Source organism: Maribacter sp. 1_MG-2023 (assembly GCF_030547005.1).
GTDB lineage: Bacteria > Bacteroidota > Bacteroidia > Flavobacteriales > Flavobacteriaceae > Maribacter.
The window spans coordinates 1-57,671 of record NZ_JAUOPN010000020.1 but is presented as its reverse complement, the minus strand read 5'-3'; the positions used below and the strand labels follow the sequence as shown (position 1 = coordinate 57,671).

51 protein-coding genes and 1 tRNA gene (1 of these 52 running past the window's edge) are annotated in these 57,671 nt (G+C 35.5%); 27 read left to right on the top strand and 25 right to left on the bottom strand.

Features of this window, described 5'->3' with window-relative positions; translation table 11 throughout:
- Positions 1–411, bottom strand: partial view of a circularly permuted type 2 ATP-grasp protein gene (locus Q4500_RS17265; protein ID WP_303600829.1) — the beginning only. 2,151 nt of this gene lie to the left of the window's left edge; 411 of the gene's 2,562 nt are visible here — the first part of the coding sequence; its start codon is at positions 409–411; the stop codon falls past the left edge of the window.
- Positions 411–3,734 carry a DUF2126 domain-containing protein gene (locus tag Q4500_RS17260; RefSeq protein ID WP_303600828.1) on the bottom strand — a complete coding sequence of 1,108 codons (3,324 nt, stop codon included), beginning with the start codon at positions 3,732–3,734 and terminating at the stop codon, positions 411–413. Before Q4500_RS17260 ends, Q4500_RS17265 begins: the two co-directional genes overlap by 1 nt.
- Before the next feature lie 250 nt (positions 3,735–3,984).
- Between Q4500_RS17260 and Q4500_RS17255 the strand changes: the two genes are divergently transcribed.
- Together Q4500_RS17255 and Q4500_RS17250 are read left to right on the top strand one after the other, a co-directional pair.
- Positions 3,985–4,527: a DUF4287 domain-containing protein gene (locus Q4500_RS17255; protein WP_303600827.1), complete on the top strand. Its 543-nt coding sequence runs from the start codon at positions 3,985–3,987 to the stop codon at positions 4,525–4,527.
- 26 nt (positions 4,528–4,553) lie between these two features.
- The gene (locus tag Q4500_RS17250) at positions 4,554–6,980 is read left to right on the top strand and encodes a carboxypeptidase-like regulatory domain-containing protein (protein WP_303600826.1); all 2,427 of its coding nucleotides are present in this window, start codon (positions 4,554–4,556) and stop codon (positions 6,978–6,980) included.
- Here the strand turns inward: Q4500_RS17250 and Q4500_RS17245 are convergent.
- The 5 genes from Q4500_RS17245 to Q4500_RS17225 form a co-directional block, all read right to left on the bottom strand.
- Positions 6,977–7,873: a flavin reductase family protein gene (locus Q4500_RS17245; protein WP_303600825.1), complete on the bottom strand. Its 897-nt coding sequence runs from the start codon at positions 7,871–7,873 to the stop codon at positions 6,977–6,979. The genes Q4500_RS17250 and Q4500_RS17245 overlap by 4 nt on opposite strands.
- 32 nt (positions 7,874–7,905) lie before the next feature.
- Positions 7,906–9,141, bottom strand: a complete 1,236-nt coding sequence (fahA, locus tag Q4500_RS17240) for a fumarylacetoacetase (protein WP_303600824.1) — start codon at positions 9,139–9,141, stop codon at positions 7,906–7,908.
- A gap of 12 nt (positions 9,142–9,153) precedes the next feature.
- Complete coding sequence (locus Q4500_RS17235) at positions 9,154–10,314, bottom strand: homogentisate 1,2-dioxygenase (RefSeq protein WP_303600823.1); 1,161 nt, start codon at positions 10,312–10,314, stop codon at positions 9,154–9,156.
- A gap of 162 nt (positions 10,315–10,476) precedes the next feature.
- The gene (gene hppD / locus Q4500_RS17230; RefSeq protein ID WP_303600822.1) at positions 10,477–11,607 is read right to left on the bottom strand and encodes a 4-hydroxyphenylpyruvate dioxygenase; all 1,131 of its coding nucleotides are present in this window, start codon (positions 11,605–11,607) and stop codon (positions 10,477–10,479) included.
- A 63-nt stretch (positions 11,608–11,670) separates the two neighbouring features.
- On the bottom strand, positions 11,671–12,777 hold the full coding sequence (locus Q4500_RS17225) for a histidinol-phosphate transaminase (RefSeq protein WP_303600821.1): 1,107 nt from the start codon (positions 12,775–12,777) through the stop codon (positions 11,671–11,673).
- 120 nt (positions 12,778–12,897) lie between these two features.
- Here Q4500_RS17225 and Q4500_RS17220 point away from each other — a divergent pair, with 120 nt between their 5' ends.
- The 4 genes from Q4500_RS17220 (at position 12,898) to Q4500_RS17205 (ending at position 14,733) form a co-directional block, all read left to right on the top strand.
- The gene (locus Q4500_RS17220; RefSeq protein ID WP_299322790.1) at positions 12,898–13,344 is read left to right on the top strand and encodes a MarR family winged helix-turn-helix transcriptional regulator; all 447 of its coding nucleotides are present in this window, start codon (positions 12,898–12,900) and stop codon (positions 13,342–13,344) included.
- Positions 13,345–13,448: 104 nt separating this feature from the next.
- Positions 13,449–13,522 (top strand) — tRNA-Arg (locus Q4500_RS17215).
- A 134-nt stretch (positions 13,523–13,656) separates the two neighbouring features.
- Positions 13,657–14,088 carry a BLUF domain-containing protein gene (locus Q4500_RS17210; RefSeq protein ID WP_303600820.1) on the top strand — a complete coding sequence of 144 codons (432 nt, stop codon included), beginning with the start codon at positions 13,657–13,659 and terminating at the stop codon, positions 14,086–14,088.
- Positions 14,089–14,295: 207 nt separating this feature from the next.
- A complete protein-coding gene (locus Q4500_RS17205; protein ID WP_303600819.1) occupies positions 14,296–14,733 on the top strand; it encodes a response regulator in 438 nt (145 codons plus the stop codon).
- Positions 14,734–14,912: 179 nt separating this feature from the next.
- Here the strand turns inward: Q4500_RS17205 and Q4500_RS17200 are convergent, their stop codons facing one another.
- The 9 genes from Q4500_RS17200 to Q4500_RS17160 form a co-directional block, all read right to left on the bottom strand.
- Positions 14,913–15,908 (bottom strand): helix-turn-helix transcriptional regulator, encoded by a 996-nt coding sequence (locus tag Q4500_RS17200; RefSeq protein ID WP_303600818.1) that lies wholly within the window; start codon positions 15,906–15,908, stop codon positions 14,913–14,915.
- The gene (locus Q4500_RS17195; RefSeq protein ID WP_303600817.1) at positions 15,899–16,060 is read right to left on the bottom strand and encodes a hypothetical protein; all 162 of its coding nucleotides are present in this window, start codon (positions 16,058–16,060) and stop codon (positions 15,899–15,901) included. Before Q4500_RS17195 ends, Q4500_RS17200 begins: the two co-directional genes overlap by 10 nt.
- 116 nt (positions 16,061–16,176) lie before the next feature.
- Positions 16,177–16,386 (bottom strand): ATP-binding protein, encoded by a 210-nt coding sequence (locus Q4500_RS17190; protein ID WP_303600816.1) that lies wholly within the window; start codon positions 16,384–16,386, stop codon positions 16,177–16,179.
- Entirely contained in the window at positions 16,337–18,109 is a 1,773-nt protein-coding gene (locus tag Q4500_RS17185) for a PAS domain-containing protein (RefSeq protein WP_303600815.1), read from the bottom strand. The genes Q4500_RS17190 and Q4500_RS17185 overlap by 50 nt, the downstream gene beginning before the upstream one ends.
- Positions 18,110–18,240: 131 nt before the next feature.
- Positions 18,241–18,681, bottom strand: a complete 441-nt coding sequence (locus Q4500_RS17180) for a response regulator (RefSeq protein WP_073240486.1) — start codon at positions 18,679–18,681, stop codon at positions 18,241–18,243.
- Positions 18,682–18,718: 37 nt separating this feature from the next.
- A complete protein-coding gene (locus Q4500_RS17175) occupies positions 18,719–19,252 on the bottom strand; it encodes an AraC family transcriptional regulator (RefSeq protein WP_303600814.1) in 534 nt (177 codons plus the stop codon).
- 178 nt (positions 19,253–19,430) lie between these two features.
- Entirely contained in the window at positions 19,431–19,934 is a 504-nt protein-coding gene (locus Q4500_RS17170) for an alpha amylase C-terminal domain-containing protein (protein WP_303600813.1), read from the bottom strand.
- A 48-nt stretch (positions 19,935–19,982) separates the two neighbouring features.
- Positions 19,983–20,954: an alpha-amylase family glycosyl hydrolase gene (locus Q4500_RS17165; protein WP_303600812.1), complete on the bottom strand. Its 972-nt coding sequence runs from the start codon at positions 20,952–20,954 to the stop codon at positions 19,983–19,985.
- Between the two features lie 197 nt (positions 20,955–21,151).
- A complete protein-coding gene (locus Q4500_RS17160; protein WP_303600811.1) occupies positions 21,152–22,804 on the bottom strand; it encodes an ATP-binding protein in 1,653 nt (550 codons plus the stop codon).
- Between the two features lie 305 nt (positions 22,805–23,109).
- On the opposite strand from Q4500_RS17160, the gene Q4500_RS17155 reads away from it, so the two are divergent.
- Genes Q4500_RS17155 through Q4500_RS17145 form a run of 3 tightly spaced genes read left to right on the top strand, consistent with a single transcriptional unit; the run spans position 23,110 to position 27,724 of the window.
- A complete protein-coding gene (locus Q4500_RS17155) occupies positions 23,110–24,756 on the top strand; it encodes a hypothetical protein (protein WP_303600810.1) in 1,647 nt (548 codons plus the stop codon).
- Positions 24,757–24,781: 25 nt separating this feature from the next.
- The gene (locus Q4500_RS17150) at positions 24,782–26,269 is read left to right on the top strand and encodes an APC family permease (protein ID WP_303600809.1); all 1,488 of its coding nucleotides are present in this window, start codon (positions 24,782–24,784) and stop codon (positions 26,267–26,269) included.
- 3 nt (positions 26,270–26,272) lie between these two features.
- Positions 26,273–27,724 (top strand): aldo/keto reductase, encoded by a 1,452-nt coding sequence (locus Q4500_RS17145; protein WP_303600808.1) that lies wholly within the window; start codon positions 26,273–26,275, stop codon positions 27,722–27,724.
- 16 nt (positions 27,725–27,740) lie between these two features.
- Here the strand turns inward: Q4500_RS17145 and Q4500_RS17140 are convergent, their stop codons facing one another.
- Positions 27,741–30,860 (bottom strand): hypothetical protein, encoded by a 3,120-nt coding sequence (locus Q4500_RS17140; RefSeq protein ID WP_303600807.1) that lies wholly within the window; start codon positions 30,858–30,860, stop codon positions 27,741–27,743.
- Positions 30,861–31,115: 255 nt separating this feature from the next.
- Between Q4500_RS17140 and Q4500_RS17135 the strand changes: the two genes are divergently transcribed.
- From Q4500_RS17135 to Q4500_RS17055, 17 genes are all read left to right on the top strand, one after another.
- A complete protein-coding gene (locus Q4500_RS17135; protein ID WP_303600806.1) occupies positions 31,116–31,814 on the top strand; it encodes an NUDIX domain-containing protein in 699 nt (232 codons plus the stop codon).
- 81 nt (positions 31,815–31,895) lie between these two features.
- Positions 31,896–32,720: a sugar phosphate isomerase/epimerase gene (locus Q4500_RS17130; protein ID WP_303600836.1), complete on the top strand. Its 825-nt coding sequence runs from the start codon at positions 31,896–31,898 to the stop codon at positions 32,718–32,720.
- A 167-nt stretch (positions 32,721–32,887) separates the two neighbouring features.
- On the top strand, positions 32,888–33,400 hold the full coding sequence (locus Q4500_RS17125; protein WP_303600805.1) for a hypothetical protein: 513 nt from the start codon (positions 32,888–32,890) through the stop codon (positions 33,398–33,400).
- Between the two features lie 77 nt (positions 33,401–33,477).
- The gene (locus Q4500_RS17120; RefSeq protein WP_303600804.1) at positions 33,478–34,212 is read left to right on the top strand and encodes an NAD(P)H-binding protein; all 735 of its coding nucleotides are present in this window, start codon (positions 33,478–33,480) and stop codon (positions 34,210–34,212) included.
- Between the two features lie 693 nt (positions 34,213–34,905).
- On the top strand, positions 34,906–36,180 hold the full coding sequence (locus tag Q4500_RS17115; protein ID WP_299322707.1) for an amidohydrolase family protein: 1,275 nt from the start codon (positions 34,906–34,908) through the stop codon (positions 36,178–36,180).
- Between the two features lie 141 nt (positions 36,181–36,321).
- Positions 36,322–38,082 carry a serine hydrolase gene (locus Q4500_RS17110; RefSeq protein ID WP_303600803.1) on the top strand — a complete coding sequence of 587 codons (1,761 nt, stop codon included), beginning with the start codon at positions 36,322–36,324 and terminating at the stop codon, positions 38,080–38,082.
- Between the two features lie 183 nt (positions 38,083–38,265).
- Positions 38,266–38,649, top strand: a complete 384-nt coding sequence (locus Q4500_RS17105) for an endonuclease domain-containing protein (protein WP_303600802.1) — start codon at positions 38,266–38,268, stop codon at positions 38,647–38,649.
- 462 nt (positions 38,650–39,111) lie between these two features.
- Complete coding sequence (locus Q4500_RS17100) at positions 39,112–39,336, top strand: hypothetical protein (protein WP_299800677.1); 225 nt, start codon at positions 39,112–39,114, stop codon at positions 39,334–39,336.
- 480 nt (positions 39,337–39,816) lie between these two features.
- A complete protein-coding gene (locus Q4500_RS17095) occupies positions 39,817–40,704 on the top strand; it encodes a hypothetical protein (RefSeq protein ID WP_303600801.1) in 888 nt (295 codons plus the stop codon).
- A gap of 87 nt (positions 40,705–40,791) precedes the next feature.
- Complete coding sequence (locus Q4500_RS17090; protein WP_303600800.1) at positions 40,792–42,009, top strand: DUF4297 family anti-phage-associated protein; 1,218 nt, start codon at positions 40,792–40,794, stop codon at positions 42,007–42,009.
- Entirely contained in the window at positions 42,009–43,745 is a 1,737-nt protein-coding gene (gene herA / locus Q4500_RS17085; RefSeq protein ID WP_303600799.1) for an anti-phage-associated helicase HerA, read from the top strand. Before Q4500_RS17090 ends, herA begins: the two co-directional genes overlap by 1 nt.
- 290 nt (positions 43,746–44,035) lie before the next feature.
- Complete coding sequence (locus Q4500_RS17080; RefSeq protein WP_303600798.1) at positions 44,036–45,277, top strand: alginate lyase family protein; 1,242 nt, start codon at positions 44,036–44,038, stop codon at positions 45,275–45,277.
- 73 nt (positions 45,278–45,350) lie between these two features.
- Positions 45,351–45,884 (top strand): DinB family protein, encoded by a 534-nt coding sequence (locus Q4500_RS17075; RefSeq protein ID WP_303600797.1) that lies wholly within the window; start codon positions 45,351–45,353, stop codon positions 45,882–45,884.
- Between the two features lie 319 nt (positions 45,885–46,203).
- Entirely contained in the window at positions 46,204–47,442 is a 1,239-nt protein-coding gene (locus Q4500_RS17070) for a DUF2130 domain-containing protein (protein ID WP_299800669.1), read from the top strand.
- A gap of 124 nt (positions 47,443–47,566) precedes the next feature.
- A complete protein-coding gene (locus Q4500_RS17065) occupies positions 47,567–47,866 on the top strand; it encodes an immunity 53 family protein (RefSeq protein WP_299322680.1) in 300 nt (99 codons plus the stop codon).
- A gap of 63 nt (positions 47,867–47,929) precedes the next feature.
- Complete coding sequence (locus Q4500_RS17060; RefSeq protein WP_303600796.1) at positions 47,930–48,430, top strand: hypothetical protein; 501 nt, start codon at positions 47,930–47,932, stop codon at positions 48,428–48,430.
- Positions 48,431–48,434: 4 nt separating this feature from the next.
- Positions 48,435–48,950, top strand: coding sequence for a hypothetical protein (locus Q4500_RS17055; RefSeq protein ID WP_303600795.1), 516 nt, complete (start codon positions 48,435–48,437; stop codon positions 48,948–48,950).
- Between the two features lie 12 nt (positions 48,951–48,962).
- Here Q4500_RS17055 and Q4500_RS17050 read toward each other — a convergent pair whose 3' ends face one another.
- The 4 genes from Q4500_RS17050 to Q4500_RS17035 form a co-directional block, all read right to left on the bottom strand.
- Entirely contained in the window at positions 48,963–49,724 is a 762-nt protein-coding gene (locus tag Q4500_RS17050; protein WP_303600794.1) for a LytTR family DNA-binding domain-containing protein, read from the bottom strand.
- The gene (locus Q4500_RS17045; protein WP_303600793.1) at positions 49,721–50,755 is read right to left on the bottom strand and encodes a sensor histidine kinase; all 1,035 of its coding nucleotides are present in this window, start codon (positions 50,753–50,755) and stop codon (positions 49,721–49,723) included. The genes Q4500_RS17050 and Q4500_RS17045 overlap by 4 nt, the downstream gene beginning before the upstream one ends.
- A 120-nt stretch (positions 50,756–50,875) precedes the next feature.
- Positions 50,876–51,361 (bottom strand): hypothetical protein, encoded by a 486-nt coding sequence (locus Q4500_RS17040; RefSeq protein WP_303600792.1) that lies wholly within the window; start codon positions 51,359–51,361, stop codon positions 50,876–50,878.
- 147 nt (positions 51,362–51,508) lie between these two features.
- Positions 51,509–53,824, bottom strand: coding sequence for a hypothetical protein (locus tag Q4500_RS17035; RefSeq protein WP_303600791.1), 2,316 nt, complete (start codon positions 53,822–53,824; stop codon positions 51,509–51,511).
- Positions 53,825–54,124: 300 nt separating this feature from the next.
- On the opposite strand from Q4500_RS17035, the gene Q4500_RS17030 reads away from it, so the two are divergent.
- Complete coding sequence (locus Q4500_RS17030; protein ID WP_303600790.1) at positions 54,125–54,805, top strand: head GIN domain-containing protein; 681 nt, start codon at positions 54,125–54,127, stop codon at positions 54,803–54,805.
- Here Q4500_RS17030 and Q4500_RS17025 read toward each other — a convergent pair whose 3' ends face one another.
- From Q4500_RS17025 to Q4500_RS17010, 4 genes are all read right to left on the bottom strand, one after another.
- Complete coding sequence (locus tag Q4500_RS17025; RefSeq protein ID WP_303600789.1) at positions 54,806–54,988, bottom strand: CPXCG motif-containing cysteine-rich protein; 183 nt, start codon at positions 54,986–54,988, stop codon at positions 54,806–54,808.
- Between the two features lie 9 nt (positions 54,989–54,997).
- Positions 54,998–55,666, bottom strand: coding sequence for a hypothetical protein (locus tag Q4500_RS17020; RefSeq protein ID WP_303600788.1), 669 nt, complete (start codon positions 55,664–55,666; stop codon positions 54,998–55,000).
- A gap of 57 nt (positions 55,667–55,723) precedes the next feature.
- Positions 55,724–57,085, bottom strand: a complete 1,362-nt coding sequence (locus Q4500_RS17015; RefSeq protein WP_303600787.1) for a TolC family protein — start codon at positions 57,083–57,085, stop codon at positions 55,724–55,726.
- The coding region (locus Q4500_RS17010; protein ID WP_303600786.1) for an efflux RND transporter permease subunit at positions 57,085–57,671 on the bottom strand (587 nt) is incomplete at its 5' end. The genes Q4500_RS17010 and Q4500_RS17015, both read right to left, overlap by 1 nt.

Here is a 57,671-nt window from a genome sequence, read left to right as displayed (position 1 = left end):
TAGAAAACCACGATGGCCATAAATAACTTCATAGGGCACAATGCCATTTTTTATCAGTTTTCGTTCGCCATAGACATCTTTAAGAACCAAATTGAGCAGTTCTGCCCTTTGCTTCAATCCTGCTTCTACTTTGGTCCACTCCTCTTGGTGCAACATAAATGGAACCACGTTCAGGTTCCAAGGTCTGTGTAAACCTTTTGGGTCGTTATATACATTATAGGTGACACCGTTCTCTGATAACAACCAGTCAATATCTTTTTGGCGGGCGGTTAATCCTGTTACTCCTAAAGTGTCAAATTCGCTTAATAATTTATTCCAATAGGGCTTCATACCATTGTTCAATGAATACATTTCATCATTGCCCTTTTGGGTGTCATAATTATTAAACCAGCTCGTTTTTGTTGTTGGCATTACTTCTTACGTAAATCTGTTACATGTGGATACTCGGGGTTAACTGGCATCTCTTTGTATACAAATGTATTTGAACCTGCCTTAGGTTCAACCATTCTACCCGTAAAATTTGTTGAAGCAACCAATTCAGTAGGAGTTACCTCATCTTGTGTTACCCCAATATCCCAAAATCTATTGATTCTACGCGATTCTGCCTCTAAACTATTTACCGGATACGTATCATAAGATCGCCCACCAGGGTGCGCTACAAAATAAGTACAACCACCAATAGATTTCTTGTTCCAATCATCAACAATATCGAAAACTAGCGGAGTATCTACACCGATAGTTGGGTGTAATGCCGACCATGGTTCCCATGCTTTGAAACGAACACCAGCAACATACTCTCCTTTTGTACCGGTTGAGCTGAGCTCTATTTTTACCCCATTACAGGTCAATATATATCGCTTACTATTAAAGTTATTCACTTTTACCTGTACACGTTCTAACGACGAATCTACATAACGCGATGTACCACCACCGGTCATTTCTTCGCCAAGCACATTCCAAGGTTCTATCGCCATTCGTAATTCCATCTGAATTGAATTTATTTCCACCATACCGTATAATGGAAAACGGAATTCAAAAAATGGATCAAACCAATCTAGCTTAAACGGATAACCCGCGTCGTTCAATTGCGTTACGATATCTTTTATATCTTCTTTTACATAATGCTCTAACAAGAACTTGTCATGCAACTCAGTACCCCAACGTACCAAATCATGCTTGTACGGTTTTTTCCAAAACCATGATACCAATGTACGCACCAGCAACATTTGCATTAAACTCATTTGTGCATGTGGTGGCATATCAAAAGCACGCAGTTCTAATATACCTAAGCGACCAGAAGAAGAATCTGGCGAGTATAATTTATCTATACAGAATTCTGCCCTGTGGGTGTTTCCCGTAATATCTGTTAATAGGTGACGGAATAATCGGTCGGTAATCCAAAACGGGACCTCTTCATCGTCCGGTATTTGAGAAAAGGCAATTTCAAGTTCGTACAGATTCTCTAACCTTGCCTCATCTACTCGTGGCGCTTGACTTGTAGGACCTATAAAGGCACCAGAAAATAAGTAAGATAAGCCTGGATGATGTTGCCAGAATGTTAATAGGCTACGCAGTAATTGAGGGTTTCGCAATAGCGGACTATCAGCTGGCGTTACTCCGCCCAAAGTTACATGGTTACCACCACCTGTACCGGTGTGCTTGCCATCTAACATAAATTTTTCTGTACCTAAACGGGCTTGTTTTGCTTCGGCATAAAGTGTCAAGGTATTATCTGTTAATTCTTGCCAGTTTTTAGCAGGATGTACATTTACTTCAATCACCCCTGGATCAGGCGTCACCTTCAACACCTCTAACCTATTATCTCTTGGCGGTTCGTAACCCTCTAAAATAACAGGTACTTTCAATTCTTTCGCAGTAGCTTCTATACATGCTACCAAGTCTAAAAAGTCTTCTGCACTGTCTAATGGCGGTAAGTATAGAAATAACTTTTTCTCACGAACCTCAGCGCAAATTGCCGTACGTACATAAGGGTGCTTTCTTGGGTGCGAAGTAGATTTCAACTTCATTCGCTTTTGTAAAGCGTCATCAGTCATAGGTAAATCGGGAGTATTTTCAAACAACTCTACCTCTGCCGTTGGTTCTGACGGAATCGGCGGATCTTTTGGCAATGCCGCTAAAGGTAAACGCAAGCCAATTGCCGAATTACCGGGAGTAAGCAGTAAATTCTTATTTCTAAATTCCCATTTATTGGTCAACCATTTATTATCTTTTTTAATCAACGGATACACATGACCAACAGTTTTCCCTAACCCTTGTTCTAAAATCTCCCCTAATTTTTTACGTAAATGGGTATCGTCTTTATTATATTTTTTTGGGTTTACATCTACAGGTAACTTCCCTTCTTCCCACAAGAAATAAAAAGCATCTTCATAAGCTGGCATTACACTATTGGTTTTACAGCCTAAATAGCCGCCCAAAGTCTTTAAAAATCGTTTGGTGATATTTCTTGGCATTTTGTATTCCTCAGAAAATGATGCCAGTAAACTTGGGTCTTTCCAAATTAGTTTTCCATCTTTTCTCCAGTGAATACCGATCAACCAACGAGGTAGTGCCTCACCTGGGTACCACTTACCTTGTGCATGATGCAGCAATCCGCCCTTTCCAAAAACCTCTAATAAGCGAATAGACAACTTACTTGCCAGTTCTCTTTTGTGTTGCCCATCTGCAGCAGTATTCCACTCTTCAGACTCCATATCATCTATAGAAACGAAAGTGGGCTCACCACCCATGGTCAAGCGAACATCATTTGCCTGTAATTCTTCTTCTACCTTAAAACCAAGATTATATATAGCATTCCACTGCTCTTCTGTATATGGCTTTGTTACTCGTGGTGATTCAAATATTCTAGTAACCGAATTTTCAAATTCAAAGGTGGTTTCTGCAAAATCTGTAAATCCGCTTACAGGAGCTGCACTCTCATAAGATGGCGTACATGCCAAAGGAATGTGACCTTCACCAGTAAAAAGACCAGAGGTGGCGTCTAAGCCTATCCAACCGGCACCTGGCAAATATACTTCTGCCCATGCATGTAAATCAGTAAAATCTTCTTCAGGACCAGACGGCCCGTCCAATGATTTTTCGTCAGATTTTAATTGTACCAAATACCCAGATACAAAACGTGCCGCTAAACCTAAATGACGTAATGTTTGTACCAATAGCCAAGCATAATCTCTACAAGATCCCAATTTACCTTCTAATGTTTCTTCGCAAGTCTGTACTCCGGGATCCATACGTAAAGTATAGTTTAGGTGGTTATACAGATCAGCATTAAGACCAATTAAAAAATCGATACTTCTTTGTGGAGTTAAATCAATCTGAGACAACCATTCCTGCAAAAGTGGACCACTTTCTACTTTTTCTAAATAAGGTAAAAGCTCCTTTTTAGCTTCTTCAGAATACTTAAAAGGAAATTCTTCACTCGCTTCTTCAACAAAAAAATCGAACGGATTAATCGTCTTTAAATCTGCAATGATCTCTACATCGACAGAAAGCTCGGTTGTCTTGTCCGGGAAGACAATACGAGCCATATAGTTGCCAAAAGGATCTTGCTGCCAATTGAAAAAATGATTTTCTGGTTTTATTTTTATGGAATAAGCCTCAATTGGTGTTCTACTATGTGGCGCAGGTCGTAACCTGAATATGTGTGGAGATAGATTTATGCTTCTATCATAAATATATTTTGTCTTGTGTTTAATTGCAACTTTTAAAGCCATAATACAGTGGGATTTCAGTACTAACTAATATAAGCACTAATAACAGCAAAAAGAACACACAATTACTTAATCGCCAAATTTTTATATATAAAAGAGTTGAAGCCAATTTTATTGATAGATTCCCAATGTAAACTTAGTATTGTTGTTTTTTCTTTGGATACAACAATTAGGTAAGAAAGATGAATTAGTAGCGGTACACATAAACATTTTAATTTTCGTAAATTGACTTTTATACCAAACTCTAAAAAAAATGGACAAGGCACTACAAACCATGATTGATAATATGCCCGAGAAAACTGGGAAATCTTTAACCGAATGGAAAGATGTATTAAAAACTAAATCGTTTTCTAAACATTCTGAAAGTGTCAATTTTTTAAAAAAAGAGCACGGTGTAACACACGGATTTGCAAATACTATTGTCTCTTTATCAAAAGAAGAAAATAATTCTCCTGCCGATTTAGTAGCCCAGCAATATAAAGGGAAGGAAAATTTAACCCCTATTTACGAAGCTCTATTAAAAGTGGTAAAAACATTTGGTAATGATGTTACCATCACTCCAAAGAAAACTACGGTAAGTATTATTCGCAAAAAGCAATTTGCACTAATAAAACCCGCTACCAAAACAAGAATAGACCTAGGACTGAAAATAAAAGATAAACCAACCACAGACCGACTAGAATCTTCAGGACCATTTGGTAGCATGTGTACACATAGAGTTCAACTCACTAATGCCAGCCAAGTTGATGGCGAATTAATTGACTGGTTGAAGGAAGCTTATGAGAAAGCGGAGTAAGTTTGTTTAATTCTTGAAAAAATACAATGAAAAGTATATACATAGTAATTTCGATTCTTTTTCTAAATCTCATATCTACTAGTACTCTTTTTAGTCAAGATTTACTTTTTAAAGGAATATCACCAACCGAATTTGAAATCATTTTACTTGGAGAGCAAACTCATGGAGATGGTGCCGTTTTTGACAAAAAGCTAGAAATGATAAAAGACCTGCATGACAACTATGGGTATAATCTATTAGTTTTTGAGAGCGGTATGTATGATAATTTTAAAGCAAACGAACTTTATAAAAGTCAAAAGGAGGAAGTCGACATTTTCAAGCAAAGTGTTGGTTGGCTGTATACCACCACCGAAGTTTTTCAAAAACTTTTAAATTATCTAGAAACACACCCGGAATTGAAAATTCTCGGATTCGATTCTCAAGAATCAAATCTTTTTGAAGAATATTTTCTCAACGACTTTAAATCTCTTTGCTCTAAAAATAACATTGTAATTTCTGATGAAGACTACATAGAAATTGAAAAGACAATGGTTGTTAGAGATTTTGAAAAATATGCTTTTAACAAAAAAGACTCTACCAACCTTTACAACAATATTAATGCTGTCATTGATAAAATTGACCAGATCCCTAAAAATGATATTGAAACAAAAGTGATAGTTCAAACATTTAAGAGTGCATTTTCTGACTTGGATTTTGGATTAAAAAGTTTACAAAAAGAAAAAATAGCCATTCAAAACCCCAGGGATAAACAAATGGCTGAAAATCTGATTTTCATTAAAGACCTTTACCCTAATGAAAAAATAATTGGATGGGGCGCTAGTTATCATTTTGCGAATAAATTAAATGAATTCGAGTACACCTTAGAAACTGAAAATTACATTAAAAAACAAATTGCAGTCACAGACAGTATTCACGGTGATAGCCATACCAACACTAAAGAAGAAATTGCGCAAATAAAAGATTTGAAATATGCCGTACCAATGGGTCAAATACTTAAAGAAAAATATGGCTCAAAGTTGTTTAGCTTAGCTTTTACATCTTATGAAGGTTTCTATTTTGATTTTTTAGTAGAACAGATTTCTCCAATTTTACAACCACCAGCCAATAGTATTGAATCCGATTTTAAAAATCAGGATATTAAAACAGCGCTATATGTTTTAAATGATATTCCGTATCAATTTTATTCTTCTGCTCTAGGCTACATTCCGCTATCCGCCAATTGGGAAAATATTTTTGATGGTATTTATTACATTGAAAAAATGTACCCTCCAAAGTATATTGAATACGATAATGAAAAAATAAAGACAGTTACATATAAAGGCAGCAGCATAAGCGGATCTATAATTGACGATGATACTTCTGAACCTATTAATTATGCCGACATATACTATTCTAATTTAAATTCAAGTACAATATCAAACTCAAATGGGCAGTTCAACATTGCCCGTGAAGAAAACACAAATGGTTATTTAATATTTTCTGCTATTGGGTATGAAAGCGATTCTATTTCTACCAATTCAATTACAAAACAAATTAACATCCGTCTTAAAAAATCTAAAGATGATATTATTTTAAATGAGGTAGTAGTAATAGCTGAACGTGTAGAATTGAGCGCAGAAGAAATTATTGAAAAGGCTCGAAACAATATTGAAATTAATTACACACAAACACCATACAATCAAAAATTCTTGTTTAAAGTAAGCCAATTTAACACTAAAGATTCTTTATCTATAGGTGAAGAAGCATTTATTAAAACTTATAATAAAAAAGGAATCAATGGCAGCAATAAACCTGAGAATAACATTTTTGGAGAAATTGAACATTTAAGAACCAATACAGATGTATACGAAAAAAGCAAATGGTATCATGGTATAGGCTCATTATGGGCTGTTTTAAACAGAGATATTATTTTAAGTAAAACGAACGTTCTTTATCGTACCACTTCTTATGATTTAAAAAAACAAAAAATATTACACTATGAAGGTCAAGAAGTTTATCAGATAAATTTTACAAATAATTCTCCTGGCTCCTATTCTACAGGGTTTGGATACCCAGCACCAACAGCTTCATCTGGTAGTATTTACATTGACACTGAAAACTATGCTGTACTGAAGTATGAACATAAAATTGAGCGTGCAGAATATAAAACTAAAAAATCTAAGAATTTAGTAAAACAAAACCACAAAATTGTTGAGACCTATAAAAACGTAAATGGAAGATACTTTTTCAATGTGTTAGAATTCTCTACAGATTCAGTGGTATCATCACTTGAACATGAATATTTATATAGTTCTTTTAACGAAAGTAAACTAATCTCGAACAACATTGAAACGTCATCTATACATATTCTAAACAGACCGCTTGTAGAATTAAAAAAAGGATATCAAAAAAAATCAAACGATGGATTTTGGAAAGAAAAACCAATAGACTTTACATTTGAAATAAAAGGTTAAGACCCCAAATGCAACAAAGCCAATGCATCTTCAGTTTTACCATCTGCCAACCATTGTTGTGCTAGTTTGTGCAATGCAGTGATACTTTCATCTCCATTAAGAATAGATTTCACCTCAGCGTGTTCTGTGATTTTCGCGATAGCTTCTTTAGTTGGCAACTGTTCTAAATTCCCTAACCTTCCTAAATTATTACCTGTTAATACAGTACTGTTCTGTACAGCTTCCGGTAGCATATCTACCCCTATTCCTTTGGTACGTATTGGTTTAGGTATTTCAAATAAAGCATCGCCATTGGCTCTACAATACCAATTACCACCCATACGAGCCACTAAATCTAATTTGGGAGTATCTAATTTCCCCTCTGCATCTAAAAACGCTTTCTTTACGTGAATCTGAACAACTTTGGCGAGTACTAAATTACCTGCCCCTGGTCCGTCACCCAAGGCTATTACTTGATCTACTACACATTCAAATGCCACCGGTGCCTCACCTACTCTTGGTGGTTTCACTTTATCGCTAGGTACTTGTGTGAATCCTGCTTTTACAAATTCATTTACGCCGTCGCCATACTCCGTGCTTGACAATGACATTTGCTCTACCATATCATAATTCACGATATTGATTACCGTTTCTTTTACTTCCAAAACATTTTCTAACGTATGCTTGGTCGTATTATCTCTACCACGTCTAGAAGGTGAGAAAATCATGATTGGCGGATTTACACTGAATAGATTAAAGTAGCTGAACGGACTCAAATTAACATTACCATCTTTATCAATAGTGCTGGCAAAACATATTGGTCTTGGTGCTACGGCCGACAATAAATACCCATGTAATTCTTGCTGAGAAATACTGTTTGGATCTATAGAATTGATTTCTTCGTTCTTTGACATTGTGCTACTATTAAGCTATTTAAAAATTTATTTTATTTACTTGGTAAAATGGTTCCGATTACTTCACCGAATCCTACTCTCTTACCTTCTTTTTCTGCGAAACCTCGCATAGTAACCGTATCATTATCTTCTATAAAAGTACGTTTACTACCATCATGTAATTCAAACGGTTTTTTACCGCCCCAAGAGATTTCTAACAATGAGCCATATGAACTTTCATCTTTACCTGATATCGTTCCAGACGCCATTACATCACCTACATTCAAATTACAGCCGTTTACGGTATGATGTGCTAATTGTTGCATCATATTCCAATACATGTATTTGAAATTAGACTTACTAATAGATGTTTCACCTGATGTTTTTGATGACATGCCGACCTCTAATTGAATATCATAATTCTTTTCTCCTTCATACTGTAAATACGATAATACAGCCGGTTCTTGCACAGGACCTTGAATCTTAAATGGCTCTAAGGCTTCTAACGTAACAATCCATGGTGACATAGAAGATGCAAAACTTTTTCCTAAAAACGGACCTAAAGGCACATATTCCCACTTTTGAATATCTCTGGCAGACCAGTCATTGAACAACACTAATCCGAAAATATGCTCAGCAGCTTGTTTTGTAGAAACGCGTTCTCCTAGTTCGGTACTTTTACCAACTATAAAGCCCATTTCCAATTCGAAATCTAGATTGCCTGAAGCTTTAAAAACGGGCACTTCCATATCATTGGTTTTCACTTGACCCATGGGTCTGTGAATATTTGTACCGCTCACCACAATTGATGAAGCACGACCATGATACCCTACCGGAATATGTCTCCAATTTGGTAATAAGGCATTCTCTGGATCACGGAACATTTTACCCACATTGGTAGCATGTTCTATACTTGAATAGAAATCTGTATAATCGCCTACATGAACCGGTAAATGCATTTTCGCTTCTTTCTGCAATACAAAAACTTCTTGATGATTTTTCAGCGGAGAATTCTCAGATATCAATAAATTTTGAATATCTAAACGGACCTTATTCGTTATTTTCTTACCTAATGCGATAAACTCATTTAAGGTTTTCTGCCGAAAATAAGAAGCACTGACTTCTAATAAACCTAATTCTGAAACAGCTGCCAAATCAACTATCTTCTCACCAATTGCAATACCTGCTTTTGGAGCTTCACCGTTTACAGAGAAGATTCCGAAAGGGAGATTATAGATAGAAAAATCTGAATTTGCGGGTACTGACACCCATGTATTTAGTGTTGTCAAGTGCTTGTTTTTTTATTTATTCAACCACGATTTGTAGTAATCTCCGTCGTCTAATTTTAAGGCATTTTCGGTAACCATCAATGGCTTGAACGTATCAATCATAACCGCTAGTTCTTCTGAACCTTTTTGACCTATGCTGCGTTCTGCTGCTCCTGGGTGCGGACCATGTGGTATGCCTGCGGGATGGAGAGATATGTTACCTGGCTGCACTCCGTTTCTGCTCATAAAATCTCCGTCAACATAATATAGCATTTCATCAGAATCTATATTCGAATGATTATATGGTGCAGGTATCGACAGTGGATGATAATCGTACAACCTTGGCACAAAAGAGCAAATTACAAAAGCATTCGTCTCAAATGTTTGGTGTACTGGTGGCGGTTGATGAACTCTACCTGTAATGGGTTCAAAATTGTGAATTGAGAATCCGTACGGGAAATTATATCCATCCCAACCTACAACATCAAAAGGATGCCCTATGTAGACCATTTCATGAATGACCCCTTGCTTCTTCACTTTAATCAAGTGCTCATCGGTATCGGTAAACGTTTCTAAATTTTGTGGCAATTTATAATCGCGCTCACAAAACGGAGAATGCTCCAATAATTGCCCGAACCAATTACGGTATCTCTTTGGCGTATAAATGGGTGAGTACGATTCCGCAAACAAAATACGATTGTCTTCGCTATCAAAATCTATCTGATAAATCGTTCCTCTCGGAATTATTAAATAATCTCCATACTCAAACGGAATTTGCCCGAAAATGGTTCTTAATACCCCTGTGCCTTTATGTATAAAGAGCATTTCATCGGCATCGGTATTCTTATAAAAATATTCTCGTAACGATTTTCTTGGTGCCGCTACCCCGATAATAATATCGCTATTCACCAAAAGCGGCTCTCTAGCTTCTAAAAAATCATCTTTTGCGGGAGCATTAAAACTCACTAATTTCAACGAACGTATATTCTTCTCCAAAGCAATTTTCGGAGAAACATCTGTACTCTTTAATATCTCCTTGACCATTGTTGGTCTATTGTGGTGATATAATAAAGAGGACATACCGTCAAAACCTATAGTACCGAACAATTGTTCTGAATACAACTCTCCATCTGGTTTTCTAAACTGCGTATGTCGCTTAGGCGGCAACGCTCCTTGCTTATGATATATAGGCATATACGTTGATTTTACTCGAAAGTCGAGATTAAAAACTACGAGGATTACCCCGAACTTTTGAATTTATGTTTTAAGAATACCTCGCGAAAATTCCACGAGGTATGTAACTAATTCTTCTCTTAAAAATACGCTATTCTTGGTCGCTCAAGAAATCTGTTGAACTTATAATGTTCCTCTTAATTCTTGCTCACGCTCAATAGCTTCAAATAATGCCTTGAAATTTCCTTTTCCAAAAGAAGTAGCTCCTTTTCTCTGAATAATTTCAAAAAACATTGTTGGTCTTGCTTGTACTGTTTTCGTGAAAATTTGCAATAAATATCCTTCATCATCACGATCAACCAAAATACCTAGCTTTCTTAATGATTCAATATCCTCATCAATTTCACCTACCCTTTCGGTCAATACATCATAATACGTAGTTGGTATGTTTAGGAACTCTACTCCTCTACTTTTAAGATCTGAAACCGTCTTTACAATATCGTCTGTTGCAACGGCAATATGCTGAACACCTTCACCTTCGTAAAATTCTAAATACTCATCTACTTGAGATTTTTTCATACCTGGTGCCGGCTCGTTAATTGGGAACTTAATACGACCGTTACCATTGCTCATTACCTTACTCATTAATGCCGTAAAATCCGTAGAGATATCCTTATCGTCAAAAGACATAATTTGCTTGAAGCCCATAACATTTGCGTAGAAATCTACCCAATAGTTCATTCTTCCTTCTTCAACATTACCGACCATATGATCCACAAATTTTAACCCTGTAGAAGTTGGTTGGTAATCGCATTCCCATTTTTGATATCCTGGTAAAAATGTTCCGTTGTAATCTTTACGCTCTACAAAAATGTGTACAACCTCACCATAAGAATAGATACCAGAGGTAACTACTTTACCGTCTTCATCTTTGTCTGTCCTAGGTTCCATATAACTTTTGGCACCTCTTTTCATCGCCTCTTCATACGCGTACGTAGCATCATCAACCCATAGCGCAGTAACTTTTACACCATCACCATGCTTGTCAATATGTCTACCTACATCAGTACCACTTCTTAGTGGAGAAGTCAATACTAACCTTATTTTGTCTTGTTCTAATACGTAAGACTCATATTCTCTACTACCAGTCTCTAAACCTTTATACGCTAAAGATTTAAAGCCGAATGCAGTTTTGTAATAATGTGCCGCTTGCTTAGAATTACTTACATATAACTCTAAATAATCGGTACCATTAATTGGCATAAAATCTTGTGCCTCTTTGTGATCGTTCTTTGCTACTGTTGCTGTTGACATACTGTTGGGTTTTATATTTTTATTTCGTTTATTGTTGCATATACAACATGTATATTAAAAAAATTATGCTGTTGTTGTTTGCGACTTCATCAATACTTCAAGTGCTGCTAAAAGTGCTTTGTTAGCCTCTCTTACCCCGAATGAAATTCTCACTTTACCAGGGGCTCCAAAATTACCTACCGGGCGTACCATAATACCACGTTGTTCTAAAAACGAAGTAAATTCCATATCATTGATTGGCGGGTCTATTAACACAAAATTACCTTGTGCAGGCCAGTATTTTATCTGCAAAGCATCAAGTCCGTTCAAAACAAACCTTCTTTCCTCTTTCACCAATGCCACCGTTTTATTTACAAAATCTACATCTTCTAATGCTGCAATAGCACCTTCTAAAGCTAAAGAAGACAGTAAAAATGGCTTACAAATTCTACGCATGTAATTACTGATTTCTAACGGAGCATAGCAATACCCTACACGTAAACCTGCTAAACCATACGTTTTTGAAAAACTATTTATGGCAATTACATTTTTACCTTCTACCACAAACGGTAAACCTGATGTGTAATCTTCTGCTTCTGCAAAATGCCTGTATACCTCATCTAATACCAAAACAACATGCTCAGGTAATTTCTCAATAAAGCTTCGTAACTCTGTCATAGGAATGTAATTTCCTGACGGATTATTAGGCGATGCTAGAAATACCAACTTCGTTTTCTCTGTAATTGCGGCTATAATACCATCTAGATTATAGTCATAATTCTCGGTCATTGGAACATTAATTGCCTTTGCTCCCATCCAACGAGTAAATGCTGTATATGGAAGAAAACATGGCTGACTCACAATTACCTCATCGTCTTCATTCAAAAATGCCTTCGAAATCATATCAATAATTTCAGAACCACTATTTGCAGTAATGAAATTGTCGGCAACTAAAGCACCATCAAAATCCTTTACCAATGCTTCACGTAATTTGATATCAGTATTATCTGGATAGAAACTTAAATCGTCTAATGTTTTTGCTAATGCTTCTTTTACTTTTGGGGAATACCCTAGCGGATTCTCATTAGATGAAAGCTTGTGTACCGTAACACCATCGGGCATAACAATTTTCTTTCCACCACCTTTATAGGTACTGTCTTCTAATATATATTTCTTGAAACCTAGTTGCATATTTCTTCTTCTTTAGACCAATTTATCCGAAGTAAATATACACTTTTTTTTAATTATTGTTGCACTAACAACAATATTAACAATAAACTCTGTTACTTTTGGAGGAATAACATTTGGATTATGGACAGGACGGAAGGCTTCGGCGTATATATTGATCGTACATTAAAAAAAGTACAGAGTACCTTTCTACAGGTTTTTGCAGAGAATAATATTGATTTGACCATTGAGCAATGGGTGATTTTACAACGTGTACAATTAGAAGGTAAAGATGCTTCTCAAGCAGATATTGCCAAATCTAACTTTAGAAATAGAGCTACAACATCTCGAGTTATTAGCGGATTATGTAAAAAAGGCTTCTTACGAAAGTCTAGATTTAGAGATGACCAAAAAAGATACAAGCTTGTAATAACAGACGAAGGTTCTGCACTCATAAAACAAGTAATGCCCTTTATTACCGATTTAAGAAAAGTTAGTACACTGGGTATCACCGAAGAAGAGTTTGAAATATTCTATAAAGTTCTTGATCAACTTTGGGAAAATTTTGATCAATATGAAGGTCGTTCATAGCCGTAAATTGACAGATAAAAGAAATAATTAAATTTTTATTGATTTTGGTTTTACCAGTCTATAAAAATCACTAAGTTTGCACCCACATTTGAAAAAATGGTGTCGGTCGCATAGCTCAGCTGGATAGAGCATCTGCCTTCTAAGCAGACGGTCGGAGGTTCGAATCCTCCTGCGATCACTCAAAAGCCCCTTTTAGGGGCTTTTTTGTTTTATAGTACTTTCTACTGCCTCAATTTATTCACTTATTTACGAAGTCTTTTTCTTTTTTGTCATTTTTATTATTTTTGCCCATTAAGACCAATTTCATTTTAGATGTATACATTGACTTATGAATCTGTTGCCACGAATAAAATTAAGGGCTCAGAAATGGAAGAATTATTGGAAAAAGCACGTGAAAACAATCAACGTGAAGATATCACAGGTTGCCTTATCTATTATCAAGGTCGTTTTGTTCAACTGCTAGAAGGTAACAAAACGAGAATAGAGACACTTTATAGCAAGATTAAAAAAGATCCTCGCCATAAAAATGTCACTCTTTTTTCTGATGACGAAACAAGTAAAAGAACGTTCCCAAATTGGGGTATGGCCTACTACCCCATCGACGAGGACAATACAAACAAATACGAGTACGAGCAATTTAAAAGAAATCTAATTTTGATGGCCGATCTCATAGAGCCTACCAATGTTACCTCAAAACACTTTTGGAAAAAGATTAAAACCATGATTTCTGAACCGCCAATGTAACCGGTGAAACTTCTTGTACATTTTGACTCAAAATAGTAATATGTGCTCATATGCCAGCGTTATATTTTAGGTATTGAGCTATTTTTTAAATGAATCGAACTAGAGAATAAACTTCTTAAGTTTTACCTTGCTCTTGGATTTTGATCAATTTTTTTAATTGAAGTCTTTGTAACAAACATTTTTTAGCGTTTTAAATTATTAATTGCCATGAGCAAAAATTTACTAAATGTCTTCCTAGCTGATGATGATAGTGATGACAGAACATTCTTTTCTGATGCATTAAGAGAGATCCCGATACAGACTAAAATTTCTGAATTTAATAATGGCGTAGACCTAATGGCAAGTTTACTATCTAACGACATCGAAAAACCAGATGTCATATTTTTAGATTTAAAAATGCCAATGATGGACGGATTTGAGTGTCTTGCAGATATTCGTGACCTTGAGAAATATGCAGGTACTCCGGTAATTATTTATTCTACATCTTATCATCCTAAAGAAATTACCCGTTTAAATGTTATGGGCGCTTCTTTGTATTTACAAAAACCTTCTTCTTACAACCAGCTCAAAACACTTTTACACAAATGTTTACGCTATGTAAATGATTCTGAAAAAAACGAGAAGGAGTTCGTTATTTCCATTTAAATAACTTTTTAGATATATTGAATATTACAATTTTAAATCTTCTAAGCTACCTAGCTTTTAGCTAGTAGTATTATCTTGTTTACCTTCTTTTCAATCTTTAAAATAGTTCTACCTTAAAAATATAAAACAAAAAAAGCCAGCTCAATTGAGCCGGCCTTATCTTTTTCATATATGTCTTTCTATGCTGAAATTGACACGTTTCTAATATTCATTAAGTATGCTTTTGGTGTACACTTAAATTTGTTTCTAAAGATTTTAGAGAAGTAACTTCTACTTGTAAACCCAATAGAATATACAATCTCTGAAATGTTCATATCAGATGTCTGAATTAATTCTTCAGCTAATATCAATCGCTCATTTCTAATGAAATTCGTTACTGTAGTACCTTCCGTTACCTTAAAGCCTTCTTGCAATTTTGTTGGTGAAAGACCGTATTCCTTACTTAAATCGGTTACTGTATAAGGAAATTCTGGTATTCTCTTTATAGCATTTACTGCTTCTTCAATTCTTAAAAGCTCTTTCTTTGTTAGCATGGTCGAAACCTGACCGCTATTCTCAATATCTTGCTTACAATGTAAAATCTCTAATGCCAACGTAAAGTTTACAATACCTTCTATAAGTAGTTTTCTTACTAAACCAACTTGAGTAATTGATCTTATCTGTAATAATTGTTCTTTTATTTTAAGGTTGAAAGTACCAACATGAGCGCTCCCATCTTCATTTAAAAATGAAGCAAACAATTGCTCATATAATTCATTATTGTTAACATTCTTACTTAATGACTCTCCATCTTGCGTTACCTTAATAATAGACAAGTTAGACTTTGTCGCCTCTCTAAGTTTAATATTAATAGTCTCGATAGAACCGCCAATTACTACTGTTTGTAAAGCTTCAACTTTACTTGTTTCTTTTCCTTTAGAAAATCTAAAACTACCTTCTAAACAATAAATGAAGTATAAACTACGATTCTCATCTAACTTTAAATCGAAATTAAAGTCATCGTTCAAATCCAAATCATATTCGGTATAAGAAATTCCTGATCCTAATGAAACGGTCTGTATTCTACCGCTACCTTTATCGTTATCATATTGAAGAATACGATCCCCTTGAAAACTAGAGATACTTCCTCCTAAAACATTATTGAAATGACTTAACTGATTATGAACTATTTGCATGAATTATTATTTAGATGGTTATTATTTAATGAAGCCTCTTGTGCTTGAAAGTTTTCGGTAAAAACAGGAGTACTACTCTGTACATTTAAAGTCTGGTCATAAGAATCTTTTCGTCTTACATTACCTACTCTAGCATATTGAAGATTATTCATAAAGGCTTACATTTCTTGTTGATACAAAGATGCGGCCCATGCAATGTAAATCTGTTACAACATTTTTAGAAGCTGTTACACAATTTTAAGAAGGGTATATTTTACAGTGGTAAAACCTATAATAAGGTTGGAAGATAAACGGTGAACTCAGCACCTTTGTTCAACTCGCCTTTTGCCGTAATGGTACCGTTATGCGATTGAACAATTTTTTTACAGATAGATAAGCCCAAACCCGTACCTGAAAATTCTGTCTTACCATGAAGTCTTTGAAATATTTCAAAAATTTTCTCTTGATACTTTTTTTCGAATCCTATACCCGTTGTCAATGAATTGTAGCTTTACGTAATTTATGTTTGGCAATAAACTTTCTACCAAACTTTTATCGCCACTAACGATACTACCTATAATTTTAATATTGGGCCGTACTCCTTCATTTACATATTTGAGTGAATTACCAATGAGATTGGCAAATAACTGTTCTAACAGAAACTGAATACCATTTACTACCGGTAAACTCACAGAATCTACTTTAGCATCTAAATCCTTTATACGTTCCCCTAAATCTTCAAGAACATTATATAAAACATCATTAAGGTCTACGCGCCTTGGTTGTTCGCCAACCTCGTCTATTTTAGAATAAGACAGTAGATTATTAATAAGGTTACGCATTCTATCTGAAGAGTACTTTATTTTAGATAAGTAGTCTTGTGATCGATTACTTAACCGACCCTCTTCTTCATCATCTAATCGACTAACAAACATTTGAACTTTACGAAGTGGTTCTTGCAGATCATGACTGGCTACACGGTTAAAAGCTTCTAAGTCGGCGTTCGTTCTTTTTAATTCTGTATTCTTAATCTGCAGCACCGACTCTGCTTCTATTTGCTTTGTAACGTCTCTAATAACACCTACCATATACCAATTACCTTCTTTTTGGTAGCACTCTGCAATGGTGTTCATATACCTTAACTCCTTAGACTTTGTGTATACACGAAAAACCAAGTCAGATTTAGATTTATTTATTCTAGCCGCTTTAAAACTAGATTTCACTTTTTCAAAATCATTAGGATGTAAAAATGTAAGTAAGCGATCGTACTTATCATCGAACTCATTAGGGTCGTAGCCAAACAACCTGTAAACATTGTCTGAGTATTTTATTTGCTCCTTAGCTAAATTCCAACGAAAACTACCAATATTCGCTACATGCTCAGCCTCTGAAAGTAACCTGTTTTGTATAAACAATTGTGCTTCGTACGTCTTCTCTTGCGTTACGTCTTTCGAAAACAATATTAGACCATCGTTCATTTTTACAGCTCTTGTGGTCAACCAAACTGATTTTTCGTTAAATATAAATTCTTTAGTATATTCTTTATTTTCCCCAGTTGTATAACCATCTGCTAGAATCTCTAAAACTCCGTTCTCTGCGTTCTTCGGATAATACTCGAGTATTGTCTGCCCCTCTATAAATGCCGAATCGTCATTAGCAATCTCACCCATTCGATTATTTATATAATCGATGCGAAAATCTTCAACATCACCTTTCTTGTTGAAGATGGGTTTTAAGTAACAAATAATACTGTCGTTACTGTCTAAAACACGTATTCCAAAAAGATTAGAAATTTCAAGTTCTCTCTTTCTCGACTCAAGACTACCTAAAGGATGCTTAGATTCTTTATCTGTGATATACTTGGGCTTAATTAATGATAAGGCAAACAAAAGACCTTTGTTAAACGATCTAATTCTAACATGATAATTAAGTATGTTATCTGATTCTTTGACTATGATATTAAAATTCTCATCTTCATTGGTTTCCAGAACTTTATTAGCCAGAATAAGCAGTTCATCATATTTTACTATCTCTTCTAAAGATTGATTTTCATTACTATCAGACGGAATAAAAAAGAAATTTTGAGCTTTTTTATTGGCATACTTAACATGATACTCTTTTGCATTCAAAGAATTAGGTACAGAAGGCTCAGTGTATAATACAGCAGTGTCGGCATTATCGACCATTGTTCTAAAAATATCATCTGCTAAATTATTCTTCATACTTTATCAACTTTCAAACCTTAGTTAAGGTACTGCGAATTAACCGATAATTATGCGACTTGCTTGGTGCTAAAACAAAAAAAGTTGTTCCGAATGAAACAACTTTTTTTACTATAGCTTTATTTGAGGCCTTATATTTTCAATAAAAAATTCTCTTTCTTAAAATCATTTAAATGATATGCCCAGTTCATTTTAACAACTTGTTTTAGTGATTTTTTAAGTTCATTGAAACTAGAAGGCTTTTTAATATAGATGTTCGCTCCTTTTTCGAAAGTTTCTTCTATATCTCTTTCTGCAGAAGATGTAGAATAAATAGCCACCAATAAATCTTTTAAATGTGGTGTACGTCTAATTGCTTCTAAACATTCGAACCCATTCATTATTGGCATATTTAAATCTAAAAACACCAAATCGGGAGTATTATCTGTATCGGTCAATAAATATTCCATACAGCTTTTTCCATTCTCTAATTGATGTAAATCGGTGTTCAATTCGATTCCCTCCAATGCATCGGCAAAAAATTGTCTGTCGTCTTCGTCATCGTCAACGAGTAGTATTCTTAATTTATCCATTTTCACTTTTCATGTATTGAAAGAAGAACCGTTCTTCTCACTTTTTTCTAAACTTAATATACTGGGTGATGGTTAACCCAGTTACCTTTTTAAACTGATTTGATAAATGTGGCACACTGCTAAAATTTAAATCATGAGCTATCTCGCCTAAACTCGTGTTCTCTAACAGCACCAAATCCTTTACCTTTTCAATGCGCACTAAAATATAAAAATTCTCTATCGAGGTAAACGTTTTACTAGAAAATAGATTTGAAAGATATGGATAACTAAAACCCAATTGTTTAGAAAGTAATTCCGAAATTTTTACATTTCTAATATCTCCCTCATAAACCATTTTCTTTATATAAATCTTGATCTCTTCAACGATATCTCTATTCTCTTTTGTCTGAATCTTTATACCAAAACCCTCAAGTTCTCTTGATATAGATGTAAGCTTTTCATCACTTAAATCTTTAGGCAACTTAATAGTACCGTCTTGCAACATTTCAAAATCAACCCCTGCAGCGATCATTGTTTTTCGAAATACTTCATTAACCATTTTTTCAGGGCTATATATGAAACTATATTCCATTCAATAAACACAATTAATTCTCTGCATAAAAGTTTGTAAACTTATTATTTTAGAAAAACATTCTATAACAAAATACAATAAAATATTAGCACTTTTAATCCTAATCTTAAAAATCGACTAAATTGTAAGTTTTAAACTACGTAAATTATACATGTAGTAATGAATAGCAGTAATACGATTAAGATTTCGTAAAAATCAACCCGCCATAAGCTGGAATATTTATTTTCCCCGTCCAGTTTTTAGCGTCGGTACTTTCTTTTACTACTTCAACACTATCTACAGGCAATTCTGAGAAATCTTTATCGTAAATTTTACTACTAGCATTAACCCTTAGCTCACATGGCTCATTTTCATTTAAACCTATACCGTAATCTTTATTACTAAAATTTAAAACGACAAGAACTGGTTCTGTGAGATCATTGCCATCAAACCTGGTATATGCCAATATTTTTGTTTCGTGGTTATTATGTGAAATTTCTATATGCTGACTTCTTAACCCTTTACTACCTTCAGTTTCTCCTGTTCTTAACTTAATAATATCTCTAATCAAGTTTTCTATACCCTTGTGCTTTTCTTCTTTTTCCCAATCTAAGCCTTCGGTGTCTTGAAAATATTCGTCTTCAATAAACTCTTGACCTTGAAATAGCATTGGTATACCTGGTGCTGTCAGTGTTAATACCATACCTAATATGGCTCTTTTCTTAGCAAAATCACTTTCTCCATCACCTGGTTAAATTTCCTCTGGAACCCTCGCTTTACCATTGGCAACCTCATCATGAGATTCGGTATATACAATACGGCAAAAGGCATCATTACTATACTTAAATTCTAAGGCATCGACTATTTTCTGTAGGTCTCTACTGTCTTCATGGGTATCTTCTATGACTTCTCTTACCGGATGAACAAAATTCATATCCCATTGTGAACCATATGCCAACCCATTATGCTCTATAGCATCGGTAACCCTACAATCGCCTTTTAAATCTTCTGCAAAGGTTAATACATGAGGATATTTCTCTCTGATTTCTGAATTTATATCCCTCATTAAAATATTACCTTCTTCAATCTCGGTATCGTAGCCTAGCCCTCCGCCCTCATAACGTATGTACGAAGTGGCATCCATTCGTAAACCATCACAATGGTATTTTTCTATCCACATTAAGGCATTATCACGTAAATATTGACGTACTTCTTCTCTACCATAATCTGGTCTAGTGTCGCCCCAAGGGGTATCGCTTCTATGATCATTGTAGAAATAAATTCCGCCTTTATCATTTTCACTCCATCCATCAAACTGCCATAAATCTACATCTGACGGACCGAAATGACCATAAACAACATCCATTATTACAGCAATTCCTCTTTTATGCGCTTCATTGACCAATTTTGCAAATGCATCAGCCCCTCCATAATCTTGCTCTATTGCAAATGGATGTGCTGGATTATATCCCCATGAAATACCACCTGAAAACTCTGCAACTGGCAATAACTCAATACAATTAATGCCTAAACTTTTTAAATAGTACAATTTGGCGATTACATCTTCAAATGTACCTACGGCATCTGGTGAAGAACGATTAAAAGTACCTACATGAAGTTCATAAATTACAAGCTCGTTCCAGCTTGGCATTTTAAAGAAGGTTACAGCACCATCATTTATGACAGCACCCATACCTGCCGATTTTGTTATTGTAGTATTCATGAGTCAAAAATAGAATCGAATTCACCCATATAATATCCTTAAAAGAATATGCTTTAACTCAATAAAGTTTTCTTTTAAATAATATCAATAAAATCGATTTAAATCATCTATTTATATGAATTGCAATGACATAACAACTTAACCTAATCATTATAGTTGAATAGATTTCTAGAACTTCGGATAAAAAAATGGGATATTTATTGCTTTTTAGGAAGTACAATTGTAAAAACAGACCCCTTATATAGTTCACCAGTTGCACTAATAATCCCAGCGTGATTTTGTACAATTTTCTTTACAATAGCCAAACCTATACCTGTACCCACGTATTCTTGCTTAGAATGTAATCGCTGAAAAACCTCGAATATTTTCTCAGAAAATTGGTCTTCGAACCCAATACCATTATCGGTAATGGTTATTTGAACGTATTCTTTAGTATTCGACAGAATTGGATCAATAGATTTCGCTTTTTTAATTACCTCGGTTTTTATAGTAATTACAGGTGGTACATCTGCTCTCGAATATTTTATAGAATTCGATAACAGATTATAAATTAACTGTCTAAACTGAAAAGGCACCACCTCTAATTCACATGATTTCAGTAAAGTAATTTTACCATGTTTCTTTTTAAGCTCTTCCCCTAAATCATTCTTGATATCTGCTACTAGTTCTTTCAAATCAATAACCTCGAACACCCTTTTTTCAGTATCTGTTCGTGAATAAGAAAGTAAATCATTAATAAGCGATTGCATTCTATTGGCTGCAGATTGTATTTTCACAAATTTTTCTTTGCCAGATGTAGATAGTTTATCATACTCCTTGTCCATCAAAACTTCTGCGAACATTTGAATTTTACGCAACGGCTCTTGTAAATCGTGACTAGAAATATATGCGAAAGACTGAAGCTCTTTATTCATAGCCTCAAGCTTAAGGTTGCTATTTGCCAGTTCTTTAGTTCTATGATTGACTTCGTTCTTTAATGTTTCTTCAAATGACTTCTGTTGTTCAATATTCATACCCGTACCCAAGAACCCCTTTAAATCACCATTTTCAAATTTGGGTACCGCCACAATCTTATACCACTCATACTCATTGGTTGTTGCATTTTTTACACGGTATTCTAAAGACATTCTTTCTTGCTTTTCTATAGCCTTACCAAATCCTTCAAAAACCAATTCTATATCATCTGGGTGCACTATACTTTTCCAAACCTGACCTTCAAATTCAGAATAATGAGATAAGCCTATGAAATTTAAGAGTTCATTGTTTGCATACTCAACATTTATATCTGCATCTGTAATCCAAATCCACATAGGTGATAGATTGGCAATATCACGAAAACGACGTTCACTTTCACGTAAGCGCCTTTCAGCCAATACAGCTTCTGTAGTATCGGTAACTATAACCAAAACTCCAGATACATTACCGTCATCATCTTTAACGGGACTATAACTAAATGTCCAGTAGACATCTTCCATTCTACCGTTCCTATAAATAGGAATCATTAAATTTTCTCTCCAAATAGACTCTCCCTTTTTGGTAACTACGCTAAGCATAGGGTAAATATCTTTCCATATTTCTGCCCAAGCCTCAGCTCCGTTTAAACCTAAAATTTTAGGATGTTTGCCATCTACACCTAAAATTGGTCTATAGGCATCATTATAAAATCCTTTTAGGGTGTCGCCCCAAAATAAGAACATTGGAAAAGGAGAATTCAGAATAATATTAACAGTAGTACGTAAACTCTGTGGCCACCCTTCTGGCGCACCAAGCGGAGTCAACGACCAATCTTTTTCGCGCATTAACTTACCCATCTCGCCACCATCATCAAGAAAATGAAATTCTTTATTCATACGATTAAAATTGAACTATATACCAAAGTTTAGGCTTACACTATTGCGTGTATGGATATCTAAAAATACATATTTAAGACAATACAATTAAGTAAAATACTTTCAGATTTGATGTACAAATAACGCTATTCGCAACTTAAATTGTGGTGAATTGAGCATTTGAGATACTTTTTTTCGCATTAGAGCAACTTTGCGCTATTTCATAAGTAACTACACCTCTCACAGCCGTCAACATTTTTAATTTAAATATGGCGCATTGCTCCACTATTGTTAATTTGCATACACATACCAATCACCAACACAAAATGACTATAACTGCAAATTCGAAATTATTAATATACTTCTTTCTTCTACTTTTTGTCAGCACGCCTTTAATAGCATTAGCTCAAGACACAAGTTCCAATCAAAATTTAGTTGAGCTTTTTAGAAAGTGGCGTTCTTTTGAAAATCCGCCATTGCTAGACGGTGCTCCTGATTACACTGCTAATGCTTTCGAGAAAAGATCTCCTGCATTCAAAGCATTACAGCAACAACTACACGCTACAGATACTACTGGGTGGTCAATACCAGATAAAGTTGATTGGCATATTGTAAATGCCGAGATGAACGGCTACGATTTTAACCAACGGATTTTAAAACCATGGGTTAGAGACCCTGCATTCTACAAGACAATTTGGACAGACCGTAGCGATGTGCCTGCCCATGAAGGTCCGGCGCACCATGCTATAATTGATATATGGAAGTATAATTTTCCGTTAGATAAAACCGAGCAAACCAAATTACTGGCCGCATTAAAAGTGATACCTGTACTTAACAATCAAGCAAAAAAGAATTTAACGGGTAATGCTAAAGATTTATGGATAGCAGGTATTCGCGATATCGAAACTCAAAGCCAAGACTTAGCTCAACTAAAAAATCGTGAAGGAGTTCAAAAAAATAAAAAAATAATTACGGCTATTGATGCCGCAATAACCTCAACAAATAGTTTGGCTGATTGGTTAAAAACCGAAGCAAACACTAAAACGGGACCTTCAGGTATTGGCAAAGAAAATTATACATGGTATTTACAAAATGTCCATTTGGTGCCTTTAACTTGGGAAGATGAAGTAATGCTACTAAAACGCGAGCTTACGAGAGCTTGGTCGGCACTTAAACTTGAAGAGCATAGAAATCGAAATTTACCCGAATTAAATGATGCCAGTAGTGTTGAAGAATATGATACCATGGCAAAAACTTCTGCCAAAAGTCTTCTAGAATTTTTAGATAAGAATGAAATTGTTACTGTAAAAGATTATTTCGAAACTGCGCTTAATGATCATTTAGGTTCATATGTACCAAAAGAGAAAAGAAACTTTTTTTGGATTACGGCACATTTAGACCAACGTCCGCTATACTCTCATTTTTACCATTGGTTCGAATTGGCTAGAATGGATAATGAACCAAATCTACGTGAAATCAGAAAAGAGGCTTTACTTTACAATATATTCGATTCAAGAAACGAAGGTACGGCCACTGCCGTTGAAGAAATGTTTATGGATGCCGGACTGTACGATGATCAGACCCGCTCTAGAGAAATCGTTTATATTATGATTGCTCAACGCGCCGCTAGAGGCTTAGGCTCATTATACGCACATGCAAACCTTATGACTTCTGAAGAAGCCGGTAGTATTCACTCTAACTACACCCCTAGAAGATGGATGAAAACAGAAAAAGATCTATTGCTTTTTGAACAACACCTTTACCTTAGACAACCAGGTTACGGCACCAGCTATATAACAGGAAAATATCTTTTAGAAAATACCATGGCCGAATATGCCAGAATGAACGAGTCTAAAAACGAACCTTTTGAAATGAAAGCCTTTTTCGACGAATTAAATGTAATTGGTAACATTCCGATTACTTTGGGAAGATGGCAAATGACAGGTGTACAATCTTTTCTAGGTCAAGAATAGCCTAAGCAGCTGCAACTCATTTTAAATGTCAAAAACTAACTCAAAAAAACTAACTCGGCAGATGGGGCTTTTAGCCCTTACCGCTACAGGTGTGTGCTCTATGTTAGGGGCTTCTATAAATGTTGTTCCTTTCATGATACAACGCAATGTACCCGGTATAGGTCCGTACGTATTACCCGCGTTTGCTTTTGCCGCTATACCTGCATTATTTGCCGCTTTGGCATATGGTATTTTGGCATCGGCTATGCCACGTGCAGGTGGTAGTTATATTTATGCTAGTAGAGGATTAAATCCGTATTTGGGGTTTGTCGCGAGCTTCTCCCAATGGTTCGGACTCTCCATTGTTATCGGAGTTATTGCTTACGTAACCGTACCATTTATTCGTGACGTAACCTTGAGTTTAGGGTGGAAAAATATCTCGAACGGCTTAGAAATAGGATGGATACGCGTAACCATAGCCCTGGCCTTAATTTGGTCTTTTATAGTTATTAATATTCGTGGGATAAAAAGTTATGAGCGCATCTTATTACCGATGATGTTTTTAATGTTTGCCCTCGGCGGAATTGTAATCGTATCGGCGCTTATTTACGACTCAACAGATTTCTTGACAAGGTTACAAGAAAAAACCGGACGCACTTTTGACCCCATTAAAAATATAGATTTCGACTGGCGCATATTTTTATCGGCCGCCGCACTTTTATTTTCAAGTTTTATCGGTTTTGACTCCATAGCACAGGCAGGTGGAGAGGCTAAAAATCCGACTAAATCGTTACCACGAGCGATTCTACTGGCAATATTCGGAGTAGGCTTATTCTACTTTCTTTTTGCTTCGGCAGTATATCATATTGTTCCTTGGAGTTTTGTTGCAGAAGAAGCAATGACTAAAGATATTTCTGCCCCAGGATTATTAAGCTACGTGCTACCCTCTGGTTTAGGCATCGCAATATTGGCAGGTGCTGCAATTGCCCTGATCAATGACCTGCCAGCCATGCTATTATCGGTTTCACGGTTAATGTTCGCATGGGCTAAAGATGGTATTTTCCCTAAGTCTATCTCTAAAATCCATCCAAAAAATCATACACCGCATATAGCATTAGTAGTAGCTGGTGTAATGGCAAGTATTGGTGTTTTAGGTTCTCATTTTGCGGGCGACTTCTTTTTAGGTATCGATATTATGGTTACTTCTATGATGGTCAATTTTCTGTTAATGTGTATTACGCTAGTTACCATTAATAAAGTAAATCCGACATTGACGAAACAAATTTCAGTACTTAAGAATAGAACATTGCAATTATGGATTGCTTGGTCAGGTATAATCACCCTTTCCGCCTTTTTAGGTATTCACACCTATAAAGATTTTACCTCAGACACTGCTGCGTGGTATTTTCACTCCACACCTATATGGCTAATTGTTATGGGTTTGGCAAGTTTGTTATTTGCCTACTATTGGAAAAAATTAAAAAAACAGCACAACAACATAAACGAACTATTTTTAGAACTCCCTGAAGAATAAAAGATGCAGACAACAATTAAATTAGCAAAAGATTTAGAGATTTCTAGAGTGGTTACCGGCTTATGGCAAATAGCCGATATGGAACGTAACGGCAACACACTAGACCCAGTAGAAACCGCCAAGTTTATGAAACCATATCTTGATGCAGGACTCACATCTTTTGACATGGCCGATCACTATGGATCTAGTGAAATCATAACCGGTACTTTTAAGAATAGTCTTACTGATAAAGATAGCGTGCAACTATTTACAAAATGGGTTCCAAAACCAGGTAAAATTACTCGCGAGGATGTTAGAATTGCCATACAAACAGCTTTAGACAGAATGCAACAATCTAGCATTGACCTCTTACAGTTTCATGCGTGGTACTACCCCGATGCTAGCTGGCTAGACGGACTTTTCTATTTAAAAAAATTACAAGAAGAAGGATTAATAAAACATATTGGGGTAACTAATTTTGACGCCGCACATTTACGAATTGCTTTGGCAAGTGGTATACCTATTGTCAGTAATCAAATTTGCCATTCGTTAATTGACCAGCGTGCGAATGGAAACATGGCTGTCATATGTCGAGAATACAACGTAAAAATACTAGCCTTCGGAACATTGGCAGGCGGATTCTTAACCGATAAATGGTTAAATAAAACCGAACCTACATATGAAGAATTGACCACATGGTCACAAATGAAATACAAACGTTTTATTGACGCCGCTGGCGGATGGGAACCATACCAGAACCTATTACAAACAGTAAAAAAAATTGCAGATAAACATAATGCTTCGATTGCAAATATTGCAAGTAGATTTATTCTAGAGGGTGATGCGGTTGCTTCTGTCATCGTTGGCGCTAGATTAGGCGAAAGCGAACATATCAAAGACAATAGAAAAATGCTGGATATTACGCTAGATGCTGATGATATCAACGCCATTAAAAAAGCACAACACCAACTGACATTAATACCTGGCGATTGCGGTGATGAATATAGAAAACCTCCATTTTTAACTGCATCGGGTGATCTTAGCGATCATTTAGAAACAATACCAAAAGCATTTACCCCAATAAAAACTGGAGAAAACAGAGAACAAATTTTTAGCGGTACTGAATGGGAAGAATATGCGGGGTACTGTAGAGCGGTAAAAATTGGTAATACTATTCATGTTTCAGGCACCACAGCAACTCATGGAAGTGACATGATCGGTGGCAACGACCCAGCTGCTCAAGCACATTTTATTATTGATAAAATTGAGGGCGTCATCACTTCATTTGGCGGCACTTTAGCCGATGTGGTGAGAACACGAATTTTCGTCAATGAATTAAAAGATTGGGAACCTGTAGCAAGAGCTCATGGTGAACGTTTTAAAGGTATCAACCCAGCAAATACATTAGTTGAAGCTAAATTGGTAGGCGATGGTTACATGGTAGAAATTGAAGCAGAGGCTATTTTATCTAAATAAACTCAACTTCATTTGACTATTCATCTCCTTTAATATTGCTGTTTTCAACCATAGTTTCAAAAGGCGCCCAATCATTTTTTATAAAATTAGTCACCGCTTTTGAAAATTCGGTTACTAATGATTCTCCTTGTTCAAGAATTTCTTGATGCTGGGCAGAAGGCTCATTTGTTTGTGCTGCAGCTATACTTAAAGCTTCTCGTATTTTTGAATAAGGCGATGTCTCAAAAGACTGCCATGCGCCTACTTGTCTTTCTGGCTTAGGGGTTTTACCTTTTGCCTTTAAATCCTTTAAAGACTGCTTCATATTTTCGAGCTTGGTTACTAGTATTTGATCAGCTTTACTCTCAGATTTGCTGATTTTACTTAACAAATCATCTATTTTTTTGGTTTTAGCATCAATGTCTTTTAAGCCTTTTGACAAGATTTCAACTTGACTATCTACTGCTTTTTTATAATCATATAGTGCTTTATCCACATTTGATTTCAAATCAAATCTAGGATCTGCAATTACAGTAACTCTAGTAGAATCTGAATAAACACCTTGTTTTAAAACAATTTTATACTCCCCTGGCAATACAGGTATATCTCTAGAAAAATCATCGGACCATGAACCTGGTAACGAAGAAGCAGATTCATCTAGTTTCCAAATCATATAATTTAAACCCTTAGTCAGTTCTTTAGCTTCAACAGTATTTACTAATCTATTCTCTTGGTCATAAATCATTGCAGTTACACTGGATTCTGTTGTAGGTTCATCAGATAAATAAAAAGGAATTTGAGTTTTCTGAAACACCTTATTTTCTCCTTCGAAAGTGGTATGAAAACCTGTCCAGATATTACCTGGCGGATTTATAAATAAGCCTTTCACCTGTACAGCATCGTTCAATGGTAATGCAGTTATGCCCCGCTTTAATCTGTTTGTCGCAATTTCTCTTAGTGTCAACAAATCATCTAATACCCAAATTGCTCTACCAAAAGTACCGACAACCAATGCCGATTCTTTTTCTTGAATTTTCAAATCCATCGTTGATACCGATGGGAATCCGTTTTTAAATTGAGACCATGTTTCACCTTCATCAATACTTAACCATAGACCATTCTCTGTTCCTAAAAACACTAAATTGGGTTCTACAGGGTCTTGAATTATACTTAAAGCATATCCGTTTACTATATTTTTATCCGCAACTTGCTTCCAAGTTTTTCCTAAATCGTCAGTTTTAAAAACATATGGCTCATAATCTCCTTTTCTATAATTATTTACCACCATCCATGCCGAATTAGCATCGTAGCGAGAAGCTTCTATTTGTGCTACCCAACTTTCGTTAGGCATCCCTTTTACTTTAGCCGTAAGATTTTTCCATGTTGCTCCGCCGTCTTTTGTTAATTGCACTTGACCATCATCGGTGCCTACCCATATAATATCTTTATTCAATGCACTTGGAGCAATAGTCAAAATAGCATTGTAGCGCTCTGCACCCGAAACATCTAACGTTAATCCGCCATAATCAGGTTTTTGATGCTCAGGATTGTTAGTGGTTAAATCAGGAGAAATTATTTCCCATGTTGCTCCCTTATCCTTGGTAACATGTACAAATTGCGATCCATAATAAGCTGCATGATCATCCGTAGGATTTCTAGCAAAAGCAGCATTCCAGTTAAAACGCAAAGAAGTTTTCAAATCTGGTGCATGTGGTTTTATACTTATATAATACCCTGTCAATTTATCATACCTATATAAATCACCATTTTGAGATGATCCATATCCAAATCTAGAATTATCTAAATCTGGAGAAATATCAAAGCCATCGCCACCAACTAAATACTGCCAATACAACGTTCGGATTCCGCCTCTTTTCCAAGTATATGCAGGTCCAGACCAATTGCCATTATCTTGCATACCGCCATATACATTATACGGAGTTTCATTATCTATACCCACATGGTAAAACTGTGCCACAGGTATGGTTTCAGGAAAATACCAACTTTTACCGTGATCCTGAGTAATTCCCAATCCGCCATCCCCACCAATGATAAAGTGTTTTGCATCTTTCGGATTTACCCAAAAGGCATGAAAATCTGCATGAATACCTTTTGTCTCATCGGCAGGTATCATAGGTATGGTATCAAAAGTGCTACCACCATCATAACTTACAGACAAAGGCTGATAAATATTATACACTCTATCTGGATCTTCTGAATCTACAGCAAGGTCTTGAAAATAAAAGGGTCTATTATTCGCAAATTTGGGATTATTATTGATCATTTTCCAATTTTCACCTCCATCATCGCTTCGATAAATTGCATTCTTCTTCGCTTCTATTTTTGCATAGATTCTGTTTGGTTCAGACGGTGCAATAGCAAAACCTATTCTACCTAAATCTCCAGCAGGCAGTCCGTTTTTCTCTCCTAATTGCTTCCAATTTTTACCTGCATCGTTAGAAACATAAAATCCTGACCCTTCTCCGCCTGAGGTAAAGTAATATGGAGTACGTTTATGTTCGTATAGCGCTGCATATAATTTTTTAGGGTTAGTTGGATGCATTACCAAATCTGCAATTCCAGATGCAGTATTAGCGTATAAAATCTTTGTCCAATGTATACCACCATCAATCGTTTTATATAAACCTCTATGCTCATTTTCGGTAAACGGATCTCCCATTGCACCTACATAAACAACATTTGGATCGTTTGGGTCAATACTGATTCTATGTATGGTCTTGGTGGGCTCTAACCCCATGTGCGTCCATGTTTCTCCGCCATCGATACTTTTAAAAATACCCATGCCCAAGTTCATTGAGTTACGAGGATTGCCTTCGCCTGTACCCACCCAAATAACATCAGGATTACTTTGCTGTATGGCAAGTGCTCCTATATTCTGTGTGGGTTGATCATCAAAAACGGGCGTCCATGCAGAACCTCCATTATCTGATCTCCACACACCACCTGAGGCAGCACCAACGAACATTATTTTCGGATTCTCGGTAACCACATCTATTGCCGTAATACGCCCACTCATATTTGCAGGACCCACGTTACGGATGTTAAGATTTCTTAAATTAGAGAAGTCGATTTTTTGTCCGATTGCAAACTGAGTAATAATTGCAAAGACGAAGAAGATACTAAAGCGAATTTTCATGGTTTGAGTGGTAGTTTCCCCAAAAATAAAAATCGACGCGTAAACAATAGTGTTTTTGGCTGGTAATTTTTCTGGAATGGTTCTATTATAAAATTTTTAAAAATATCATATAAACAACCTCATCAATATTGAAGGTTTACTATAATTGAATTTTTATAATTAACCTATTGTCTCATTTTACAACAATAATTCTTTGATGTCATTTATTTTTGTGCTTTATTTGATAAATACTACCAAATTTTATCAAATTCACTAATGAAGGGCAGCAAAAATAAGAAATTCATTTCCAACCTTTCATATGATTGTGTAATTTTTGGGTTTAATGGAATAAATCTTAAAATTCTTATTTTAGAATATCACAACACTGGTTTATTTGCACTTCCGGGGGGGTATATCAAAAAAAACGAAAGTTTACAAGATGCAGTAAATAAAGGAGTAGAAGAACGTACAGGATTAAAAAATGTATTCTTAGACCAATTTCAAATTTTTGGAAAATTAAATAGAACTGATCCCGCAGCCACACGCCGTATTTTAGAAGCAAACAATAAAAATTTAGAGAAGAAAGAATGGATGATGGACCGCTTTATTACAGTAGGTCATTATGCGCTTATTAACTACGAAGATGTGAATCCGAAACCCGATCATCTATCAGATAGTATTGATTGGTACGATATCAATAACGTACCAAAACTAATGATGGATCATAACGAGATTGTAGATGCGGCTCTTGAAGTTCTTCGTAATAATATAAGTGAGAAGATTATAGGAATGAATCTACTACCTTCGAAATTTACTATGAAGCAGTTACAACAAGTCTTCGAAGCTATTTTAGATCAAACATTACGACGTACCAGTTTTCAACGTAAAATGTTGTCTCTAGATATATTACAAAGACACGAAAAGCTTTTTGAAGGCAAAGCTCACAAAGCTCCATACCTATACAGTTTTAAATAAAATTACATACTTAAACTAACAACAACAATGAACAAACTAACACTTAACAACTTTTTAAAATGTACCGTTCTCACAGCTTTTATGTTCGGCACATTAACAACCTACGCTCAAAAGAAATTTGGAGGTCTTGCACTTTATACTGTTAGAGATGATATGGGTACCGATGCGAAGGCAACATTACAAGCTGTATCTGATGCAGGTTATAAAAATATCGAAGCTGCCGGTTATGAAGACGGCAAATATTATGGTATGACTCCGGCAGATTTTAAAGACTTATTAAAATCTCTGAAATTAAAGCCGATTAGCACACACCAAAGCGCAGTAACTCTTGAAAATGCCGATAAGATGATGGCTGATGCCAAGTCTGCAGGCTTCAAGTATTTTGTTGTTCCTATTCCACCAATGGGTATGTTCACTTTTAACGAAGAAGATAGAACAATGGGCATGACAGGTACTGTAGAAGAATTAGCTAAAATTTTAACCACTTTAGGTGAGAAAGCTAATAAAGCAGGATTAAAATTATTGTACCATAATCACGATTTCGAATTCAAAAAGAATGCTGACGGTATTGTACCGATAGACTACTTGTTAGAAAATATTGACCCTAAATTATTGAACTTTCAGATGGATTTATATTGGGTAACCAAAGCAGGTGCCAACCCTATTGCCTACTTCAACAAATATCCAGGTCGTTTTAAAATATGGCACGTTAAAGACATGGATGAGCAAGGTAGATTCGCACCAGTGGGTACAGGCTCTATTGGCTTTCAAAATATTTTGGACAACAAAGAACTTTCTGGAATGAAATATTACATGGTTGAACAGGATATGACTTTCGACGGATTAAAACCGCTAGAGGCTATTAAAATTAGTCATGATGCCCTTAAAAAAATAGGATTTAAATAATAACAACTATCAAACAACGGAGATTGCCCCGAAGAGATTTTTCTCTTTGGGGTTTTCTTTTTTACGCACTTTTGTAATAAACCTTTTATCATAAACATTGTCTTAATCACTTATAAAATTATGTGCTTATTTTTGCACATTTAACACCAACTTTTAAAAAGTATAGAATGAAAATGACCACAAGTTTACGCATGAGAATTATTCACAGATATTTAGGCTTCTTTTTAGCCGGTATCATGGCGATGTACTCCATTAGCGGTATCATAATGATCTATAGAAATACAGACTTTCTAAAAAGTGAGAAGATCATAGAGCAACAACTGAAGCCAAATTTAAAAACTGCTGAACTTAGTGGTGCCTTGCGCATTAAAGGCGGAATAAAACCCGAAAAGACCGAAGGTGATGTTGTTTACTTTAAGCAAGGTGAGTACAATACGGCGACAGGCATAGCAACTATAAAAAAGATGGAGCTTCCTTTTATCTTAGATAAGATGGAACACCTGCATAAAGCAACCACAAATAGCCCCGTATATTTTTTGAACATATTTTTCGGACTTTCACTATTATTCTTCGTAGTCTCCTCTTTTTGGATGTTCATGCCGAAAACTACTGTATTTAAAAAAGGACTGTACTTTTCACTTGGCGGTATCGTTCTGACCATTATTTTGCTGTTTGTGTAATCAAAGAACTAACTTATATCCTAACCGCCATTTGGAAAAATTCTGAATGGCGGTTTTCTTTTTTAAAAAGTAGGTCAATGATACTTTTAATTATCGACCTTAGTAATAGAATAAAATTGAACATGACTTTAGAATCCAAACAAGTATCAGTTGTTATGTTAGGTGCAAGTGGCGCGGTAGGTACAGAAGCCCTAAATGCACTTCTTCAGCTAAAGAATATTAAACAAATTACCTTGTTGGGCAGAAGTCCTATTTCGAACATTACTGCCAGTAACGTGCAACAGCATAAAATAGATATTGGTGATGCTAGTTCATACCAGAACTTTGTACAAAATAATACCACTGCAATTTGTACTCTTGGGGTAGGTCAGCCTTCAAAAATCAGTAAAGAAGATTTTATAAAAATCGACAAAACCGCGGTATTGGATTTTGCAAAGGAATGTAAAAAAGCCGGAGTGAAACATTTTGAATTATTGGCATCGGTAGGCATCAGTTCAACCTCATCATCTTTTTACCTCCGCACAAAAGGCGAGTTGGCAGAAGAGCTAAAAGCTTTGAATTTTGACCGACTAAGTATTTTTCAACCTTCTATGATTTTAACACCCAACAATCGCTACGGTATTGGGCAAGCAATTACCTTGAAAGTATGGCCATTGTTAAAACCGGTATTACTAGGAGGTTTACGAAAATACAGAGGTGTTCCCGTGAACATTTTAGGCCAAGCCATGGCAAAGAATATTCTGAAGGAAGGTGAAGGGTACGAAACCCTTCAATGGGACGATTTTTATGCTATCAGCAAAAATCATATCTAAAACCTAAACACCATTTAGAGCATAATTATCGCACTAAATTTATCAACCTAACATAAAATCAAAACGCCCTTCTTTGAATTTCAATATCATAAGAAAAATACCATCAAACTTCTGTTTCTTGCAGTAAACCAAGCTAAGTACACTCACCTACCACTTAAGCCAACCAATAACGTATTCTTCCCCTCTTGGGAGGGGACTAAAGGGGTGGGTAATCGGATGACGAAGATTTCATTAAACATACTAACTCAAAAGGACCCACCCCTAGCCCCTCCGAGGAGGGGAACAGTTTCTGACTTATTATTCATCTTTTTAGATTAATACCATATTTCATCACCAAACCACGCGTGGGTGCCCTTTAGGGACGGGGCGAGCGCTGGCATTATAAAACGAAACTCACCAACAACCAAAAAAACCGCAACCAAAAACGTAATTCTCCCCTCTTGGGAGGGGATTAAGGGGTGGGTAATCGGATGACGAAGATTTCATTAAACATACTAACTCAAAAGGACCCACCCCTAGCCCCTCCAAGGAGGGGAACAATCAGTGACTTTTGTTAAACTTTTTAAGTCAAACTTCTGTATCTTGCTGTAACCAATAAAGTCCACTCCCCTAACACTTTATAATGCTATTTTCATCAAAGAACTATTGCTATTGTATTCTTTGAAAAGACTATATAAATCCAAACATTATTATATGAAACAATTTTTATCTCTCCTTCTCCTTTTAACAGCGACATTATCAGCTATTGCACAATCAAAACTGATTAAAGCAGATTCGTATTTAGATGTCAGAACCGGAAAATTAATTTCTCCGGCTAATCTGCTTATCGAAAACGGAACCATTAAATCTATTAATCCAAAGGTATTGCCGGAAGGTTTAGAAACCATAGACCTATCGGGTAAAATACTATTACCGGGTCTTATGGATATGCACGTGCATTTAGATGGCGATTTTAGAGGCAGCTGGGACTATATCTATAAAGAAAGTGCTAGTCAAGGTACTGTAAGGGCTGTGGTCAATGCCGAAAAAACATTAATGGCCGGTTTCACTACCATAAGAAGCATAGGGCAATTACATATTACACCTGAGCTTATTGATGTTGCCGTTTCTGAAGCTTCTGATAAAGGGATGATAGCCGCACCTAGAATTATCCCATCGGGACATATGATTTCTATAAGTGGCGGACACGGAGATATTTCTTTGGGGCTGGCTGAAGGATTAGTAACCGTAGGTCCAAATGACGGAATCATCAACGGAAAATATGATGCCATCGAAGCGGTACGCTATCAAATTAAGCACGGGGCGAAATTCATTAAAATGCATGCTACAGCAGGCGTACTTTCTATGGAAGATGCCATTGGCGCACAACAGCTAAGTAATGAAGAAATGAAGACCATTGTAGATGAAGCTGCCAGACACCATATTAAAGTTGCTGCCCACGCACATGGTACCGAAGGTATCAAAGAAGCTATAAAAGCTGGTGTGTATTCTATTGAGCACGGATCTATTATTGATGATGAAGGTATTCAGTTAATGAAAGAAAATGGTGTTTACCTAGTACCAACGAGAGGGCTCGCTACCATTATCGAGCCTATGATAGACAAAATGGATCCCGTAATGGCCGGCAAAGCAAACTATGTAATGCCTATAGCTAAACAAAATCTTACAAAAGCTATTAAAGCAGATGTAAAAATTGCCTTTGGTACAGATACCCCGATCATACCTCATGGAAAAAATGCCATTGAATTCGCAGCATTGATTGACTGTGGCATGAGTACTAAAGAAGCAATTAAAACCGCTACTACCAATAGCGCAGAAATGCTAGGTCTTACTGATCGTGGTGAAGTAAAAGAAGGTTTACTGGCAGATATTATTGCCGTAGATGCCAACCCCATAAATGATATCTCCACTTTAGAGAATGTAAAATTTGTTATGAAAGACGGAGTCATTTATAAGAATGAAAAGTAAATAACCTCGGGGCAAGCCCGCGATATATTGAATTGAAAAAATAATTAATATTTCGACCCAATCGTCGTGGTATTTGAATCTCGATTATCGAGTAGAAGATACTTGTTGGTACTATAGTCAATCAATTAAAAAACGAACATCATGAAATCATCGCATCAAAAATCAATCAAAACACTTCTTTTAGGCTTTTTAGCATTATTATTTACGGGCACCATGGCATTTGGCCAAACGAAATCCGAACAGATAGATGAGCTTTTAAAGGAATACCTAGCCTATTCTAAATTCAATGGTTCTGCTCTTGTTGCCAAAGATGGAAAGGTCATTTTTAAAAAGGGATATGGAATGGCGAATATGGAATGGGATATTCCAAACAATCCCAACACCAAACATCGCCTAGGTTCTGTGACCAAGCAATTTACCGCCATGCTTATTCTACAATTGGCAGCCGAAGGTAAACTAGATCTGCAGGCACCTATTACTACCTACTTGCCAGAGTATCCAAAAGAAAACGGAGACAAAATTACCACCCATCATTTATTAACCCATACTTCTGGTATACCGAACTACACGTCATTTCCCGATTTTTTCAAAGACGTAAGTAGAGACCCGTACACTCTAGAAGAGTTTACTACAAAGTTTCAAGATATGGATCTAGAGTTTACTCCCGGCGAAAAATTCAATTACAGTAATTCCGGTTATTTTTTATTGGGAGTGCTTATTGAAAAACTATCCGGTAAAACTTATGAAGAAATGCTAGACGAGAAGATATTTTTTCCATTAGGTATGAAGGAATCCGGATTCGATCATCATTCTACTATCCTAAAAAATAGAGCAACAGGTTATGAGAAAAATGGTAATGGATTTATCAATTCCCCTTTCCTAGATATGTCTATTCCGTATGCTGCAGGCTCGCTATACGCTACCGTAGAAGATTTATACCTGTGGGACCAAGCATTGTATACCAATAAATTATTATCCCAAGAATTTATGGATATGTATTTTAAACCACACATACCCGCTTTCGGCAGTTTTCATTATGCCTACGGATGGATGGTAGGTAATGAAGCCCTAGGCAACACAACCGATAGTATCGCAGTAATTACCCATGGTGGCGGTATTAACGGATTCAATACACAAATTTCAAGACAGCTTTCAGACAAGTCATTAATTGTGCTTTTAAATAATACAGGTGGTGCCCCATTAGGTAAAATCACACAATCGATTCTTGGTATTATAAACGATAAAACTTACGACCTCCCTAAAACTCCTTTAGCATCTAAACTTTTAGAGGTCATAGAAACTAAAGGTATAGATGCAGGGGTTACATATTTTGAAAAGAATAATGACAACAAAGATTTCGATGTCAATGAAAATGAGATGAACCAAACGGGATATCAACTATTAGGGTCTGACAAAACAAAAGAAGCTATTCAAGTTTTTAAACTGAACGTAGACGCGTATCCAAAATCTGCCAATGTATATGATAGTTATGCCGAAGCATTAATGAAATCTGGCGATAATAAAGGTGCAATAGAGAACTATGCAAAAGCGGTAGAAATGAATCCTGGTAATGAAAATGCCATAGATATGCTTACAAAATTAGGTGTCGATACCAGTAACTTAACAAAAGAGTTCGAAGTACCAGAGGCACTATTAGAAAGCTACATAGGTGTCTATGAATTAATGCCCACTTTTAAAATTACCATAACCAAAGAAGGCAAGCAATTAAAAGCACAGGCAACAGGGCAGCCGATGTTGGATATTCTCGCCAAATCAAACGATACTTTTTACTTAAAAGAAGTTGCTGCTCAAATTCAGTTTTTTAAAGATGAAAACGGAGAAATTGAAAGTTTAACTCTATTTCAAAACGGGCAAGAAATGAATGGTAAGAAGGTGGAGTAGTGTGAGTTTATTTAGTTTTATCACCCACCCCTAGCCCCTCCCAAGAGGGGAACAGCTAGCGTCTTTAATTAAAATATATTCTAAGATTAATTTTATGAAAACAGAAGTTTCAACTAACTTTAATTTCGCAATCAATAACGTACTTCTCCCCTCTTGGGAGGGGATTAAGGGGTGGGTCTTACGATGAGAAAGATAATTCCATATAACCCAAATTTAGTTGAACTCGCTAAAACATTAAGAAACAACATGACCCTAGGTGAAATTGCGCTATGGAGAGAGATAAAAGGTAAAAAGCTAGGTCAAAAATTTAGTAGACAGATTCCTATCGATCAATATATAGTTGATTTTTATTGCAAAGATCTTCAGTTCGCCATAGAAGTAGATGGCAGTATTCATTTTGAAGAAGGACATGAAGAAAAAGATAAGAAACGGCAAGCACGCTTAGAATCTTTAGGTGTACATATGCTCAGGTTTTCAGATACTGATGTGAAGAATAATTTGGGTTTTGTTTTAGAAGAGATTAAAGTAATAATTGAGAAATTAGAACAAATAAGAACCCACCCCTAGCCCCTCCAAGGAGGGGAACAGTTTCTAACTTGAAACATACTTTGAAGATAAAACAGACCAAGTAACTCTCATAAAAATTCAATTCCCCAACAACCAACAAACTCACAACCAAAATCGAAAACCTCCCATCCCAAGAGGGGAACAGATAGTGACTGTGACTAAGCTTCTTAGATTAAGACCATATATCAATACCAAACTGCGCACGGGCACCCTTTAGGGTTGGGGCGAGCGCTGGAATTATAAAAACGTAATTCCCCAACCAAAATCGAAAACCTCCCCTCTCGGGAGGGGACTGAGGGGTGGGTGCTACGATCCCGAAGATTTCATTAAACCCACTAACATAAAATACCCACCCCTAGCCCCTCCAAGGAGGGGAACAGCTAGTGATTAAAATTGAATAATTGCATACCAATACCCATTACCTCACCCAACACTGGTATCTTGCATGTATAAATTACAATTATGAAAATCAATTTATTGTCTTGTGATGCCCCAAGACCAGACAGAAGGGCTATTGCCAATTGTATTGTAGAGATATCAACTAGCTGTAGTGCATCGCTAGCAAATGAACTTACCGATATACTTTTAGAAGGTGATGCCGTTGATATAGAAATGGATGATAAAAATACCGGTTCTGCATTACGTGCTTTGCGAAAGCTTAGTATTGACTATGAAATTATAGAATAAAACACCTACCCCTAGCCCCTCCCAAGAGGGGAACAGCTTATAATTATTATTCATCTTTTTAGATAAAGACTATTTATCAACACCAAACTGCGCAATGGCACCCTTTAGGGTCGAGGCGAGCGCTGGCATTATAAAAACGCAACTCCCCAACAACCAACAAACCCACAACCAAAAACGAAAACCTCCCCTCTTGGGAGGGGATTAAGGGGTGGGTGCTACGGTGCACTAACTTCAACTACAAACGCAGCTCATTATATTCTCTTTACACCCATTATATTTTTCTGACAGTTTTACGGAAACCCGTAAGAAAATGTACCGTAATCTTCTTTATATTGCAGTACCAAGCAAAGTAAACTCCCCCTACCACTTTCGCAGAAAAATTTTATAAAATAGCTTAAATCATTAGTGTCTATATTAATTAATATAAACACTAGTTTCTTTATACAATTGTTAGGCAAAATTAAAAACCATCATAACTAAATGAACATTCTTGAATTTATTAATAAACTTTTTGGAATCGAGAATGAAACTTCTGCGCCGATTTTAATAACACTATTGGTCTTCTTGACTGGAGGAATAATTAGCTTCATTTATAACCGAATAAAATCATATCGACAAAGAAAAGACTTGAGAGAAATCTTTAGAGTAATGATAAATGAAATTATTCGAGTTTGTAAAGTAAAAGAGAAACAAACGAAAAGATTTTATCCAACTTTTACAACTGAACATAGAGGACATTGGACTTTGAGTTTTACCAGAATAAACTATCTGAATACAGTATTTGAATTGGAATTTCATCAAGTATTTCAAGCTTTTGAGAGTTATATAAATTGGAATTGTTGCGACCAATCCGTAAAAAAAAGAGCTTTCCATAAAATATATTCTAACTTAGATAATATCAGATATTTCGAAGGTTTTATTAGACCTGACATAGAAAGCTTTATAACTGATTTCAATCACCATCACGTTAAATACAAAGAGTCGATTTCTAGCTTTAACGAAATGATTGACGCATTAAAATTCGATTTACAACATAATCTTCCTTTAATTGCTGGCAGAAGTCCAATAGATGATTATATGATAGAAACTGAAACCATTTGGAGAGCTTGGTTAGCAATAGATGAAACGGAGAGAGTTCACTACAAGACAACTTTTGATATGCTAATTGAACCAACTCTTGCTTTGAACAGGAGACCTTATAATTTGCAATTTACCTTGGAAATGAATAAATATTTGATGGATTGCAAAACACAAATAATAGAAATGGAAAATATACTCAAAAGAGGATATTTGACTTTCAAAAATCATAGTTTCAATTATAGAAGTACAAGAAAAATTCTTGAAAAATGTATTGAAATATTAAAATAACTTTACCTAACACCGTATAAAAATAATTGCGGTTTAGTGCTTAATCAAAGGTCGTTGTGTGTAATGCAAAAAAACATCGAGAATTAAATGACAGATAGAACTGCAACAGATACAATAAAAGGATATTTTTATCAATTTGATTTATCGATTCTGAAAATATTAGAATTAAAAGATGAAAATCATAAAATTACTGTCGAAGGAATTGAAGATATTGATATCGACAATGCTACAATTGAAACAGCTGTACAATGTAAATATCATTCTAAAACGGAATACAATCATTCTGTGGTTGCGAAGCCAATAAGACTTATGCTGAATCATTTCAGAGAAGTATTAAATGGCACAGAAAAGAAGGTTAAGTATAATTATTATGGTCATTTTAAATCTGGACAATCAAAGTTAACATTACCAATAACATTAGATTTTTTGAAAAAAAATCTATTAACTTATACTAAAGCCAAAATACAATACAAGCATTATGATGATTTAAAATTAACTGACAAAGACTTGTTAAGCTTCTTAAACCAACTGGAAATAAATATAAATGCAAAATCTTACGAAGACCAACTTGTACAAATTCGCAAACTTTTAAAAAACCAAAAAGAATTTAACGCTGACGACTTTGAAGCTGAAAATTACTTTTACAATAACGCATTAAAAATAATAAGTTTTTTAGCAATAAAGGAGGAAATAAGTGAAAGGACAATAAGTAAAAAGAAATTTTTACAAGAAATTAATTCAAAAAAGATTCTATTTCATAAATGGTTTCTTGAATATAAAGGAAAGAAAAAGCTTTTAGCAGACTTGAGAAAAGAATACTTCACGTCTTATAACATATCACCATTTGAAAGATTTTTCCTAATAGAAGTTAATCCGAATTATACAACAACTGATTTGAAAAGCGTAATACAATTAATTTCAAAAAAATGGTCAGATATTAAATCAGTAAGAAATCCAGATACATTTTGTCCCTATGTTTATATTAATGGCTTAAAAAAATCTGATTTAGTTACTTTGAAAACTGAACTATACAGTGAAGGTTTGATATTTAAAGATGGGTTTGATTTTAATGGTTCACCTTTTAATATAAATTCAATTAAAGAGAAAGCTACTTTTCATAATAAAATAACGTTCAAAATAATAAACGAATTAAGTTTTATAGAATTATTATTAGACGATATTTCAAAAACAAAAGAAATTTATCAATTTTTCTATAATAAACCATTTTTCAAAACAGCAAAAACAAATCTGAATATTGTAAATATTCAGATTGAAGAGCTTAACGATATTAAAAATATAATCTAATGGAAGCCGAAAAAATAAATGCAGAAGTAATTGCTGTTTTTCCTAATAAAGTAAAGATAAAAGTTGACAAGCTTGAAGACTTTAGAATAGCTGATGAATCATTACGAGTTGGTTCTTATCTAAAAATATATGGTAATGACAATGCTATTTTAATGGCTATTATAGAAAATTTCTCAATTGATGTAACAGAAAAAGATGGAGAGGCAACTCGAACGCATTTGATTGAAGCTAGTCCGTTAGGAATTATAAAAAATGGTGTTTTTACTCGTGGTGGGGACGACTTAACTATTCCGCCTAAAAAAGTTGAACCAGCAACAGAGGAAGAAATAAAAAAAATCTATACAGAATCAGTTAAGGAGAATGAACAATTTACATTTGCTTCACTTTCTTCAAACCATAATGTTAGAATACCTGTTAATGGAAACAAGTTTTTCAATAAACATATTGCTGTGGTAGGTTCTACAGGTTCAGGAAAATCACACACTCTTTCCACAATAATACAAACTGCCGTAAATTCAAAAAATGGAGATTTTGCTTTAAACAATTCTCACGTTGTTATTTTTGATATACATTCAGAATATAAATCTGCTTTCCCTAATGCCAATTTTATTGACATAAAGAATTTAGTGTTGCCATATTGGATGTTGAATAGCGATGAACTTGAAGAACTATTTTTAGATACAGAAGCAAATGACCATAATCAGAGAAATGTCTTCAAAGAGGCTATTGTAAATAACCGTAGATTAAAATTTACTGGTAGTGCTAAAGAAAAAGAAAAGTTGCATTATGATTCACCATTATATTTTGATTTAAAAGAGGTAACTCAATATGTCGAAAATCGAAATAATGAAAAGAAAGATAAAACTAATAATATACCTTGGGTAGATAGCAAAGGAGATGAATTTAATTTTTCGGAAGACACAATACCAAGACTTTTTACTGAAAAATTAACATCAAAAGGTACTTCTGCTTCAGGAAGTCTAAATGGTAAGTTAATAAACTTTTTAAATCGTTTAGAAAATAAAATAAATGATAATCGTTATGATTTCTTACTTGGAGATAAATCCGCTAAAATAACATTTGAAGAAACTCTTCAACAGTTATTAGGTTATCAGTCTAATAAAGAATCAAATGTAACTGTAATTGATTTAAGTGGAGTTCCTTTTGAGGTTTTAAGTATTACCGTTTCCTTGATTTCACGTATTCTATTTGAATATGGATATTTCTATAAAAGATTAAGAAGTGAAAATAATCCCAATGAAAAAATTAATAATGACATTCCTTTATTATTAGTTTATGAAGAAGCACATAAATACGTTCCTACGAGTAATTTAGTTAAATATAGAGCTTCAAAAAACTCAATTGAACGAATTGCAAAAGAAGGACGTAAATACGGAGTTACTTTACTTTTAGCAAGTCAAAGACCATCTGAAATTTCTGAAACTATTTTTTCTCAATGCAATAATTTTATAGCAATGAGACTTACAAACCCAATTGACCAAGGTTATGTAAAGAAACTGCTTCCAGACTCATTAGGTTCTTTAATAGAAAAAATGCCTTCTCTGAAACAAGGAGAAGCTTTATTAATTGGAGAAGCTGTGATTCTTCCATCGATTATTCAAATGGATAGATGTAAAAAAGAACCGTCTTCAAATGATATTCCATATTTTGAACTTTGGAAAGACGAATGGAAAAAAATGGATATAGATAAAATTAAAAAAGAGTGGTACAAATAAGCACTACACACAACAACGTTAGGGAAATTCAATTAAGAGCATAACAACAAATTTCAAACCTATCACCTAAAACCTGTTCACCGCAACATACACAACCAACAATTTCACCCCATTTTATAGCAATATGATAGCAATTATGACTATTTTCAATAGCATCATATTGAAAATAGCTATTTCTATGCATTAACTGTATTTTTAGTATATCCAATAAACATCAAGATTAAATGAAAATCTAATGAAAATTGTAGATTAAAATTTTCATTAGAAACTTGCCATAAAAAATTTACATCATGAATACTCTGTTAAAGCAAAGATTGTATTACCTATTTCTTTCATTGGTATGCATTCTATGTACAACATTCAGTTTCGCCCAAGACATTGAAACCAATACCACGCCATCTTTATTACTTGGTCAAGGCGATCAACTCCCTCGAATAAAAAAAGAACTTGCAGCAGGTAATACTGCTTTGGTGGCTGCTTTGAAAAAAATCATTGAAGAGGCAGATGCTGCACTTGGGCAACCGATTGTAAATGTAGTTGCAGAAGGTGCTTTGCCACCAAGTGGTGATGCTCATGATTACTTCAGCTATAGCCCATATTGGTGGCCAGATGCTGAAAATCCTGATGGACCTTACATTTGGCGAGATGGGGTTACTAACCCAGATCGCCGCACCTCTGATGTCTCCAGGCTTGAGGCAATGAACAAGGCGGTAAAATCTCTTGTTCCTGCTTGGTATTTCACGGGCGAAGAAAAATATGCGAAACGTGCCGTGCAGCAAATTCATGCTTGGTATTTGGATCCTGAAACTAGAATGAACCCTAATTTCCGCTATGGTCAAAAACGCCGTGGTCACGACTACAATAGTAGTGGTGGTATACTAGAATCTAACCGAATGGATTGGGTGGTTGATTGCGCCATTCTACTAGAGGACTTTTCTGGTTGGACAGCTAAAGACAAAACCGACCTGCGTAATTGGTTTGGTGAATTATCTACCTGGATGGTGGAAAGTCCGGAAGGTATTGAAGAAGCTATGCAACCTAATAACCATGGAGCGTGGTATAATCAACATCTTATTCTCTTTTCGCTCTACGGTGAAAAACCTGAGATTGCACGTGCTTTTCTTGAACGCATGCCCGCACGTATTTTTGGACAGGTTTTTATAGATGGCCGCCAACCGCAAGAACTTATTCGTACAAATGCATTAAGCTATAGTATTTACGGTGCACGTGCACTAGTAGGTGTTGCCCGCCTTGGTCGCCATCTTGATTTTGACCTTTTTGCCTATCGCAGTACCGAAGGCAGAAGTATACGACTTGCCATAGATTACATAACACCCTTTATTCTGGGTGAAGAAGAATGGCCTGGTAGTCAAATTAGACCGCTGCGTAACGGAAGAGCCAACGAGTTATATTGGAATGCAGCCCTTGGATTTCAGGAGCGTGAATTTGCTAATATTCTGCATAAGTTACCGGGAGACAAATTACCATCACCCATAGTGCAGTTATTAGACCCATTGCCTGAAGGCTGGTGAGTCAAGTAGAAGAAATGGATTTCGTATTTTTAATTGGAGTAACTTAGATATTCATCAATCAAAATAAATCAATATGAAAAATCTCATTATCATCACATTACTTCTATTAACTTCCTCTCCGCTTCTAGCCCAACAAGACAAATTCATTGAAGACTCCATTGAGCGATTAGAGAACTCACGTAAGTACTTGTTACTGGTTGCCGATATGATGCCCGAAGAGAAGTATGGGTTTAAAGCAACAGATGAGTCCTTAAGTTTTTCTGAGAATTTAATGCATATTGGTTATGCCTTAGATTGGCACAGTCAGTCACTTATTGGCGACCTAGAAGCACGGGTGTACCAAACGGACACCATTTTTAAACCTGCCAACAAAACAAAGGCAGAAATGATGGCTCGTATAGATCAGACCTTTACCGAAGCCATTGTCCTTTTACAAGATGTTGCACCTGCACAATTAGATATAGAGCTTGACTATTTTGGGTCTACCAGAAGTAAACGCCAAATTTATATGCTATTGGCAGACCATATTACGCACCACAGGGCACAAATGCTGGTATCTATGCGATTAAATGGGCTGGTGCCGCCTAGGTATGTGTTGTATCAATAAGAAATTTACTCTTGCTTTTTCTTATCGTTCTTCATTAAATTTAGCACTATAAGTACAAGCCCTAAACATACGGCTGCGAAAATGGCAATAAGAATAACGCCATAGCTCCAATTAACAAGGGGTATCATCTGTGATATCATAGGTCGGTAATTTTAGAGTAACAAAAATAGATTGAAGTTATAAGGCATCATATGACAATTGTCAGTAAATCAAAATACTACACAACTATTCAATTTTCATTTCATAAGAGTGCCGCCAAATATTGTAAGCTTGGTACGGGTTCTGTATTTTTATAGTTGAATTTGGTATGTTATAAATAATGGTAGATAAAATTAAGTGTCCTAATTGTGCGCATGAGTTTGATGTTGAAGAGGCGTTATCTGGTAAAATGCAGGCGCATTTTAAGGCAGAGTACGAGCGTAAGGTAGCGGAACAGGCAGAGATCTTTAATAAAGAGCGTAATAAACTGGCTTTAGAAGTAGAAGAGTTTGAGAAGAAAAAGGAGAAGGAAAACGAGCTTTTTAAGGAAAAGCTAGCACAACGCCTTGCCAAAGAATCTGAAAAAATACAACTGCAGACCAACGAATCTTTTGAGCAAAAGTTAAAAGCGCTACAAGAAGAGAACGAGAAAAAGAAAGAGGAAAACAGGGCATTACGTTCACAAGAAATAGATTTGCTTAAACGTGAGAACGAGCTTAAAGAAAAAGCAGAGGATCTAAAGCTGAACGTACAAAAAGAATTGCTGGAGAAGCAGACAGAAATTGAAGAAAAAGCCAAAGCCAAAGAACGCGAATCTATGGCGATGAAAGAGAAAGAATATCAAAAGCAGCTAGAAGATCAAAAGAAGCTTATTGATGAAATGAAGCGCAAAGCCGAGCAAGGTTCTATGCAAATGCAGGGCGAGGTGCAAGAATTAGCTTTAGAAGAGCTGTTACGTGCTACCTACCCTTTTGATGATATAGATGAAGTAGGCAAAGGCGTACGTGGTGCAGATTGCGTGCAAACGGTTATTAACTCACTACAGCAAACCTGTGGCTCTATTGTATACGAGAGCAAGCGTACCAAGAATTTTAGTAACGACTGGATCAATAAATTAAAGCAAGATCAGATAAACTGCAAGGCAGATATTGCTGTGATCGTAACAGAAACTTTTCCGCCAGATATGGAACGGTTTGGAGAGAAAAACGGCGTGTGGATCTGCGGATTCAACGAGGTAAAAAGTGTATCCCTTGTATTACGTGAACTACTGTTAAAAACTCAATCTATTAAATCTTCGGACGAGAATAAAGGTGATAAGATGGAGTTGCTATATTCTTATCTTACCAGTAACGAGTTTGTACAGAACATAAATAGAATTATAGAGAACTACGATTCTATGATCAAGCAACTGAACTACGAAAAGAAAGCGGCGTTCAAGAATTTTGCTGTTCGTGAGAAGCAAATTTGGGGTGTTCAAGAAAACATCAACGTACTCTTCGGTTCTATAAAAGGTATTGCGGGTAATGCGTTATCTACTTCAACCATTCTGGAATTACCGGATGCAGAGATAGATGATTAATTTTAGTTGTTGGTTGTTGGTTTGATAGTGAGTTAGTTTGTTTGCGAAAATCATTATTAACACTATCCAAGCCTTATATTAGTACATTACACAAACAAGACTTAGGTTCACTTACGCATACAATATGGATATTTTAGATTGGATACAAGATTGGTTTAAAGACAATTGTGATGGTGATTGGGAAAGTAGTGATGCTATTCAAATAAACACATTAGATAGACCGGGGTGGGAAGTGGAAATTGATATTTCGAACACTTCTATAGCTAGTATGGAGTTAGATTGGATCCTTAATGAAACCAGTAAACAAGATTGGTACGGGGTTAAAATTGAGGACCAAAAATTCACCGCCGCAGGTGACCCAGATAAACTGAAATTTTTATTGAACCTTTTTAAAGAAATGATCGATAAAATTGAAAATCAGTAGTGTAGTTATGATTTTTGAATAAAATGTAAAAAAATCGGAGCGATTTTTGATGTCACTAAACGTATGAGGAAATCCATTTTATTATTCGTCACATTTGTCTTTTTCGGTTTATTGAGTAGTGCGCAACAAACTAAAATCAGTGAATTTGATTTGTATGGATGTTGGGTGCTAGAAAATAAAAAAAGACCTACAACTAACATAGTTACTTATAAGCTTTGTGAAGATGTAGCCCATGAAGATGTAAAATTTGGGTCTAAAATTTCTCTTCTCGCATTTAATGAGAGTGAACATGAAAGTACTGGTCATCAAGCATGCTTTACTACATTTACAGAAAAAGGTACTTGGGAATTTGATGAAAACTCAAGAATAGCAAGTTTGTATTCTGGTCATGAATGGCTGAAAGAGTTTAAACAACTTGACCCTGATGAATATACCAGCTGGGGATCACCAGAAAAGTTTGATAAGCTCAAATTCAGAGTAATCTCTATTGAAAACAATCAACTTACAGTAGAAATTATTCCAAAACAATACGGTAAAAAACAAACCGAAGATTCTTTAGAATAACACCATGAAACTACGCCTGTTGTTATATACTTTACTAATCGTGTTGTCCCTCTCGTGCAAGAAAGAAAAAAAGCAAGTTGCCGAAGAACTCCCCAGCCAATGGATAACGTTTTTAAATCATTTAGAAACGAATAACAAAGTTGCTTTTAAAAAGGCATCTGGCGAAGCTATTTATTGCTATGACTGTTTAGAGAATACACCAGCCGAAATGGAGAAAATGAATCTGATGCGAGACACAGATTCCCTCTGGTACGATAAAATTTATGAAAATCTAGTATACATCCCCATAGACAGTTTTATACAAAACGACTATGATGTTTTTTTTAATCCGAAGTTTGTTCAACTATTAAAAGAGAATGAAACCCTTTTTAGATATAATGAGGAATCAGGTATTGAAAGATTACACATTTATGTAACCACTACTCCGCCCACAGCATTTTTTGAAGGCGGACAGCATAGTTTTTCATTCACTAAAATCAATGACGAATGGAAATTTACAGAGACAAGTACCATACCGTAACTACTGAAAAAGTTAGGTCCCAACCCAATTTTTAAATTCCGATGCTTTTGCCTTGCTCACTACTATACGCTCGCTACACACAGGGTGAACATCTACCAATAACTTACTATTAAAATGAAACTTAATAGCGGTTATAGCCTCTCTACGCACTATAAATTGTCTGTTTGCCCTATAGAATACTTCCGGGTCTAAAGATTCTTCTATGTCTTCTAATTTAATGTCGAGTACATACGAACGTTCTTGTACCGTTACAGCTTTTACAAGACCTGTATCAATAAAGAAATAGGCAATATCGGCTGTTTTTACCGGTAACAATTGATCGCCCACACTTACTAAGAAAGTTTTTTTAAAATTCTCTGCCTTGTTCTGTATAAGTTGTAAAAGGCTGTTCATTTGCTCCTCATCGATACCCTTTTTAAGGTTTAGTGCATCAAAACGATCTAAAGCATCTGATAATTCTTCTTTATCGATTGGTTTTAATAAATAGTCAATGCTATTCACCTTAAATGCTTTTAAGGCGTATTGGTCATAAGCGGTAGTGAATATAATAGGAATGTCGATTTCGACTTGGTCAAAAATTTCAAATGAGATGCCATCTGCCAAATGAATATCCATAAACACCAAAACACCCTCATGCGGATTAGCGAAATAAGCTACTGTAGCTTTTACGGTATCTAAAACCTGAATAACCTCAATATCTGCATTGATTCTCTTTAGTAAATAAGAAAGGTTATCGCTTGCAGCAAGCTCGTCTTCAACAATAATTACTTTCATACCAAGGGTTTTACAGGTAATTCTACTTTAAAAATATCATTATCGGTACTGACCAACACTTCTTTTTTCAATAAAAGTAAATACCGCTTTTTAAGATTATAGAGTCCCGTGCCCATACCTTCTGCCATTGCACTTCGCGTACGAATAGGGTTTTCTACGAACAACGAACCTCCGCTAGAATAAACCTTGACCGTTAATGGGTTGGTCGATGATATTTCGTTATGCTTTACCGAATTTTCTACTAATGATTGCAATGCCAATGGCGGTACTTCACAATCCATTAAATTGGCATCGATATTCACCTCTATTTGTATACGATCACGATATCGGGTCTGCATTAAAAAAGAATAGCTATCTAAAAATTTCAATTCATCTTTTATCGGTACCAAATTAGTCTCGCTACTCTGTAAAATATAACGATACATATACGACAGCTTGTTTACAAACTGGGTAGCCTGGTCATTTTCACGTACTAGCGACGATAACGAATTTAGCGAATTGAACAAAAAGTGCGGATCGATCTGGTTTTTTAAAGCCGATAGTTCGTTCTCTAAATTTTGCTGCTTTAATTGCTCGTTCTCTATTCTACTTTCTTGCTTATCGGTACTTACACGAAGTAACCTGGCAATAAAATAAAGAACGATAGAAAGATTAATAATCGTAAATCTAACAAAACCAGTCTCTCGGGGATCTAATGGCCTCCCGTTAAAAATAGGATATAGGGCATGTATTAAGTAGATCCCTATTAAAAGTACCACAACATTCATTATAAAAATAACACCCAACTTTAGAAAAGTGGGCCATTTGTACGCATCAAAATCTATATTGGCATTTAATTGTAAAACTGAATAAGAGAAACAAATGAAGAAGATATAACGATATAGAAAATCTGTAACCCAAGTAAAGGAAAAATCTAAATTCCCCTCCATAATACCATTATACAAATAAATGGTTTTTGGCAATGATACCAGTATACCTAATAATAGGGCTGTTTTTATTACCTCGCCCTGTTTTACTTTTGTTAATGCCATGTAACTTCTTTTCTAATGGTATTTCTCAAATATACCGTAATATACGTTTGTAACCCTAGTACACGAAAAGTTGGTCTTTACCTAAGTAAAGACCAACTTAATTTAAACTATACTAACTTTTTAAAGTGCATAGGCATTGAACTCATTTGGCAAATATGCCGCCGTATCAAAACCTAGTTCTACTATTTCTTCATTTTCAAAAATCTCAAAATCTTGCTCCGTTAAATTGTTACCGGCATATGCATTAAAATCTACTGGTAAATATTCAAAGGCATCAAAACCTAAGTTTACTTCTTCATTGATTTCCACCAACTGAATATCGTTTGGATTTAAGTTATCGTTCTCTAAAGACGTTTGTAATTGCGCTTCTAAATCGATAACACAATCATCAAAAATAGCGGTGATTTTTGCATTCTCAGCTTCTTTATGATTGTGAATTCCTTTAAATGATATAAAGGTGACAGCTAAAATTGCTACTACAGCTACTACTCTAATATTCTTCATTATATATGTTTTTAAGTTTCTAGAATTGTTTTCTATTCCCCAAAGATATTGCGGAATACCAGCGGCAGATAATATTACTAACCCAACTGTCGAATTTGCCATCTAAAACGTCTTTAGATAGTTATGAAGTTTTTCTGTTGGATTACAATAGGATAAAAAGCGGAAATATTTTAGGATAAATAGAAAACCACACACGGCAAATCAGACACATACAAACTGATTCTTACCTTATCAAAACCCGGATACATTTTACTTTGTAAACCAATCGCGCACCGATTCTTCTGCCAATTTATTGTTGGGTGTAAAAGCACTGTTATGCTCGCCACGGTATTCGATGTAGCTTGGGAATTTCCACCACAATATACCTTGGCACCAAGGTTCGTCTTGTATGCCTTCAAAGATGATTTCGTAAGATCTGCGCTGTGCTTCTTCGTTAATGGTATCGTCTGCCTCTGCATGCGGATTCTTCCATGGGGCGTCAACACTTCTAAAGCCTATTTCTGTAAAAACGATGGGTTTTTTAAAGCGATTATAGACCTTTTTAATCTTTGTTTTTACCGTATCGAACTGCAGACTTAATTCTTCATTAGTAGGATTGTCTTTTTTACTCAATGGGTAATAAGAGTTTAAACCTATGAAGTCTAAATCGTCCCAAAACTCAATTTTTTCAAATTCAGCTCCCCAATTCGCAGCATAGGTCAGTTGCCCAGAATATAATGCCCGTGTTTTCTTGATCATCTCACGCCATGCATCGGGCTGCGATAAAGTTGCTTTGGTGAACTCTACGCCAATACACAAGGCATCCATCTCATGAATTTCTGCTAAGAAGGCATAGTGGCGAATCCACCGGTAATAGTAATCATGAAACTTGTCCCATTGGGCATCTGTAGGCATATCTATTCCGCCCGGCCAGCTACCGCCTACATATATTTGAGGTTTCAACAAGGTATACATGCCCATATTGCTCGCCATCGCTACGGCATGAACTACGGCATCATCATTTTCACTACCAGCATTATTACTAAAATGAAGTGGCGTTGGTGTATTTATATCATTGATTCCCGTATACGGCACAATTGCCATGGCATTACTACCCATGTTCTTTTGCTTCAATAAAGATTCCGTTGCTTTTTGAGAACCATAGCCATTGTAAATACTATAGCCTTCATGTGCAAAATTGAAACCTTTTAAGTAAGGTAATTTTTTCTTTTCCGTTTTTTTCTTCGGATGTGCTTTTGGTAATCCCCTTAAATAATTCTGCCACTTTACTTCTAGGGCTTTTATTTCCCCTTCATAGATTGATGCATTTTTGTAACGTTTTAGGTACGTATCTTTTCCCCAGGTTGTAATTAGAAAATCGGTAAATGCTCCTGCCATACAATCTCTAATAAGTGATGATTCCATCTCCATAAAAGAATTGTTTAACAGTTCTGCTATTGTAAACGTATTCTCAGATTCTACCAATCGTGCCGCCCAATATTGGTAGCCTTTCATTTGCCAGGTTTCTGTAAAATAAATTGGCAGACCTAATGTAATTATATTCTTATCACTCTTACCAATGAGGTTGTGCAGTACCAAGGCATTATCTCTACCGATGTTATTATTGGTATATATTTTATTGACAATTGTATGTACCGAATTTGTAACTGTATCAAAAGTAGAGTGATCGGTATTCCCCGTCATCAAACCTTTTTCTTCTGTACAGGTATAAAAATTATAAGTAATTTTTGGTACACTATTACCATGTACAAAATCGACAATGGTTGCTTTTGATGCCATAACCTTGGCTTGCCAAGTAGCAACATCTGCTGGTTCAATAGCTTTTTGGTGGTTTATAAATTTAAAATCATCGGTATCTAACAAAACTCTGGTACCCGTGGCAAAATTGAAAAATGTAGATCCTTCAATTCCCCAATTGGTATTGAAATCGCCCATGACCAATCGCTCTTTATTCACATACACCTCATATTCTAAATTCTGGCGGTAGAACGACTGACCTCGTTCAGCTACTTTTTCTGCAAATAATGAAAATACTTCTTGTGCATCTGTACCAGTTAAAAAACTAAAAGGTATTTTAGGATCTGTAGGACTCGGATAAAAACAAACCCCCAATATTGAATTATTATTGGGAACTTGTTTTGTACCTATTTTTATTTCTGAGTGTGAAACCTGAAAAGGGGTATCACCCATGTATTTTTTTATCAGCGGATTCTCATCTACGGCACCTACCAAAAAAACAATATTATTGCTCAATGATTCTTTGCTTACCTCTGCAACATTTTGGTAACTGACCTTTACACTGCGCCAAGATTTGGAAACCTCCTTTAAAGAAAGCTCATGAAGAATATTTTTATACTGCTGTTGCAATGCTAAATCTTTTGCACCATATACCACTAAAATCTCTCGTTTATCAAAGAAGCTTCTACGAAGATCTCTACGTGTAGCCACAGAATCTATTGCCTCGGGTATTCTCTCATTTTCAGCTACCGGGAAGTATTCTGTACCGGCAAAACCAACAATACCGACAACAACAAATAACACAACAAAGAGATATTTCTTTTTCATATATGCAACAATGGACTAACTATCGTTTAAGATAACAAAACTGCAAAACCTACATCTGTTTAAAGTGCTATTTAACTTTTAAAAAGGAGTTTATGTGGTAGCGTGCTCCAGACCTGTTCTCGATACATTTTTAAAATACGCTACGCTTCTTTCAAAAACACTCGAACTGACAATGCGTTTTGCTTGAACCTATCATTTTTCAAAATTGAATAAAATATAACAAGTAAAATCCCCTTCTGCCCTTTTGTGATACAAACCCATTTGTACCTTAACTTTGTACTATTAAATAGTCAACGCTACATGAGATCAATTCTACTTTTTGCTTGTATTTGCTTTTATACCTTGACTACTTTCGGGCAAGGCGTCGCAACTATTTCTCTAGAGAAATATACAGAGCTTCGAGTATATGATAGAATTAGTGTTACCCTAGTGAAAGGCGAAGAGAATAAAATTGAAATATCTACCGAGAATAAAAAAGATTTGAGCATTACCGAAAACGACGGTCGTTTACGACTAAAAATGTGCTCTGGGGAATCTGTACTGAACTCCATCTTAAACATTAAACTTTTCTATACCGAAGCACTTTCAGTTATTGATGCAAATAAGAACTCTCGTATTGTTTCTACCGGATTAGTCATTGGTACCGATTTAGCTATTGAAGCCCAAGATGCCAGTACCATTACTTTAAATATTGCCTATAATAATGTATCGGCAAAAAGCACAAGCGGTAGTGAAATAAAACTATCTGGTACTAGTGTTAATCAAGAAGTGATGATTAACACAGGAGGTAGACTTTTAAATAAAGGTCTAAAGACCAAAAGTAGTACTGTAATTGTACTATCTGGTGGTAGTGCTGAAGTTTATGCTAGTGAAGCTGTCATTGCTAAAGTAAAAGCGGGTGGTTCGATTACCGTGTACGGCAAACCAAAATCTGTAGACAAAGATGATACGTTTGGTGGTAAAATTGCAATACCAGAATAATTACTGTTCTATACTCTGAACATCGAAACCAATTAGTTCATTTTCTTGAAACTGTGGCGTAACTTCAATAGGATTACAGCATACTTCACAATCTTCAACATAGGTCTGTTGTAAGATTGATGGATCTAACAGCATAGACACTTCTTCCCAGCAATACGGACATTGAAAATAATGCTCGAACATAACAGTAATTTATGCTTTTAATTCTCTTGCAAGCTCTTTTAAGGTAAGGCTCTGTACTAAATTACCGCCATTAGAAGTAAAAATAGTATCGTGACCCAATTTTAAAGAAAGTATATCTTCATTAGTATCTAAATGAATATCAGAAGGGTTCACTTTGATTTCTTCTAACTTTACGTCAAAACGCTTTTTTAAGGTTACCAACCCGTTGAGCTTACTTAATTCGAATCCGTAGAAATCAAACAAACGTTGTAATCCGCTGAAAAAACTTATCCCTATAAAAACTAAACTTGCCATTGCAAATTTATATGCTAAAGTAAATACATCTAGCTCATCACCATTTATAAAGGTATATACCAAGTTTATACAACCGTAAATACCCAAAAAGAACACTAATAAACCAACAATAATAGCAAGCACATCGGTAAGCAAGGCTTTGGTAGTTCTGGTGACCGTTAAGCCATCTGTGGTTTTATTTGCCTGAAATCCGAAGTCCTTTAAATACTCTAGATTATTTATTTGAGCTAATTTATTGGCAATAGTCGCTTCTAAACCACTTAAATCTACAACAACAGCACGTTTCTCAAGCTCGTCTTGTAAACTTAACTGCGCCTCAAAAGTGAGTAATGAATGTTGATCCAGAATCTCTATAAGCTCGCCATTTGTTCTATCGCTATACATGTTATTCCCTAATTAATTTTCTCGGTAACCGAGATTAAAAACTTTTAGCCGTACCTATTACAGTTCTATATTCAATAGTTGTCCTGTAAGCTGTAACAATTGAAGCTCAGCCAATTTCGCATCGTATTTCGCTAAATTCTTATTGGTCTGTGCATTCAACAGATTTATTTGTGCCTGTCTAAACTCTATAGATGTAATACTCCCCAATTGAAATTGCTCTTTTGAACGTTCAAAATTATTTTGGTTTGTAAATACATTCTGCTCTTGAATTTGATATATTTTTAAGAGATTCTCATACAATGCCATGGCATTCTGCATATCTCTATTTACTTCTAACTCTACTTGCTTGCGTAATAGGTCTTGATTACTATAAGTAATCTTCGCATTCTTGACACTAACCGTGGTGCTACCTCCATCAAAAAGATTCCAGGTTAGACTTGCACCTAATGAAATACTATTGGCAATAGAGTTCGTACCAGGAAAAACTGTACCTGTTAAGAAAGCCGATGGTGGATTCTGGTTTCTGTTCCAACCATAAGAACCTGTTAAATCCAAAGTTGGTAAATACCCAGATTTGCTCACTTTAATATCATAATCGTTAATAGTCAAGTTAGATTCAGTCTGGAGCATAGCAACGTTATTTGTCACCGCCTTATCCATAAACTCTACAATCTGAAACTTAGGTAAAAACACTATCGTAGTATCTACTGCATATTGCGAATTTAAATCTTGGTTTAACACGACATTTAAATCGCGCTTTGCATTCGCCAATTGTTGTTCGGTATTCAATAAATTAATACTATCATTGGTCATATCTACCTGAGCATTCAAAATATCTAATTTGGTATTTTGACCGTACTCAAAAGAATATTCTGAACGCTGAATTCTATCTGTTGAAATTTCTAATGCTTGTTTCTGCACATTTTTATTTTCTGTCAATCGAGCGATTTCAAAATATACCGTAAACATTTGAATCATGGTATTCTCTATAGTCTCACGTGCTTGCAACGTACTTAAATTGTACTGCTCTTTTAACCTTTTGTAATTATAGAACCTCCCCATACCATCGAACAAGGTATAGTTAAGATTCAATGCCGCGCTATAACGTTGGCTTTCTGCATCGTTTACGTTTATATTCTCCCTAGGATTACCATCTTCGTCAACTTGCCCTGGAAGTTCAGTAGTGGTGTCGCTTGAATTATAAGTAGCCCCAGCGGTACCAGTCAATGTCGGTAAATAACCAGAATTAAGCAGACTTGCATTATTTTCAGCGATATCGACTTGCCGTTCGGCTATTTCGATTCCGAAATTGCTCTCTAAAACTTTAACAACGGCCTCTTCTTTCGAAAGTGTTTTCTCTTGCGCAAACATTACACAAACTGGTAGAAATACTAATAATATGATGAATTTTAATCTCATTATAACTTATCTATATTCTTAAATGGGTGTGAACCACCTTCTATTTGCTCTTGATGTTCATCACCCTCAATTGCTTCTTGCGAATGACCTTCTAGATGGGCAGCTTCTTTTCGTTCTTTAATCGCTCTTTCTACTTCTTCTTTCGTAATCTTATGACCTGAAGCGAAAGATAAATTCTGAGCTTTTAAGTTATTACTGAACGATAAGAACAATGGTAACATTAATAAGGTAAGTACCGTAGCAATACCTATACCATAAGCAATAGAGATTGCCATTGGTTTTAAGAATTGTGCTTGTCTACTTGTCTCTAACATTAATGGTGCTAAACCTGCGATAGTCGTTATCGATGTTAAGAAAATTGCTCTAAATCTCGATTTACCTGCTTCGAAAATGGCATTATCAAAAGTCATACCTTCTCGTAAATTCGAATTGAACTTACCGATAAGCACCAGACCATCGTTCACCATAATACCAATCAATGCAATGATTCCTAATATAGAAAGTACGTTTATTGGAAAATCGTGGATCCAGTGTCCCCATGCAACTGCCGTAAAACTAAATGGCACTAACAATAGTAGCATTAATG

Bases quoted from the DNA above. Each gene is read 5' to 3' on its own strand.
- Q4500_RS17260 (WP_303600828.1), bottom strand. From the start codon at position 3,734: ATGGCTTTAAAAGTTGCAATTAAACACAAGACAAAATATATTTATGAT.
- Q4500_RS17255 (WP_303600827.1), top strand. From the start codon at position 3,985: ATGGACAAGGCACTACAAACCATGATTGATAATATGCCCGAGAAAACT.
- Q4500_RS17250 (WP_303600826.1), top strand. From the start codon at position 4,554: ATGAAAAGTATATACATAGTAATTTCGATTCTTTTTCTAAATCTCATA.
- Q4500_RS17245 (WP_303600825.1), bottom strand. From the start codon at position 7,873: ATGTCAAAGAACGAAGAAATCAATTCTATAGATCCAAACAGTATTTCT.
- Q4500_RS17235 (WP_303600823.1), bottom strand. From the start codon at position 10,314: ATGCCTATATATCATAAGCAAGGAGCGTTGCCGCCTAAGCGACATACG.
- hppD (WP_303600822.1), bottom strand. From the start codon at position 11,607: ATGTCAACAGCAACAGTAGCAAAGAACGATCACAAAGAGGCACAAGAT.
- Q4500_RS17225 (WP_303600821.1), bottom strand. From the start codon at position 12,777: ATGCAACTAGGTTTCAAGAAATATATATTAGAAGACAGTACCTATAAA.
- Q4500_RS17220 (WP_299322790.1), top strand. From the start codon at position 12,898: ATGGACAGGACGGAAGGCTTCGGCGTATATATTGATCGTACATTAAAA.
- Q4500_RS17210 (WP_303600820.1), top strand. From the start codon at position 13,657: ATGTATACATTGACTTATGAATCTGTTGCCACGAATAAAATTAAGGGC.
- Q4500_RS17205 (WP_303600819.1), top strand. From the start codon at position 14,296: ATGAGCAAAAATTTACTAAATGTCTTCCTAGCTGATGATGATAGTGAT.
- Q4500_RS17200 (WP_303600818.1), bottom strand. From the start codon at position 15,908: ATGCAAATAGTTCATAATCAGTTAAGTCATTTCAATAATGTTTTAGGA.
- Q4500_RS17195 (WP_303600817.1), bottom strand. From the start codon at position 16,060: ATGAATAATCTTCAATATGCTAGAGTAGGTAATGTAAGACGAAAAGAT.
- Q4500_RS17185 (WP_303600815.1), bottom strand. From the start codon at position 18,109: ATGAAGAATAATTTAGCAGATGATATTTTTAGAACAATGGTCGATAAT.
- Q4500_RS17180 (WP_073240486.1), bottom strand. From the start codon at position 18,681: ATGGATAAATTAAGAATACTACTCGTTGACGATGACGAAGACGACAGA.
- Q4500_RS17175 (WP_303600814.1), bottom strand. From the start codon at position 19,252: ATGGAATATAGTTTCATATATAGCCCTGAAAAAATGGTTAATGAAGTA.
- Q4500_RS17170 (WP_303600813.1), bottom strand. From the start codon at position 19,934: ATGGTATTAACACTGACAGCACCAGGTATACCAATGCTATTTCAAGGT.
- Q4500_RS17165 (WP_303600812.1), bottom strand. From the start codon at position 20,954: ATGAATACTACAATAACAAAATCGGCAGGTATGGGTGCTGTCATAAAT.
- Q4500_RS17160 (WP_303600811.1), bottom strand. From the start codon at position 22,804: ATGAATAAAGAATTTCATTTTCTTGATGATGGTGGCGAGATGGGTAAG.
- Q4500_RS17155 (WP_303600810.1), top strand. From the start codon at position 23,110: ATGACTATAACTGCAAATTCGAAATTATTAATATACTTCTTTCTTCTA.
- Q4500_RS17150 (WP_303600809.1), top strand. From the start codon at position 24,782: ATGTCAAAAACTAACTCAAAAAAACTAACTCGGCAGATGGGGCTTTTA.
- Q4500_RS17145 (WP_303600808.1), top strand. From the start codon at position 26,273: ATGCAGACAACAATTAAATTAGCAAAAGATTTAGAGATTTCTAGAGTG.
- Q4500_RS17140 (WP_303600807.1), bottom strand. From the start codon at position 30,860: ATGAAAATTCGCTTTAGTATCTTCTTCGTCTTTGCAATTATTACTCAG.
- Q4500_RS17135 (WP_303600806.1), top strand. From the start codon at position 31,116: ATGAAGGGCAGCAAAAATAAGAAATTCATTTCCAACCTTTCATATGAT.
- Q4500_RS17130 (WP_303600836.1), top strand. From the start codon at position 31,896: ATGTTCGGCACATTAACAACCTACGCTCAAAAGAAATTTGGAGGTCTT.
- Q4500_RS17125 (WP_303600805.1), top strand. From the start codon at position 32,888: ATGAAAATGACCACAAGTTTACGCATGAGAATTATTCACAGATATTTA.
- Q4500_RS17120 (WP_303600804.1), top strand. From the start codon at position 33,478: ATGATACTTTTAATTATCGACCTTAGTAATAGAATAAAATTGAACATG.
- Q4500_RS17115 (WP_299322707.1), top strand. From the start codon at position 34,906: ATGAAACAATTTTTATCTCTCCTTCTCCTTTTAACAGCGACATTATCA.
- Q4500_RS17110 (WP_303600803.1), top strand. From the start codon at position 36,322: ATGAAATCATCGCATCAAAAATCAATCAAAACACTTCTTTTAGGCTTT.
- Q4500_RS17105 (WP_303600802.1), top strand. From the start codon at position 38,266: ATGAGAAAGATAATTCCATATAACCCAAATTTAGTTGAACTCGCTAAA.
- Q4500_RS17100 (WP_299800677.1), top strand. From the start codon at position 39,112: ATGAAAATCAATTTATTGTCTTGTGATGCCCCAAGACCAGACAGAAGG.
- Q4500_RS17095 (WP_303600801.1), top strand. From the start codon at position 39,817: ATGAACATTCTTGAATTTATTAATAAACTTTTTGGAATCGAGAATGAA.
- Q4500_RS17090 (WP_303600800.1), top strand. From the start codon at position 40,792: ATGACAGATAGAACTGCAACAGATACAATAAAAGGATATTTTTATCAA.
- herA (WP_303600799.1), top strand. From the start codon at position 42,009: ATGGAAGCCGAAAAAATAAATGCAGAAGTAATTGCTGTTTTTCCTAAT.
- Q4500_RS17080 (WP_303600798.1), top strand. From the start codon at position 44,036: ATGAATACTCTGTTAAAGCAAAGATTGTATTACCTATTTCTTTCATTG.
- Q4500_RS17075 (WP_303600797.1), top strand. From the start codon at position 45,351: ATGAAAAATCTCATTATCATCACATTACTTCTATTAACTTCCTCTCCG.
- Q4500_RS17070 (WP_299800669.1), top strand. From the start codon at position 46,204: ATGGTAGATAAAATTAAGTGTCCTAATTGTGCGCATGAGTTTGATGTT.
- Q4500_RS17065 (WP_299322680.1), top strand. From the start codon at position 47,567: ATGGATATTTTAGATTGGATACAAGATTGGTTTAAAGACAATTGTGAT.
- Q4500_RS17060 (WP_303600796.1), top strand. From the start codon at position 47,930: ATGAGGAAATCCATTTTATTATTCGTCACATTTGTCTTTTTCGGTTTA.
- Q4500_RS17055 (WP_303600795.1), top strand. From the start codon at position 48,435: ATGAAACTACGCCTGTTGTTATATACTTTACTAATCGTGTTGTCCCTC.
- Q4500_RS17050 (WP_303600794.1), bottom strand. From the start codon at position 49,724: ATGAAAGTAATTATTGTTGAAGACGAGCTTGCTGCAAGCGATAACCTT.
- Q4500_RS17045 (WP_303600793.1), bottom strand. From the start codon at position 50,755: ATGGCATTAACAAAAGTAAAACAGGGCGAGGTAATAAAAACAGCCCTA.
- Q4500_RS17040 (WP_303600792.1), bottom strand. From the start codon at position 51,361: ATGGCAAATTCGACAGTTGGGTTAGTAATATTATCTGCCGCTGGTATT.
- Q4500_RS17035 (WP_303600791.1), bottom strand. From the start codon at position 53,824: ATGAAAAAGAAATATCTCTTTGTTGTGTTATTTGTTGTTGTCGGTATT.
- Q4500_RS17030 (WP_303600790.1), top strand. From the start codon at position 54,125: ATGAGATCAATTCTACTTTTTGCTTGTATTTGCTTTTATACCTTGACT.
- Q4500_RS17025 (WP_303600789.1), bottom strand. From the start codon at position 54,988: ATGTTCGAGCATTATTTTCAATGTCCGTATTGCTGGGAAGAAGTGTCT.
- Q4500_RS17020 (WP_303600788.1), bottom strand. From the start codon at position 55,666: ATGTATAGCGATAGAACAAATGGCGAGCTTATAGAGATTCTGGATCAA.
- Q4500_RS17015 (WP_303600787.1), bottom strand. From the start codon at position 57,085: ATGAGATTAAAATTCATCATATTATTAGTATTTCTACCAGTTTGTGTA.